The organism is Geomesophilobacter sediminis, from assembly GCF_016458275.1.
Taxonomy (GTDB): Bacteria; Desulfobacterota; Desulfuromonadia; order Geobacterales; family Geobacteraceae; genus Geomesophilobacter; species Geomesophilobacter sediminis.
Genome location: NZ_JAEMHM010000015.1, coordinates 1 through 57,671, shown reverse-complemented (window position 1 = coordinate 57,671; position 57,671 = coordinate 1). Strand labels below are relative to the sequence as shown.

At 62.7% G+C, this 57,671-nt stretch carries 43 protein-coding genes (1 of these 43 running past the window's edge); 22 read left to right on the top strand and 21 right to left on the bottom strand.

Annotation, left to right across the window (positions count from 1 at the left end; genetic code table 11):
• The 4 genes from JFN93_RS17670 to mltG form a co-directional block, all read right to left on the bottom strand.
• Nucleotides 1-255, bottom strand: the start of a protein-coding gene (locus JFN93_RS17670; RefSeq protein WP_199385454.1) for an ABC transporter substrate-binding protein. It extends 828 nt beyond the left edge of the window; 255 of the gene's 1,083 nt are visible here — the first part of the coding sequence; the start codon lies at nucleotides 253-255; its stop codon lies beyond the left edge, outside the window.
• A 71-nt stretch (nucleotides 256-326) separates the two neighbouring features.
• On the bottom strand, nucleotides 327-1,457 hold the full coding sequence (locus JFN93_RS17665) for an ABC transporter substrate-binding protein (protein WP_199385453.1): 1,131 nt from the start codon (nucleotides 1,455-1,457) through the stop codon (nucleotides 327-329).
• 138 nt (nucleotides 1,458-1,595) lie between these two features.
• Entirely contained in the window at nucleotides 1,596-4,073 is a 2,478-nt protein-coding gene (locus JFN93_RS25610) for a methyl-accepting chemotaxis protein (RefSeq protein WP_236021791.1), read from the bottom strand.
• Between the two features lie 288 nt (nucleotides 4,074-4,361).
• On the bottom strand, nucleotides 4,362-5,393 hold the full coding sequence (gene mltG, locus JFN93_RS17655) for an endolytic transglycosylase MltG (protein ID WP_328754254.1): 1,032 nt from the start codon (nucleotides 5,391-5,393) through the stop codon (nucleotides 4,362-4,364).
• Nucleotides 5,394-5,655: 262 nt separating this feature from the next.
• Here mltG and JFN93_RS17650 point away from each other — a divergent pair, with 262 nt between their 5' ends.
• The 4 genes from JFN93_RS17650 to scpB all read left to right on the top strand — a co-directional run bounded on the left by JFN93_RS17650 (nucleotide 5,656) and on the right by scpB (nucleotide 12,751).
• Nucleotides 5,656-9,051 carry an alpha-amylase family glycosyl hydrolase gene (locus JFN93_RS17650; RefSeq protein WP_199385451.1) on the top strand — a complete coding sequence of 1,132 codons (3,396 nt, stop codon included), beginning with the start codon at nucleotides 5,656-5,658 and terminating at the stop codon, nucleotides 9,049-9,051.
• Nucleotides 9,051-9,755, top strand: coding sequence for a lipoprotein insertase outer membrane protein LolB (locus tag JFN93_RS17645; protein WP_199385450.1), 705 nt, complete (start codon nucleotides 9,051-9,053; stop codon nucleotides 9,753-9,755). Before JFN93_RS17650 ends, JFN93_RS17645 begins: the two co-directional genes overlap by 1 nt.
• A gap of 470 nt (nucleotides 9,756-10,225) precedes the next feature.
• Nucleotides 10,226-11,866, top strand: a complete 1,641-nt coding sequence (locus JFN93_RS17640; protein ID WP_199385449.1) for an aspartate:alanine exchanger family transporter — start codon at nucleotides 10,226-10,228, stop codon at nucleotides 11,864-11,866.
• A gap of 105 nt (nucleotides 11,867-11,971) precedes the next feature.
• Nucleotides 11,972-12,751 carry a methylmalonyl-CoA decarboxylase gene (gene scpB, locus JFN93_RS17635; RefSeq protein WP_199385448.1) on the top strand — a complete coding sequence of 260 codons (780 nt, stop codon included), beginning with the start codon at nucleotides 11,972-11,974 and terminating at the stop codon, nucleotides 12,749-12,751.
• A gap of 156 nt (nucleotides 12,752-12,907) precedes the next feature.
• Here scpB and JFN93_RS17630 read toward each other — a convergent pair whose 3' ends face one another.
• The 8 genes from JFN93_RS17630 to JFN93_RS17595 all read right to left on the bottom strand — a co-directional run bounded on the left by JFN93_RS17630 (nucleotide 12,908) and on the right by JFN93_RS17595 (nucleotide 23,427).
• Nucleotides 12,908-13,015, bottom strand: coding sequence for an RCKP-type rubredoxin-like domain-containing protein (locus JFN93_RS17630; protein ID WP_199385447.1), 108 nt, complete (start codon nucleotides 13,013-13,015; stop codon nucleotides 12,908-12,910).
• Nucleotides 13,016-13,023: 8 nt separating this feature from the next.
• Nucleotides 13,024-14,454, bottom strand: a complete 1,431-nt coding sequence (locus JFN93_RS17625) for a M16 family metallopeptidase (protein ID WP_199385446.1) — start codon at nucleotides 14,452-14,454, stop codon at nucleotides 13,024-13,026.
• Nucleotides 14,455-14,610: 156 nt separating this feature from the next.
• Nucleotides 14,611-16,095, bottom strand: coding sequence for a M16 family metallopeptidase (locus JFN93_RS17620; RefSeq protein WP_199385445.1), 1,485 nt, complete (start codon nucleotides 16,093-16,095; stop codon nucleotides 14,611-14,613).
• 219 nt (nucleotides 16,096-16,314) lie between these two features.
• Entirely contained in the window at nucleotides 16,315-17,397 is a 1,083-nt protein-coding gene (locus tag JFN93_RS17615; RefSeq protein WP_199385444.1) for an MlaD family protein, read from the bottom strand.
• Between the two features lie 38 nt (nucleotides 17,398-17,435).
• Nucleotides 17,436-18,239, bottom strand: a complete 804-nt coding sequence (locus tag JFN93_RS17610) for an ABC transporter ATP-binding protein (RefSeq protein ID WP_236021790.1) — start codon at nucleotides 18,237-18,239, stop codon at nucleotides 17,436-17,438.
• Nucleotides 18,240-18,264: 25 nt separating this feature from the next.
• Complete coding sequence (locus tag JFN93_RS17605) at nucleotides 18,265-19,035, bottom strand: MlaE family ABC transporter permease (RefSeq protein ID WP_199385443.1); 771 nt, start codon at nucleotides 19,033-19,035, stop codon at nucleotides 18,265-18,267.
• A gap of 32 nt (nucleotides 19,036-19,067) precedes the next feature.
• Nucleotides 19,068-21,389: an endopeptidase La gene (lon, locus tag JFN93_RS17600; RefSeq protein WP_199385442.1), complete on the bottom strand. Its 2,322-nt coding sequence runs from the start codon at nucleotides 21,387-21,389 to the stop codon at nucleotides 19,068-19,070.
• An 85-nt stretch (nucleotides 21,390-21,474) separates the two neighbouring features.
• Nucleotides 21,475-23,427, bottom strand: a complete 1,953-nt coding sequence (locus JFN93_RS17595; protein ID WP_199385441.1) for an ABC-F family ATP-binding cassette domain-containing protein — start codon at nucleotides 23,425-23,427, stop codon at nucleotides 21,475-21,477.
• 222 nt (nucleotides 23,428-23,649) lie between these two features.
• Here JFN93_RS17595 and JFN93_RS17590 point away from each other — a divergent pair, with 222 nt between their 5' ends.
• A complete protein-coding gene (locus JFN93_RS17590; RefSeq protein WP_199385440.1) occupies nucleotides 23,650-24,117 on the top strand; it encodes a cytochrome P460 family protein in 468 nt (155 codons plus the stop codon).
• Between the two features lie 132 nt (nucleotides 24,118-24,249).
• Nucleotides 24,250-25,194: an alpha/beta hydrolase gene (locus tag JFN93_RS17585; protein ID WP_328754251.1), complete on the top strand. Its 945-nt coding sequence runs from the start codon at nucleotides 24,250-24,252 to the stop codon at nucleotides 25,192-25,194.
• Between the two features lie 333 nt (nucleotides 25,195-25,527).
• Here JFN93_RS17585 and JFN93_RS17580 read toward each other — a convergent pair whose 3' ends face one another.
• Entirely contained in the window at nucleotides 25,528-25,677 is a 150-nt protein-coding gene (locus tag JFN93_RS17580) for a hypothetical protein (protein ID WP_199385439.1), read from the bottom strand.
• A 112-nt stretch (nucleotides 25,678-25,789) separates the two neighbouring features.
• Nucleotides 25,790-26,122, bottom strand: coding sequence for a YajD family HNH nuclease (locus JFN93_RS17575; RefSeq protein WP_199385438.1), 333 nt, complete (start codon nucleotides 26,120-26,122; stop codon nucleotides 25,790-25,792).
• Nucleotides 26,123-26,545: 423 nt separating this feature from the next.
• On the opposite strand from JFN93_RS17575, the gene JFN93_RS17570 reads away from it, so the two are divergent.
• From JFN93_RS17570 to JFN93_RS17510, 13 genes are all read left to right on the top strand, one after another.
• A complete protein-coding gene (locus JFN93_RS17570; RefSeq protein ID WP_407931889.1) occupies nucleotides 26,546-29,218 on the top strand; it encodes a tetratricopeptide repeat protein in 2,673 nt (890 codons plus the stop codon).
• A 1-nt stretch (nucleotide 29,219) separates the two neighbouring features.
• Nucleotides 29,220-29,954 (top strand): LysM peptidoglycan-binding domain-containing protein, encoded by a 735-nt coding sequence (locus JFN93_RS17565; protein ID WP_199385437.1) that lies wholly within the window; start codon nucleotides 29,220-29,222, stop codon nucleotides 29,952-29,954.
• Between the two features lie 642 nt (nucleotides 29,955-30,596).
• The gene (locus JFN93_RS17560; RefSeq protein WP_199385436.1) at nucleotides 30,597-33,365 is read left to right on the top strand and encodes an Rne/Rng family ribonuclease; all 2,769 of its coding nucleotides are present in this window, start codon (nucleotides 30,597-30,599) and stop codon (nucleotides 33,363-33,365) included.
• A 102-nt stretch (nucleotides 33,366-33,467) separates the two neighbouring features.
• On the top strand, nucleotides 33,468-34,265 hold the full coding sequence (locus JFN93_RS17555; RefSeq protein ID WP_199385435.1) for a hypothetical protein: 798 nt from the start codon (nucleotides 33,468-33,470) through the stop codon (nucleotides 34,263-34,265).
• 18 nt (nucleotides 34,266-34,283) lie between these two features.
• Complete coding sequence (gene crcB, locus JFN93_RS17550) at nucleotides 34,284-34,658, top strand: fluoride efflux transporter CrcB (RefSeq protein ID WP_199385434.1); 375 nt, start codon at nucleotides 34,284-34,286, stop codon at nucleotides 34,656-34,658.
• 19 nt (nucleotides 34,659-34,677) lie between these two features.
• On the top strand, nucleotides 34,678-35,022 hold the full coding sequence (locus tag JFN93_RS17545; protein ID WP_199385525.1) for a DUF190 domain-containing protein: 345 nt from the start codon (nucleotides 34,678-34,680) through the stop codon (nucleotides 35,020-35,022).
• A 58-nt stretch (nucleotides 35,023-35,080) separates the two neighbouring features.
• Complete coding sequence (locus JFN93_RS17540; protein ID WP_199385433.1) at nucleotides 35,081-37,774, top strand: 2-oxoglutarate dehydrogenase E1 component; 2,694 nt, start codon at nucleotides 35,081-35,083, stop codon at nucleotides 37,772-37,774.
• A gap of 26 nt (nucleotides 37,775-37,800) precedes the next feature.
• Nucleotides 37,801-39,108 (top strand): 2-oxoglutarate dehydrogenase complex dihydrolipoyllysine-residue succinyltransferase, encoded by a 1,308-nt coding sequence (odhB, locus tag JFN93_RS17535; RefSeq protein WP_199385432.1) that lies wholly within the window; start codon nucleotides 37,801-37,803, stop codon nucleotides 39,106-39,108.
• Nucleotides 39,109-39,375: 267 nt separating this feature from the next.
• Nucleotides 39,376-40,788, top strand: coding sequence for a dihydrolipoyl dehydrogenase (lpdA, locus tag JFN93_RS17530; protein ID WP_199385431.1), 1,413 nt, complete (start codon nucleotides 39,376-39,378; stop codon nucleotides 40,786-40,788).
• A gap of 218 nt (nucleotides 40,789-41,006) precedes the next feature.
• Nucleotides 41,007-41,639 (top strand): lipoyl(octanoyl) transferase LipB, encoded by a 633-nt coding sequence (gene lipB / locus JFN93_RS17525; RefSeq protein WP_328754249.1) that lies wholly within the window; start codon nucleotides 41,007-41,009, stop codon nucleotides 41,637-41,639.
• Nucleotides 41,640-41,739: 100 nt separating this feature from the next.
• A complete protein-coding gene (locus tag JFN93_RS17520; protein ID WP_199385429.1) occupies nucleotides 41,740-44,190 on the top strand; it encodes a Lon protease family protein in 2,451 nt (816 codons plus the stop codon).
• Nucleotides 44,191-44,260: 70 nt separating this feature from the next.
• Entirely contained in the window at nucleotides 44,261-45,130 is an 870-nt protein-coding gene (locus JFN93_RS17515; RefSeq protein WP_199385428.1) for a diacylglycerol/lipid kinase family protein, read from the top strand.
• Nucleotides 45,131-45,698: 568 nt separating this feature from the next.
• Nucleotides 45,699-46,418 carry a response regulator gene (locus tag JFN93_RS17510; protein ID WP_199385427.1) on the top strand — a complete coding sequence of 240 codons (720 nt, stop codon included), beginning with the start codon at nucleotides 45,699-45,701 and terminating at the stop codon, nucleotides 46,416-46,418.
• A 132-nt stretch (nucleotides 46,419-46,550) separates the two neighbouring features.
• Here the strand turns inward: JFN93_RS17510 and JFN93_RS17505 are convergent, their stop codons facing one another.
• The 4 genes from JFN93_RS17505 to JFN93_RS17490 form a co-directional block, all read right to left on the bottom strand.
• Nucleotides 46,551-47,579: a glycosyltransferase gene (locus tag JFN93_RS17505; RefSeq protein ID WP_199385426.1), complete on the bottom strand. Its 1,029-nt coding sequence runs from the start codon at nucleotides 47,577-47,579 to the stop codon at nucleotides 46,551-46,553.
• Nucleotides 47,569-48,501 carry a chemotaxis protein CheV gene (locus tag JFN93_RS17500; RefSeq protein WP_199385425.1) on the bottom strand — a complete coding sequence of 311 codons (933 nt, stop codon included), beginning with the start codon at nucleotides 48,499-48,501 and terminating at the stop codon, nucleotides 47,569-47,571. Before JFN93_RS17500 ends, JFN93_RS17505 begins: the two co-directional genes overlap by 11 nt.
• A 92-nt stretch (nucleotides 48,502-48,593) precedes the next feature.
• A complete protein-coding gene (locus tag JFN93_RS17495; protein ID WP_199385424.1) occupies nucleotides 48,594-50,600 on the bottom strand; it encodes a molybdopterin-containing oxidoreductase family protein in 2,007 nt (668 codons plus the stop codon).
• A 728-nt stretch (nucleotides 50,601-51,328) separates the two neighbouring features.
• Complete coding sequence (locus tag JFN93_RS17490) at nucleotides 51,329-51,571, bottom strand: cytochrome c3 family protein (protein ID WP_268898838.1); 243 nt, start codon at nucleotides 51,569-51,571, stop codon at nucleotides 51,329-51,331.
• A 263-nt stretch (nucleotides 51,572-51,834) separates the two neighbouring features.
• Here JFN93_RS17490 and JFN93_RS17485 point away from each other — a divergent pair, with 263 nt between their 5' ends.
• Nucleotides 51,835-52,845 (top strand): PilZ-like domain-containing protein, encoded by a 1,011-nt coding sequence (locus tag JFN93_RS17485; RefSeq protein ID WP_199385422.1) that lies wholly within the window; start codon nucleotides 51,835-51,837, stop codon nucleotides 52,843-52,845.
• Nucleotides 52,846-52,959: 114 nt separating this feature from the next.
• On the opposite strand, the gene JFN93_RS17480 is transcribed toward JFN93_RS17485, so the two are convergent.
• On the bottom strand, nucleotides 52,960-53,211 hold the full coding sequence (locus JFN93_RS17480) for a hypothetical protein (protein WP_199385421.1): 252 nt from the start codon (nucleotides 53,209-53,211) through the stop codon (nucleotides 52,960-52,962).
• A 266-nt stretch (nucleotides 53,212-53,477) separates the two neighbouring features.
• Here JFN93_RS17480 and JFN93_RS17475 point away from each other — a divergent pair, with 266 nt between their 5' ends.
• A complete protein-coding gene (locus tag JFN93_RS17475) occupies nucleotides 53,478-54,002 on the top strand; it encodes a surface-adhesin E family protein (RefSeq protein WP_199385420.1) in 525 nt (174 codons plus the stop codon).
• A 30-nt stretch (nucleotides 54,003-54,032) separates the two neighbouring features.
• Entirely contained in the window at nucleotides 54,033-54,509 is a 477-nt protein-coding gene (locus tag JFN93_RS17470) for a GreA/GreB family elongation factor (protein ID WP_199385419.1), read from the top strand.
• 243 nt (nucleotides 54,510-54,752) lie between these two features.
• On the opposite strand, the gene JFN93_RS17465 is transcribed toward JFN93_RS17470, so the two are convergent.
• Both JFN93_RS17465 and JFN93_RS17460 read right to left on the bottom strand, forming a co-directional pair.
• Nucleotides 54,753-55,208: a DUF2147 domain-containing protein gene (locus JFN93_RS17465; RefSeq protein WP_199385418.1), complete on the bottom strand. Its 456-nt coding sequence runs from the start codon at nucleotides 55,206-55,208 to the stop codon at nucleotides 54,753-54,755.
• A 207-nt stretch (nucleotides 55,209-55,415) separates the two neighbouring features.
• Entirely contained in the window at nucleotides 55,416-57,098 is a 1,683-nt protein-coding gene (locus JFN93_RS17460) for a B12-binding domain-containing radical SAM protein (protein WP_199385417.1), read from the bottom strand.
• Nucleotides 57,099-57,671: the final 573 nt, after the last annotated feature.

Genomic DNA, 57,671 nt, shown 5'->3' with positions numbered 1-57,671 from the left:
TCCGTCAACGGTCTTTTCCGGCTGGTACATGTCGTTGACCACCAAAAGTTCGAGCTTTTTGCCGTTCACCCCACCTTTCTCGTTCACCGCCTTGAAATAGGCGTCCACGCCGATCTTGATCCCGCGGCCCGACCCCTTGGTCGGTCCGGTCTGGTCGTTGACCATGCCGATCTTGATTACGTTGCCGGTCGGTTCCGCATGGAGGGCCGTGGCACCGAAAACGACGATACTGACAAGCAGGAAAAACCTTTTCATGTCATCCTCCCGGTGGTCGCGTGGTTGCCGTTTCGGGAACTCCCCTGGCCCCACGCGGTGTGCCTCGCTGGTTATTTGAGTGCGGTGAACGGCACCAGTTTTCCGTCCTTGACCATCTCCATGTAGACGTTGTTCTGCCCTTGGTGGTTGTCGGGGGCAAAGCTGAGCTTGATCCCGCCCAGGTCGGTCCCCTTCATCGCCTCGAAAGCCTTGATGAAGCCGTCGCGGGTCGGCGGGGTCCCGGCCTTTTCGAGCGCCAGCACCATCGACTTGGCGGTGATGCACCCCTCCAGGCTCACCGAGTTGAAGCCGGCCCCTTCCGGATTCTTTTCCACCGCCTCCTTGCATTCCTTGGTTATGGGCAGGCTCAGGTCGGAAAGGGGCGGGACCACCTGCGAGAAGATCATCCCCTCGGCGTCGGCTCCGGCGGCTTTGACCAGGTTGGCTCCCCCGGCAAACGAGCCGGAGGCGAAGTAGCTTTTCAATCCTTCCTTGCGGGCCGCCTTGGCGAACTCTGCGCCGGGGGCGTAGACCGAGCCGAGGATGATGGCGTCCGGCTTGCCCTGGATGATGGAAGAGAGCGCCGAGGCTACCGCCAGGGTGCCGCGCTGGAAGGAGCCCTTGGCGGCGAGGGAGAGCCCGTGGCGCTTGAGGGCGGTCTCGGTGCAGGAGAGGATCTCGGTTCCGAAGGTGTCGTTTTGGTAGAAGACCGCAAACCGCTTGGCGCCCCCCTCCTTGGCCAGAAGATCCACCAGGCGGTCGATCTCTTCCTGGTGGCTCGCCCGGATGTTGATGACCTCGGGGATGACCGGGGTGCGGAAGTTCAGGGCGCCCGAGCGCGGGCTGACGAAGGGGAGCTTCTGTTCCTTGACGATCGGCAGGATGGAGATGCCGTTGGAGGTGCCGATGGTGCCGACGACGGCGAAGATCTTTTGCTCCTCGATGAGCTTGAGCACCCCGTCCACCGTCTTGTCCGGGTCGTACTGGTCGTTGGCGACCACGAGTTCGAGCTTGGCGCCGTTTACGCCGCCGCGCTCGTTGACCGCCTTGAAGTAGGCCGCGACCCCGGCTTTCATGGCGATACCGGCACCCTTGTTGGGACCGGTCTGGTCGTTCACCATGCCGATCTTGATGACGTTTTCCGCGGACGCGACCGCTGCGACCGCAAGCAGCAAGACAACCATCAGCGCTATCCTCTTCATGTGAACCTCCTTTCCTTACGATGGTCGAAGCTTTAATCGCGCCTGGAAAGGCGCTCCCACAGGGGAAGGCTTGCCGGCCCGGCAACTCGGAACGTCAAACTCCCAAACGCCAAACGCCAAACGTCGAACGCACGCGCCTTACAGCGTGAAGTGCCCGACCAGCTTGCGCTGCTCCTCGGCCAGGCGGGAGAGAAGCTGCGCCGAGGCAGCCGATTCCTGGGCGTGCCGCGCGGTCTCCTGCATCACCTCGTTGATCCTTTGGATGTTGCTGGTGATCTCCCCGGTGGTGGCGGTCTGCTCCTCGGCGGCGGTCGCGATCTGGTTCACCTGCATGGTCACCGCCTGGATCTGCTGCAGGATCTCCTCCAGGGCGTCCCCCGATCGGGCCGCCTCGGTGGTTCCCGCTTCCGCCTGGCGCACCCCGGATTCCATCACCTTGATCGCCCCCTGGGTCTCGGTCTGCACGTTCTTGATCATCGCGCCGATCTCGCGGGTCGCCTGGGTGGTCCGCTCGGCCAGGGCGCGCACCTCGTCGGCCACCACCGCGAAGCCGCGTCCCTGCTCGCCGGCGCGGGCCGCCTCGATCGCGGCGTTCAGGGCCAGGAGGTTGGTCTGGTCGGCGATGTCGTTGATGGTCCCGACGATCGCCCCGATCTGCTCGGAGATGTTGCCGAGACTCCCGATGGTACGGGCCGATTTCCTGACGTTGTCGGCGATGAGGTTCATCCCGTGCACGGTATCTTTCACCACCGCGGCCCCGGTCTGGGCCGCGGTGCTCGCCTGATCCGATCCCACCGCGGCGGCCGAGCAGTTCTGGGCGATCTCGTTGGAGGTGGCGGCCATCTCCTCACTTGCCGTCGCCACCGCTTCCGCCTCGCCGGCGGCGCGTGCCGCACCGCCGGCCATCTGCTCGGCGGCGCCGGAGAGTTTGGTGGAGGCCGCGGCAACCTCGCCGGTGTTGCGGACCACCTCGGAGATCACCCGGTGGAAATTGACCACGATGTTGTTGATGCTGCTGCAGATCTCACCGATCTCGTCGCGGCTATGCAATTCGATGCGCCGGGTGAGGTTGCCGTCGGCGATCTCCGCGGTCACTTCCTTGGCCAGGGCCAGGGGACGGGTGATCGAGGCGATGATGCGCAGGCTGATGAAGAGGGAAAGGGCGATCACCCCCAGCGACACGAGGAGCATGACCACCGAAAGAAATGCGGCGTGCTTTACCGCCTGGCGCACCCCGGTCAAGATCTGGCGCTGGTTCTCCCCGATGTTCTTGACCTGCTGCTCGCTCTTTTGCGCCTGTTCCCCCGAGATGCCACGGGCCGATTCCAGCGCCCGTTGCATGGCAAGGTTACTCCGGATCACCTCCCCCTTGGTCGCCGCGATCTTGCGGATCGACCCCCCGGCCCGGGAGACGATGTCCGACACCTCCCCCATGCTGCGTGCCATCCCGGCCTGTCCGGCCTTCTGCAGGATGCGCCGCACCCGGTCCACGTTCTCCTGGATCCGGCGTTCGGTCTGCCCCAGGCGCGCCGTGATGGCGCCTACTTCCGGCTCCGTCGAGCTGAGCATGATCTGCCGCACCCCGGAGCTCAGTTCCTTCACGTCGACGCTGATGGCGCTCCCCCCTTCCATGACGGCGCTGGTGGCGTTTTGGAGCCCCAGCGACGAGACCACGTTGTTGCGGTCCTTGACGATCTGGAGTTCCAGGTTGTCGATGGTGTTGAAGATCTTGCGGCTGTTCTCCTCCAGGGGCTTTACGATCTCCTGGCGCCTGGCGCCATACTGCTCGGTTTCCGTCTTCTCCGCGCTCCCCAGGATTTCCAGCCGCAAGGCGATCAGGCCGCCGTTTTCCTTGCCGATCTTGTCGAAGATGTCGAGCGCCACCCCCTTCACCTCCCGGATCACCGGGTGGTCCCCCTTGTCGACCGGGATGGTCCGGGTCAGCTCCATGGCGGTCTTCAGCCGCTCGCGCAACGGGCCGATCTTGTACTTGTTCTTCAAAAGCTCCAGGTCGCTCAGGATGATGTGGATGTCCTTGAGCCGGCTTTGCAGGGTGAGGAGCTTCTTGATGCTGCTGTTCACTTCGAGGTTTGCCTGTTGCGAGGTGTTGATGGCGGAAAGGGAGCTGGTGCCGAGTTTGCTGATGCCGCGGCGCATGCCGGCCACCCCGTTTTCGGCGCGCAGAAGTTCCGCGTTCACCGAAGCGCTCTCGGCCTGGAAAAGTCTCATGTCCTTGAGCCGTTGCGACACCACGCGCACCACGGTCTGCTCGATGTCCCTCAATACCGTGGTGTCGACGCCGGAGGAGCCCGCCCCGCCGGTGCGGATTTCGGTGTTGAGCTCCTCCATCCGCTGGATGCGGGCCGTGATGGTGTCGGAAAGCCGCGCCACCTCGGCGGGCTCCGAAGTCATCTCCAGCCGCATGAAGTCGGCGGAAACCTTTTCCACGGTCTGCTGGAGCTCGAGCATCTTCAGGTGCAGCGGGGTCGACTTGCCGGTGAGGATCTCGATGCTCGCCCTGACCCGGCCGATGGAGAAGATGCCGATCCCCGCGATCACCACGATGCCGACGATGGTCAGTGCCACGTTGCTGAGGAGCTTTCCCTTTACCGTCATGGCAGGATCTCCTGTTTTCCGGCAGCCGCGCCGGAGCGCTTCGGATCGGGCAACGTCTGGAGCTGAATGGGGCCACCGGTAAAAGCCAAATGATGCCGTTTCCGGTGCACCGATGGGAATTCTCCCTCGGCGGGTGGCGTCCCATGCCCGGCATCAAGCAGGGAAAAGGCGCAAACCGAACTCGGGATTTGGACGCGCTAAATAATACATTCTAATGATATGAGCGCAAGCGAGCCGAAAACGCGGTTGGATACTGCAACTACGAAGATTAGAAAGGTTGGGGCGGGTCTAGCGGGCGGTCTTGGTACTGTGGACCGGGGTGGTTTCCGGACCGGCTGCCGGGGGCGGGGTGGAGCGCAGGTAGGTGCGTACCGCGAGGTTGTGTTCGCCCAGGGTGCTGGAGAACTGGTGGCTGCCGTCGCCACGGGCGACGAAGTAGAAATAGGTGGTGGGGGGATGGGTGAGGACCGCATCGATGGAATCCGCGCCGGGATTGCCGATCGGGCCGGGAGGGAGCCCGGCGATGCGATAGGTGTTGTAGGGGGTGTCCTTCAGGATGTCGCGCTTGGAAACCTTGCCGGCGAAGGCACGGACCCCGTAGAGGGCGGTGGGGTCGCTCTGCAGGCGCATCCCTTTTCTCAGCCGGTTCTGGAAGACGCCGGCGATGAGCGGCTTCTCGGTAGCGACCATGGCCTCCTTCTCGATCATCGAGGCGAGGGTGAGCACCTCCCGTTCCGACAGGTGGCTCTGCTTGAGGCGCGCCGCGAAACGCTCCGCGATCAGACTCTGCTGCCGCTCCACCATCTCTTTGAGCACGTCCTTCTCGGTGCGCCCGGGGATGATGTTGTACGCCCCGGGAAAGAGGTACCCTTCGGCGGAGTCGGCGTGGATCTTGAATTCGGAGAGGAGCTTTTTGTCGCGGCAGGCGGCGAGGAAGGCGTCCTTGGTGAAGATGCCGCGCTTTTCCAGCATCTCCGCGATCTGGTAGGTGGAATACCCTTCCGGCACGGCGAACATCCGGCGGTAGAAGTCGCCGGTGACCATCTTGGTGAGGATTTGGGAGGGGCGCATCCCGTCGCTGAACTGGTAGTAACCGGCCTTCAGGCGGGCATCGCCACCTTTGAGGCGGGCATAGAGCACGAAGAGCCGGGCGCTGCTGATGATGCGGCGGCTCTGGAGTTCTTCGGCCAGGCTGCGCAGCGGGCGCCCCTTGCCCAGTTCCACGATGGTTTCCACCCGCCCCTTGCCGGCCGGCAAAGCGGTGAAGGCGGCAAACCGCGCCAGGGGAAGGATGACGATGAGCGCTACCAGCACCACCACGTAACGGCGCTGCTTGCGCAGAAAGGCTATGAGTTCTGAACGTCCGATGGCTGCAGTCCTGTTCCTGAATGAAATCCTTGACATATTACCTTGATTCACCCTCAAAGGTCAATTCCTAAGCGGACTGACTCAGTTAGAGGATGGATTTGCCTGAAGTATATTTAATAATAACTTTTTTAGAGACAGCCGGGGCATTCCATTGTATGATAGGCGGCCTAGGTGCCTGGTAGGGTGGGGCATAAATCTTCTTGAGAGGTGCTTCATGGAACAGAGGTTAGACAAGGCGGCCTATTTCCCGTTCGGCATTCAGATTACCCAGGCCTGCGGTGAGAAGGTCCAGCTGAAGGAGATCCTCGAGGAGACCAGGGGGGTGCCCGGCATCGTGTTCGCGCGGCGCCTGGTAAAGCGGCTCAAGGAAGTCGATCCCACCCCCGGCAGCGACTACCAGCCGGGACTGATTCACCTTTACGCGATGCTGAACCGGATCTACCGCTACCTGCTCGGGAGCTACTTTCAAACCCAGCAGCCGGGGCTCCTTGCCCGCCTCATGGCCGATGCCGGCTACCCGGGCTTTTCCGGTGACGCCGAGCGGCTGCTCAAAAGCTTTGCCGAGCTCTTTCCCGGCACCGAAATGGTGCTGGGGAGAGAGACCCCGCAGGGGTTTCTCGCTGGGGACGATGCCGGCCAGAGCCGGCGGATGCTCCTTGCGTCAGAAAGCTATCTGCTGAAGATCGGCGGCGAAAACCGCGCCCTGGATGGCTTCCGCCGTATCTTCGACGACCGGGAACTGGCCGAGAAGGCCCCTTTTCTCCAGGTGATGGGGGCCTTCGACAAGCTCCTGGCCCAGGCGCCTCCCTTCGTGCCGCTCGATCTTCCGCTTTCCAAGCTGTTGCGTGCCCCCATCGAGGCGTCCCCGCATTCCCTGCCGGGCCAGATCCAGTACATCAAGGACAACTGGTCCGCCATCCTCCCCCCCGACCTCCTCTCGGAACTCCTCACCGCCTTGGAAGTTGCCAAGGAGGAGTGGCGGATGTTTTTCGGCGGTCCCGGCAAACCGCAGGTGTTGGAGTTCGGGCGCCAGGGGCTCGGCCCCTTCGGCGGCCACGACTACCCCGAGTACGAGCGTTTCTCCCGCGACGCCGACTGGATGGCCAACGTGGTGATGATCGCCAAGATGGTCTACGTCTGGCTCGGGCAGCTGTCGCGGAGCTACGGGATCGAGATCCACCGCCTGGACCAGATCCCGGACCAGGAGCTGGACCGGCTCGCCCGCTGGGGCTTTAGCGGTCTGTGGCTGATCGGGATCTGGGAACGCTCGCCGGCCTCCCAGAAGATCAAGCGGATCGGCGGCAACTACGAGGCGATCTCCTCGGCGTATTCCCTCTACGACTACGTGATCGCCTGGGATCTGGGGGGCGAGGAGGCGCTCCAGAACCTCAAGGCCCGCTGCGCCGCACGCGGCATCCGGCTGGCGAGCGACATGGTCCCCAACCACACCGGGCTGTATTCGAAATGGGTCCGGGAGCATCCGGACTGGTTCATCCAGCTCGACTACCCGCCGTACCCTTCCTATCAGTACAACGGCCCCGATCTCTCCGAGGACGGTAGCCTGGGCCTTTTCATCGAGGACGGCTACTGGGACAAGCGCGACGCCGCGGTCGTCTTCAAGCACCTGGACCGGAACTCCGGCCGGGTCCGCTACATCTACCACGGCAACGACGGGACCAGCACCCCCTGGAACGACACCGCGCAGCTCAACTACCTGATGCCCGAGGTGCGCGAGGCGGTCATCCAGACCATTCTCCACGTTGCACGCCAGTTCCCGATCATCCGCTTCGATGCCGCGATGACCCTGGCCAAAAAGCACTACCAGAGGCTGTGGTTTCCGCTTCCCGGGCATTCCGGCGGCGTCCCGTCCCGCGCCGAACACGGCTTGGACCGCCCCAGCTTCGACGAGGTCTTCCCGGTGGAATTCTGGCGCGAGGTGGTGGACCGGGTGGCGGTCGAGGCGCCGGACACCCTGCTCCTTGCCGAGGCCTTCTGGCTCATGGAAGGGTACTTTGTGCGGACCCTCGGGATGCACCGGGTCTACAACAGCGCCTTCATGAACATGCTGAAAATGGAGGAGAACGCCAAGTACCGGCAGACCATCAAGAACGTCCTGGAGTTCGATCCGGAAATCCTCAAGCGCTTCGTCAACTTCATGAACAATCCGGACGAGCGGACCGCGGTGGAGCAGTTCGGCAAGGAAGGGAAGTACTTCGGCGCCTCGGTCCTGTTGGTGACCATGCCGGGCCTCCCGATGTTCGGTCACGGGCAGATCGAGGGTTTCCACGAGAAGTACGGGATGGAATACCGCCGGGCGATGTGGGAAGAGCCGGTGGACGAGCACCTGGTGGCGCGCCACGAGGCGCAGATCTTCCCGCTGATGCGCCGGCGCTACCTCTTCTCGGGGAGCGACCAGTTCGTCCTCTACGATTTCTACAGCGGCGGCCACGTCGACGAAAACGTATTCGCCTACTCCAACCGCGCCGGAGGCGACCGCGGCATCATCTTCTATCACAACCGCTTCGGGTCGACCTCCGGCTGGATCCGGGACTCCTCGGCCATTGCCAAAAAGGACGGAAACGGCGGCAGCCACCTGGTTCGCAAGACCCTCGGCGAGGCGCTCGGCTTCCTCGACGACGGGCGCCATTACTACAGCTTCCGCGACTATGCCACCGGGCTTGAGTACCTCCGCAACGGGCGCGACCTCTGCGAAAAGGGGCTCTACGTGGAGCTTCATGCCTACGACTACCATGCCTTCCTGGACTTCCGCGAGCTGTGGGACGACGAGTACGGCACCTTCGGCGCGGTCTGCTACCAGCTCAACGGTTGCGGGGTGGAATGCCTCGACGAGGAGGTGAAGCAGGTCCGTTACCGTGCGGTCAACGACCAGCTGCGGATCTTGCTGGAAAAGGTGACCCGGGTCGGTGCGGAGAACCTCGCCGAGGGAACCGAGGCACTCATGCCTCCGCTGGAGCCGCTTTTGGCCGGTTTCTACCGCGCCGCGGCCCCGCAGTCGAAAGAAAAGGCGCAGCGCGCCCTCCTGGCGACCTTTGGTTGGGAGATGGAGCAGGCCCTGCGCCACGTTGCTCCGGAGTTCGTGAAGAACCCCAACGGCTGGCTCCTGCTCTGCAGCTATCTTGCGCTGCACCGGCTCGGGGAGCTCAAGGAGATGACCTCGGCGGAACTTTGCGAACAGTACGGCCTGATCCGGCCGGTGGTGGAAAGCTTCGCGGCTTTGGCGGCCGCCGAGCCGGAACTCCCCCCGGTTCTTCCCCCCAAGGGATGGGGCGAGCTCCTGGCGCTGCTGCTGGAGTCGGAGGAGTTTTGGGCCGTGGTGCGCGAGAAGGGGACGGCCGCTGGTTGCCAGCTTCTCCTGGACAACGAGAAGGTCGCCACCTTCGTCGGACTCCACGAAAGCGGCGGGGTAACCTGGTTCGTCAAGGAGCAGTTCCAGCTCCTCTTCTCCTGGCTTGCCGCGATCGCACCGTTTGCGGCTCCTCCCGAGGAGCCGGAGGCGGCCGGGAAGCTGGCCGGAGCGCTCCTGGAAACGGCCGAGGCGGCCGGGTACCGGTTGGATCAGTTCCTCTCCCTGGTGGAGGAAATGGCTTGATGGCGCTTCGGCAAGGCAAACGCTTCCTCTGGGGCATCGCCGCGCTGCTGCTGTTTTTGGGGGGGTGCGTCACGGCGCCGCCGCCGGTAAAGGTCATTCCGGGGGCCAGCGTCGACACGCTCTCGTCGTCGGTAGCGGTCAGCGCCAAGGGGCGGGGGCACAGCGGCAGCGCGCACGGCTTCCTGCTCTTCCAGCGCCCGAACCGGCTCCACGTCGTTTTTCTGGCTCCGTTCGGGTCGACCGTGTTCGAGCTCTTCATGGATGACGACCGGTTGACCTGTCTGGTCCCCGACAAGAAAACCGCCTACGCCGGGAGGGTCACCGAGCTCCCCCCCGGGGATTATCTCGCCACCTTGCGACTGATGCGTTGGGTGCTGGCGCGCCCCCCGGTGCCCGGTCCCTCGCTCGGGGCCCGGGAAATGGAAAGCGAGGAGTTCGGGCGGGAACGGATCTTTTTCATGGACAACGGTCTGGTACAGCGCAAGGTGGCCCCCGAGGGTGAGGAGGTCATCTATCGCGATTACCGGATGGTGGACGGGGTCCCTTTCCCGGAGAAGATGGAGATCCATGACGGCAAGGGAGGAGAGGTGAAGATCACCTTCGAGGACCCGGAGGTGAATCACCCGATCGAGCCCGATACCCTCATTGCCAAGCTGGATGGGTACCAGGTCCTGCCGCTTGTCTTGCTGCAAGGGGCGCCGTAAACCTCAAGTCCTCGGGCAGGTGCGACATTCCTGCCGCGACCGGTTCTCTTCCCCCTCGAACTGCTTCATTGCCGCCTACTCTGTGGGAGCGCCCTTCCTGGCGCGAATAACCGCAGCCTTTTGTTGCCGCCTTCGGCGGATCGCGCCTGGAAAGGCGCTCCCACAGTAACGTGCTCCCCCGCCAGTTATGCAAGAGTAACCTTCCAGGGCGATGGTTCACGCCCGTGGTTGCCGCCTTCGGCGGTTCGCGCCTGGAAAGGCGCTCCCACAGTTCCCTTGCCGTTTCGACCCGCCTCTTCCGACCGATCTCCTTCCGTTTGCGCCCCCCCGGCTTACTGGTACACTTCTCCCTTCGTTGAGAAATTCCTAATCCTCTCCCGTTCCTTTTCATACGTCTTTCCCGCAGAGCGCGTCATGTTTTCTCCCGCAGGTTTCCCCCACTTTTTCCCCGGAACACAAAGGTGAACGACATGCTCAAGCTCCTGATCGAAAATCCCCTGCTCCTCCTCTTCATTGTCGCTGCCATCGGTTACCCGCTGGGCAAGGTAAAGGTCTACGGCATCAGCCTCGGGGTCGGGGCGGTCCTCTTTGTCGGGATCGCCATCGGTTCGCTGCACCGCGATCTGAAGGCGCCGGAGATCGTCTACGTGCTCGGGCAGGCGCTCTTCGTCTACACGGTCGGCCTTGCCGCCGGGCCTGCCTTTGTCGGCTCGCTGCGCCGCGACGGCATCCGCAACAACATCCTGGTGGCGGTGGCGTTGATCCTGGCTGCCGCCGCCTGCTTGGGCTTCCAGAAATTCCTCCATCTGCCGGCCGGGGTCGCCGCCGGGATGTATGCCGGGAGCTTCACTACCTCCCCGGCGCTCGCGGGAATTCTCGACACCATCAAGCAGACCGCGCCGGCGGACCAGCTGGAACAGCTCCTCGCCGACCCGGTGGTCGGCTTCTCGGTCACCTACCCGATCGGGGTCATCGGCGTGGTCCTGGCCATCAGCCTGGCGCAGCGTCTCTGGAAGACCGACTACCGGGCGGAAGCGCAGCGGCTGCGCAACCCTTCCAACGAGGAGGTGGAGGACACCGTGCAGTGCACCTTCCGCGTGCACAGCCTGGAGTCGGCATCGGCTACCGTCGAGGAGATGGGGGAGACGTATGGCTGGAAAGTCCTGTTCGGCCGGGTCAAGCGGGGCGACCGCTTCTTCGTCTGCACCCCCGAGACGGTCTTCAAGATCAACGACCTGGTGATCGTGACCGGGACCCGGGAGGAGCTGATGAAGGTCGGTCAGGCGGTCGGGGAGCGGAGGAAGGAGCTGCGGGTCGACGCTTCCGAGTATGCCTACCGCCGTATCTTCGTCTCCAATCCCCAGGTCACCGGCCGGCCGATGCGGGAGCTCAACTTGCGGGACCGGTTCGGCGAGGTGGTCACCAGCGTGCGCCGGGGGGACGACGAGTTCGTCCCGAGCCAGGAAGCGGTCCTGGAGCTGGGCGACGTGGTCCGGGTCCTGGCGCACCAGAACCAGATGAAAGAGGTGGCGGCCTTTTTCGGGAATTCGTACAAGAAGGTGAGCGAGGTCGACGTCATGACCTTCAGTCTCGGACTGGTGATCGGTCTGTGCGTCGGTCTGATCCCGATTCCGTTTCCGGGCGGGAGCAGCGTGAAGCTCGGCTTTGCCGGCGGGCCGCTGGTGGTTGCGCTGATTCTGGGGACCTTCGGGCGCACCGGGGGGATGGTCTGGACCCTTCCCTACGCCGCGAACATGACCTTGCGCCAGATCGGCCTGGTCCTCTTCCTCGCCGGGATCGGCACCCGGGCCGGCTACACCTTCGTCTCCACCTTGAGCCGGGGCGGCGGGATCTCCATCTTCGTCGCGGGCGCCATCCTCACCACCGTCACCGCATTTTCCGTGCTCTGGATCGGGCACCGCCTCTTCAAGATCCCGATGAGCCTGGTATCGGGGATGGTTGCCGGGATGCACACCCAGATCGCGGTGCTCGGCTTTGCCAAGGACCAGACCGGCAACGACCTGCCGGATCAGGGGTACGCCTCGGTTTACGCCGTTTCCACCATCGGGAAGATCCTGTTGGTGCACATGATCCTGGCACTGCAATGGTAAGGGGTGCGGGAAGCGCTTTGAGATAATTCTGTTAGACTCATAGCTCGTCCTCGATCATGAGAGGGCGCGGGCCCCGCCCCCACTTCAGCGAAAAGGGAGATCGAGATGTCGCTTATCACGACGCAGTTGCTGGACAACGTCGGCACCATCACTTTTAACAACCCGAAGCAGCGCAACGTGTTGAGTCAGGCTTTGATCACCGAGGTGCTGCAGGCGATCAGCGCGCTGCAGAAGGGCAAGATGCGGGTGCTCATTTTGCGGGCGCAAAAAGGGGCCAAGGTCTGGTCCGCCGGCCATGACGTGCACGAGCTGCCCCAGCCGGGACGCGATCCCCTTTCGTACAACGACCCCTTGGTGACGGTGCTCCGTTCGGTGCAGAGCTTGCCGATCCCGGTGATCGCGATGGTGGAAGGAAGCGTCTGGGGCGGGGCCTGCGATCTTGCCTTGAGCTGCGACATCCTGATCGGCTGCGAGACGGCCTCCTTTTGCATGACGCCGGCGAAGATCGGGGTGCCGTACAACGTCTCCGGGATCCTGCATTTCATCAACATCATGGGGGTGAACATCGCCAAGGAGATGTTCTTCACCGCCGAGCCTTTGAGTGCCGACCGGGCATACCAGTCCGGGCTTTTGAACCACCTCATCGAGTCGTCGGAACTGGAGGCGTTCACCTACGACATGGCCGGCAAGATCACCAAAAACAGCCCCTTGAGCATCGGGGTCATCAAGGAGCAGATCCGGCTTTTGGCGAGCGCCCACCCGATGAGCCCGCTCACCTTCGAAAGGGTGCAGGGGCTGCGCCGGACCGTCTACGACAGCAGGGATTACGGCGAGGGGATCAAGGCGTTTCTGGAGAAGCGGAGTCCGGTGTTCACCGGGGAGTAGTTTGCTCCCTCGCCCCCTGGGGTGAGGGGGGCCATACCAGAAGAAGCTACCCTCACCCCGACCCTCTCCCGGAGGGAGAGGGGGACCAGCTGAACAAAAAAAGGGCCCGATTTTCGGGCCCTTTTGCATTGCATCTGACAAATACCGGGGAGGGGACTACTCGGTCTTCTCGAAGTTCCCTTTCTCCTGGCACTGGGGACATTTCTGGGGCTTGCAACGACCCTCCTTGGTGAATCCGCAGCTCTTACATTTCCACGTAGCCATGCTACCTCCTATTTGACGCATTCCAGGGTAATTTCCCGCACCTTCCCGAACTGGGAGAGGGGGGCATCGAATTTCTTGCTGTTGCCTACCACGACGACCTTCATCGCCTCGGGATGCAGGTGCTTGCGCGCCGCCCTGAGAACGTCCGCGGCAGTCACCTTGGCGATGTTGGCCCGGTAGTTGTCCAGGTATCCCGGCGGGTACCCGTAGTATTCCAGGCGTGCCTGCTGGTTCACCACCGCCATCGGCGTGGCGAACCCGAAGATGAATGAGTTGATGATCGAGTCCTTCGCCAGGGAGAGCTCCTGCGGGGTCACCTCCGCCTTGGTCATCCCGGCGATGATCGACTCCATGAGGCCGACGACCTTGGCGGTGCTCTCGGTCTTGGTCTCGGTCTCGGCGATGAAGCTCCCGGTAAAGCGCCTGCCGACGTCGTTGAAGGAGAAGACGTTGTAGGCGAGTCCGCGGTTGGAGCGGATCTCCTGGGTCAGCCGCGAGGTGAAGCCGCCGCCGAGGATATGGTCCATCACCCGCAGGGCGTAGAGATCCGGGTCGCTCTTGTCGATCCCCAGGTGCCCCATCCGGATCACCGACTGGTTCACGTCCTTTTGCACCAGGAGCACTTCCGGGATGAGCGGTGCGCTGGGTTGCGGGATTTGCGGGAAGACCGTCGACTCATTCGGCCAGGCCGCGAAAAGCTCGTCCAGCCGTGCCAGGAGCTTGTCCCGGTCGAAGTCCCCCGCCACCGCGAGGATGATGTTTTTCGGGAAGAAGTAACGCTTCTGGAACGCGAGAAGGTCCTCCCGGGTGACCGCCTTGACCGACGCCTGGGTCGGGATCCGTCCCAGCGGGTGCCCCTGGTAGACCGCTTCCCTGAGTTCCCGGTCCCCGACCGCCTTCGGATCGTCGTTTTGGCGCCGAATCCCTTCCAGGGCGTGGTTTCTGGCCAGTTCCACCCGGGCCGGCTCGAAGGCCGGTTCGGTCAGGACCTGCGCGAAGAGGGCGAGGGTCCGGTCCAGGTTGCGGGTGAGCGTCGCGCAGCTGACGCTCCCGATGTCGGAATCGATGCCCGACTCGATGGACGACGCCATGAACTCCAGTTCCTTGTCGAGCTGGTCGGCCGAAGTCCGCTTGGTGCCGCCGCTGCGCAGGGTGGCCCCGACCAGCGAGGCAAGCCCTACCTTGTCGGCGGGGTCGTACACCCCTCCGGTGCCGACGTAGGCGGTGACGTTGACGATGGGGAGCTCGTGGTCGGCAAGGAGATAGACCACCATCCCGTTTTTAAGCTGCACCCGTTCGCTCTTGGGGACCTTGAAGTCGAGCGGCGGGAACTTCATGGCGCGGGGATCGGGATCCTTGGCGAAGGCGCCCGGGGCCCCCCAGACGGTAGCGATCGCCAGCAGCATCAGTAGTACCAAGAGCCTTTTCGTGTAATTCATGAAGAAAGACCTCGTCAATAGAAGTTTGGATCGGTTGCCTGCTTCCCCTCTCCCAGGGGGGAGGGGAAGCGCCAGGAGGGCAGGCCCATTCGACAGCGCGAAAGGCAAATCCCCCCCAGCTCCCTTCGCAAAGGGGGGAGCGTAAAGGGGAGTGCCTTACTGGTTTTTCTTGGTGATGACCGCGACGTTGCGGTTTTCCTTGGTGAAGTACTGGCGGGCCACCCGTTCCACGTCCGCCGGGGTCACCTTGGCTACCTTCTGCCGGTGCTCGATCAGGTAGCGCCAGGTCCCCGCCACCGCCTCGTACTCGGTGAGGTTGCGTGCCAGCCCCCCGTTGGTGGCCATCTGCCGCGACTCCTCGAACTCGAGCTGGTTCAGGATCTGCTGGAGCTCCGCTGCGGTCATCGGTTCGGTCTTCAGCCGTTCCAGTTCTTCGTTGATCGCCGCCTCGACCTCGGTCACCGTGTGCGGCGCCCGCGGCGTCGCGCCGATGATGAAGAGGTTGGGGTAGCGGCTTCCCGGTGCGGAGAAGGCGGAAACGGAGGTGGCGAGCTGTTTTTCCTGGACCAGCTTGCGGTACAGCCGGGAGGTCCTGCCGTTGGTCAGGATCATGTCGATGACGTCGAAGACGTAGTCGTCCGGGGAGGGGAGAGTCGGCTTATGGAAGCCGATCATCAGCTCCGGCTCGGCGTCACCGATCACCTCGGTCCGCTTCTCTCCCTGCTGCACCGGCTCTTCCACCGCTACCGGCGGCACCGGCTTGCCCGGCTTGATCCCCCCGAAAAACTTCTCGACCAGGGCGATGGTCCTGGCCGGGTCGATGTCCCCCACGATGGCCATGATCGCGTTGTTGGGGGCGTAGTATTCGTGCAGGAACCTTTCCGCCTTGGTCCGGGTCAGAAAGTCGATGTCGGACATCCAGCCGATGGTCGGCTGGCCGTAGGGGTGGGCGTTGAAGGCGTCGGCGATGAAGGTCTCCCAGAGTTTTCCTTCCGGCTCCGCGTCGTAGGAGCGGCGCCGCTCCTCCTTGACCACCTTCATCTCGGTGTAGAACTCGCGCAGGACGGCATGCTGCATCCGGTCCGATTCGATCGCCGCCCAAAGTTCCAGCTTGTTGGAGGGGAGGTTGATGATGTAGGTGGTCCCGTCCTTGCTGGTAAAGGCGTTGTAGCCGCTTCCGCCGTTTCGGGCGTAGATGTCGGCAAACTCTTCCTTCACCACGTATTTCTCGGCCTGTTTCTCCAGCCCTTCCAGCTCCTTCTCCAACTCGGCCACTACTTTCGGATCGGCTTTTTCCCGCTTGGCGCGCTCCGCCATGAGCTTTTGCGCGGTCGCCTCGATCTTGTCCAGAAGTGGTTTCTCCGCCTTGAAATCCTTGGTCCCGAGCTTTTGGGTCCCTTTGAAGAGCATGTGTTCCAGAAGGTGGGCGAGCCCGCGTTCGTCGCTGCGCTCGTCGACGCTGCCGACCTTGAACCGGATCCAGGCGGCGACGGTCGGCGAGGTGTGCCGTTCCACCATCAAAAGCTTCATCCCGTTTTTGAGGGTATGTTCCCGCACCCGATCCTCGAGTCCGGCACCGAAGGAGATGGCGGCCGATAGGGTGAGCGCCAGCGCCACGGTTATGGTGATGACTCTGTTCATGACTACCTCGTCAATCATTAAAAGTGAAGGCAAACGAGGAAAAAAGATAGCACCAACCCGCATGCAATGCAACGGAGAAACCTCAACGGAGACGGCAGGATGGAGCATCGCCGGAGTCCGTTCCGTGTCGCCTGGTCCTGCAACCGGCGACAGCGGCGAATAAAAAAAGGCGGGCTCCTTGCTGGGAGGCCCGCCTTTTGGCTTCTTACCGGTCCCCCGTTAGAAGACCGAGAACTTCAGGTAGCGCTTGGGGTGCTCCTTCACGTCTTTCAGGAGCAGGTCGAGGTCCTCGACCATCTTGTTCATCTTCTCGTAGAGCATCTTGTTGTTCACCAACTGCCCGGCGGTACCTTCGCCGCGGTTCACCCGGCCCGCCACCTCCTCGAAGGCCTTCACCGAGCGGTCGGCGCGGTCGATCAGGGTCATGCCCCGGTCGTAGAATTCCCGGTTCCCCAAAAGCATGCCGATGCTGCTCTCGTTGGAGGTGAGCTTGCGGTTCAGCTCCCGCACGTCGTCGGCGGCCTTGATGCTCTTGTCGGCGAGTTGCACCAGCTTTTCGTAGAGCATCGGATCGTAGATGAGCTTGTTCAGGGTCCCCTGCGAGTTCTCCACGCCGCTTAAGGTGTTGTCGGCGCGGGTCAGGGTGCTCATCAGCTTGTCGTAAGCCTCGCGGCTCTTGGTGAGCTGCCCCAGGGTCCCCTGGCCGCTGTTGGCCGCCTTGGCAAAGCGCTGCAACTGGTCGGTGAGCGTCACCAGGTTGTCGTAGAGCTTGGCGTCGGCGATCAGCTTGCCCGCGGTTCCCTGCCCGGTGTTCACCTTGCCCATCGTCTGGTTCAACCGGTCGAAGGCGAGCGCCGCCTTGGCCATGACGTCGTCCAGTTTGACGATGGACGTACCGTAGACCCGGGTTTCCGGGGTGACGATGACCCGCTGGCTCGGGGTGATGTCCACGTACTTCTCCCCCATCAGGCCACGGGTCTTCACCGTGATGACCGAGTCCTTCCCGATCTTGCGGAGGGCATCCTTGTCCACCTCGAGCAGGATTTCCACCTGGTTGTTGCGCTCCGGATTTTCGAAGCGGATGCCGGTCACGACGCCGACATCGACCCCGGCCAGCCAGACCGGGGCGCCGACCTTGAGCCCGGCGACGTCGGTCATGATGATGGAGAGTTTCCCCTTGGGGACGAACATCTTCGTCTTTTCCCCCATGATGAGGACCGCCCCGCCGAAGAAGATGAGGGCGAAAACGATGAAGATGCCGGCTTTGGCCTGGGACCAGGCGATGTTTTGGCTGCGTTTCATGGCGTCCAGCTTTCCGGAAAGCCGAGGCTTCCCGAGTTTTATTCCAGTTCGGTGATGGTGCGGGTTTGGTGCTCCTGGTGCGGATGCTCGGTAAACCGGAACAGCGAGCGCTCCGACGGCGACAGAAATTCCCGCGTGGTCTCGTCCGGCGCCGCCATCAGTTCTTCCCGGGTCCCCTCGAACACCAGGTGCGCCTGGTGCAGAAACGAGAAGCGCTGCGAAACGGCAAAGGCGGTGTGCAGGTCGTGGGTGACCATGAGGGTGGTCTTTCCCTCGCCCTGCAGCCTCTTCATCAGGTCCACGATGTTGTACACCCCGATCGGGTCGAGCCCCGTGGTCGGCTCGTCAAAGAAGATGTAATCCGGTTCCGCGGCCAGGGCGCGGGAGATCGCCACCCGCTTCTTCATCCCCCCGGAAAGCTCCGCCGGGTAGAGGTCGATGCTGTTCTCCAGACCGACGAAACTGAGCTTTTCCAGGACGATCCGCTCGATCTCGGAGTCGCTGAGGCGACCCTCCTCGATCAATCGGTAGCCGACGTTTTCCCCCACGGTCATCGAGTCGAAGAGCGCCCCCCCCTGGAAGACGATGGCGATCTTGCGGCGTACCTCGCGCAGTTTCGACTCCCGCAGGGCTCCGATCTCCACCCCGTCGATGAGGATCCTTCCCTGGTCCACCGGCAAAAGGCCCAGGATCAGCTTGAGAATGGTGGTCTTTCCCGCCCCGGATACCCCGAGGATGGTGCGGTTCACGCCCTTGGTCAGGACCAGGTCGAAATCCTTGAGGATCTGCCGTCCGCCGACCGAGTAGCTGACCTTGTCCATGACGATGCCGTGTGGTGACATGATTCCCTGCCGCTGCCGCCGTCCGCTACCGGAAGGCGATGAAGATCTTGGTGAGGAAGAAGTCCGAAACCAGGATGAAGACCGACGTGAGGACCACGGCCCGCTTGGATGCGTTGCCGACCCCTTCCGCGCCGCCGCCGGTCCTCAGTCCGACGTGGCAGCCGATCATGGCGATGAGAAAGCCGAAAAAGGCCGGCTTCACCACCCCTTCGATCAGGTCCTGGAACACCATGAACTGAGGAATCGACTGCCGGTACATGACCGGGTTCACCTGGTAGCCGGCCGCCATGAAAAAGCCCCCGACCAGGGCGATGAAATCGGTGATGACGGCGAGAAGCGGCATGGCGATGAGGATCGCCTTGAGCCGCGCGGTCACCAGCCGCTTGACGATGTCGGTCCCCTCCACCCGCATGGCGTCGACCTGTTCGGTCACCACCATGGTGCCGATCTCCGCGGTGATCGCGGAGCCGACCCGTCCGGTCACCATGAGTGCCGAAAGCACCGGCCCCAGCTCCTTCACCATGGTCACGGCGACCATTCCGCCGACGTAGCTTGTGGCGGCGAACGGCTTGAGCTGCAAGAGGGCCTGCAGCGCCATCACCATCCCGGTGAAAAGCCCGGTGAGCAGGACGATGAAGAGCGAGCCGACCCCGATCCGGTCGAGCTGGGTGACGAACTCGCGGTAGTAGAAGGGTTTGGAAAAAATGCCGATGACAGCCCGGAACGAGAGGAGCCAAAACTCCTCCACTTCGACGAAGAAGAGTTTCAGCTTATTTTCCAGGGCTGCTATCGGCATGGCAGGCGTTTTGATGGGACCCCTCGTTTCATTCAACCATTCAATGCATGTTCGAGGACCTCGCGAACGTCCTCGACGAAGAGGAATTCCAGCTCCTCTTTCACGTTATCGGGGATGTCGTCCAGGTCCTTCCTGTTCTTGGCCGGCGCCACCACCGTCTTGACCCCGGCGCGCCGCGCGGCAAGCACCTTTTCCTTCAGCCCGCCGATGGCGAGCACCCGCCCGGTAAGGCTCATCTCTCCGGTCATCGCCACGTCGCGGCGGGCGGGGCGCCCGCTGAACAGGGAGACCAGGGTGGTCGCCATGGTGACCCCGGCGGAGGGGCCGTCTTTCGGGATGCTCCCCGCCGGGACGTGGATATGGATGGTGGTGTTGTCGAAGTCCTTCTTCGGGATCCCGAACTCGTCCGAGTTGGCCTGCACGAAGGAGAGCGCGGCGCGGGCCGACTCCTTCATGACTTCGCCGAGCGACCCGGTGAGGATCAGGTCACCCTTTCCCTTCATCTTGGTCGCCTCGATGAAGATGATGTCCCCGCCGCTCTCGGTCCAGGCGAGCCCGGTGGCGACGCCGACCCGGTCCTTTTCGGCCGCGACCTCGTCGAAGAACCGCTGGGGGCCCAAGAGCTCGGAGACCACCTCCTGAGTGATTTCCGGGCGGGCGGTTTTACCCTGGGCGATTTCCTTCACCACCTTGCGGATCACCGAGGCGATGTTGCGCTGCAGGTTGCGCACCCCGGCCTCGCGGGTGTAGTCATGGATGATGCGCATGATCGCCTCGTCGGTGAAGGCGATGGGATTGGCGGACAGGCCGTTTTCCTCGATCTCGCGCTGGACCAGGTATTTCTTGGCGATGTTCAGCTTCTCCTCGTCGGTATACCCGGTGAGGGTGATCACCTCCATCCGGTCCTTGAGCGGGGCCGGGATCGGGTCGAGGAGGTTCGCCGTGGTGATGAACATCACGCTGGTCAGGTCGAACGGGACGTCGAGATAGTGATCGGTGAAGGAGAAATTCTGCTCCGGGTCGAGCACCTCGAGAAGGGCGCTCGCCGGATCGCCGCGGAAATCGACCCCGATCTTGTCCACCTCGTCCAGCATGAAGATGGGGTTATTCGAGCCGGCCCGGTTGATCTCCTGGATGATCCGGCCCGGGAGCGCACCGATGTAGGTGCGCCGGTGTCCGCGGATCTCTGCCTCGTCGCGCATCCCGCCCAGCGAGATGCGGATGAACTTCCGTCCCAGGGTCCGCGCGATCGATTTGCCGAGACTGGTCTTGCCAACGCCCGGGGGGCCCACGAAACAAAGTATCGGCCCTTTGGTCTTTTCCTTGAGCGTCCGCACCGCAAGGTACTCGAGGATGCGCTCCTTGACCTTCTTCAGGTCGTAGTGGTCCTCGTTGAGCACCTTCTCCGCCTGGTTGATGTCCTTGTTGTCCGGGGTGCTCGTCTGCCACGGGATGGCGATGAGGTAGTCGAGGTAGGTGCGGGAGACGGTGTACTCGGGGGAGGCGGGGTTGATCCGCTCCAGACGCTTGAGCTCCTTCTCGGCGATCTTGTAGACCTCCTCCGGCATCTTGGCCCGTTCCAGCTTGTGCCGAAGCTCGTTCACCTCGCCGGTGCGGGAATCTTCCTCGCCGAGCTCCTCCTGGATCTGCTTCATCTGCTCGCGCAGCAGGAATTCCTTCTGGCTCTTGCCGACCTTCTTGGTGACCTCCGCCTGGACCTCCCCCTTGATCTGCAGCCGCTGCACCTCGTTGGTGAGATGCATGTAGACCTTCTTGAGCCGCTCCAGGGGATCGATGGTTTCCAAAAGCTTCTGCAGTTCGTCAACCGGAAGGTTCAGGTAGAGCGCCACCAGGTCCGAGAGCCGGGCCGGGTTGTCGATGAAGTCGATCATCTTCATGACGTCGTCGGGGAGGGGGCGTCCGTAGGAGAGGGCGATCTTGAGCAGGGCGTTGAGGCTTCCCACCAGCGCCTCGGAAACCATACTCTTCTCGGCAAACTCGCGGACCGGCTCCAGGCGGGAGAGGGCAACCGGGGTCTGCTGCACGATGGCCAGAACCCGCACCCGGATCACCCCTTCCAGGACCACCTTGGCACCTTCCTGGGGGAGCTTGCTGATGGAAACCACCTTGCAGAGGGTGCCGATCTCGTGCAGATCGGCAAGGAGCTCGCCGGTGGTCTCGTCCTTGATCTTGACCAGCGCCACCAGGTTGTTGAAGAGGACCGCCTCCTCGAAGGGGAGCAGGTCCTCGTGTTTCAGAAACATGGTGAAGACCATGTAGGGAAAGGCAATGATCTCCCTCAAGGGGTACAGCGGAACGATCTCAGGCATATTGATGGTTATATTCTCAGTCATAGCAGGTCCTTTCCCATCAAAGGTCGATTTTTGAACAGATGTATAGGGTACTTGAGATCGTTTCCCTGTCAACAGCGGCGCGGGTTTACAAGCTCTCCCACCTCTCGTAGAGTTCGGCGATTTCCGCAGTGAGTGCCGCGTGCCGCTCGCCGGCGGACCGCGATGCCGCGAGGTCCTTGAAAAACTCCGGATCCGCCATGGTGGTTTCCAGCTCGGCAAGTTCGGTTTCCAGCGTGCCGATCTTCGCCTCGATCTCGGCGATCTGGCGCTCCCGGGTCCGTTCCTCCTTCTGGCGCTGCTTCTCCGCCTCCCGCTGCCTGATCCGGTCTTCTTTGGAACCGGGGTCGGGGGTCTCGGGGCGGAGGTCGGGGGAAACCGATGCGGACCTGGTATCTTTACCGGCGCCCCCGCCGTCCGATCCGGCTATTCCGGAACCCTGCCCCCCGGTCTTCTCCAAATAGTATTCATAGTCGCCGTGGAAGCTCTGCAGCTTGCCGCCGCCCACTTCCACCACGCGGGTGGCGAGTCCGTCGATGAAGAAGCGGTCGTGGGAGACGAAGACCACGGTGCCGGGGAAGTTCTTCAGGGCATCCAAAAGGACGTCCTTGCTGAAGAGATCCAGGTGGTTGGTCGGTTCGTCCATGAGCAGCAGGTTGGAGGCGCGCAAGAGGATCTTCGCCAGCGCCAGCCGGTTGCGCTCTCCGCCGGAGAGCACCGATACCTTCTTGTGTATGTCGTCTCCCGAGAAGAGGAAGGCCCCCAGGATATCGCGCAGCTGCGGCACCATCTCGAAGGGGGCGTTGCTCAAAAGCTCGTCGTAGGCGCTGAGCGTCCCGTTGAGCTCCTGGGCCTGGTCCTGGGCGAAGTAGTCGAGGATCACGTTGTGGCCGAGCTTGACCTCCCCGCCGTCGATCGCTCCACCGGCCAAGATCCGCATCAGGGTCGACTTGCCGGCGCCGTTGTGCCCGACCAGGGCGACCCGTTCGCCGCTTTCAATGGTGAGGTCGACCCCGTCCAGGACGACGTTGCTGCCATACACCTTGCGCAGCCCGGTCACCTCCACCACGGTCTTGCCGCTTTTGGGCGGGGTGGGGAAGGTGAAACGGATCCTTCTGCGCTCCGGCGGAAGGAGAATCCGTTCGATCTTCTCCAGCTGCTTGATCCGCGACTGTACCAGCGAGGCCTTGTCGGCCTTGTAGCGGAAGCGGGAGATGAAATCCTCGATCTTCTCGATCTCCTCGTCCTGGCGCTTCTTCGCCTCCCTCAAGGCGGAGACCCGCTCCTCGCGCAGCACGAGGTACTTGCTGTAGTTGCAATGGTAGTCGGTGATCGCATGGTTCCAGACCTCGGCGATGCGCGAGCAGACCTGGTCCAGGAAGAAGCGGTCGTGGGAGACCAGCATGACCGAGTACGGATAGTTCTGGAGGTACCCTTCCAGCCAGTTACGGGCCTCGATGTCGAGGTGGTTGGTCGGTTCGTCCAAAAGGAGCACGTTCGGCTTTTTCAAAAGGAGCTTGGCGAGGGCGATGCGCATCTGCCAGCCGCCGGAGAATTCGCCGCACTCCTTTTCCCACTCGGAGGGGAGAAAGCCCAGACCGGAGAGGACGTTTCCCACCTCGCTCTCCATGGCATAGCCCCCCTTGAGGCGGAACTCCTCCTGGAGGTGCCCGAAGCGGTCCAGGAGCTGGTCGTGGTCCGGGGCGTCGTGCGGGGTCTGTTCCAGGCGCAGGGTGAGATCGGCGATCTCCCGCTCGATGGCCTGAAGTTCCGAGAGAGCGGTCATCACCTCTTCAAAGAGCGGTTTCCCCTTGGCGATGATGCCGTCCTGCGGGAGGTAGCCGACGGTGCCGCCGCGGGCGATCTGGATCTCGCCGCTGGAGCTTTCCACCTCTCCGGCGATTATGCGCATCAGGGTCGATTTGCCGGCGCCGTTTTCACCGACCAGGCCGACTCGCTCCCCTTTTTTCAGGTGCCAGTTGATCTCCATGAAGAGCGGGTTGCCCGCGAACTCCTTGGAGAGTTTTTTCAGGTGCAGCATGGGACGTTTCCTTCCGAGGACGCTTGAGATAACGGGGCATTGTAGGTGCAGTACCCCGCCTTTGTCAATTTTTCCCCATGACACAAGATCCATCGGCGCGGCGGCGAGATAACTGTTGCGCTTGCCCGCCCCGGCTGCTATATCAGTTAGCTTCGTTTAAGCTCCCGCCCGGGAGAGGGGGGCGGGGAGCCATTTCATGGATAAAGCATGGAGGAAACCGATATGAAAAAGATTGGCGTGATCGCTACCGTTGCTGCCCTGCTGGCCTTTGCCGGTTCTGCCCTTGCGGCCGAGCCTCCCCTGCCGAAGGGGTATGAGAAGTGGGAGAAGAGCAAGCAGAGGATGGACCCGGACAAGAAGTCCATGTTCTACGGGATCCATTACATCTACGTCGACAAGAAGACCATGAAGCCCTACAAGACCGGCGGGCCGTTTCCCGAGGGGAGCCGTTTCGTGGTGGTGAACTACACCATCAAGGACGTCAACGGCAAGAAGGTCCAAGGGAAGAAGAGCATGATCGTCCTGATGCAGAAGGACAAGAAGCAGACGGCGACCGGCGGCTGGCTCTACGCCGGGTACACCCCGGACGGCAAGCCTTCCGGCGTGGATCCCAAGATCTGCTTCGAGTGCCATGACAAGGAAGCCAAGGCACGCGACTACGTCATCTCCAAGTATTCCGACTTCAAGTAAACCGATGGATTGATCGCGCCCTCAAAGGCGCTCCTACAGCGTTGGGGGCGCCTTTGAGGGTTCCCCAGGTGGACCTTGGGAACCAGATCCCGAATTGCCCGGCAATTCAAGTACCGATTCTCCGGAGTCGCCGTGACCGGTCCCGACATCGAGGCGCAGCCGAGCCTCCCATCCTCCCGCTTTGCCCTGCGCCATCGGTGCCGGATCGCTCGCGTCCCCATATTTAAATACCTGCTGCTTATGATGGGACTTCCTCTTTTGCTGACCTGCCAGGGGTGCGTCGGACGCCTTTTCTATTATCCCGACAGCAACGTCTACCAAACCCCGGCCAATTTCGGCCTTCGCTACGACTCCGTCACCTTTCCCAGCACCGATGGAAACATCCTCTCCGGCTGGTTCGTCCCCGCCGTCGGTCCGGCCAAGGGGACCGTCATCCATTATCACGGCAACGCCCAGAACATGACCGCGCATTTCAGCTTCGTTTCCTGGCTTCCGGCGGAAGGGTTCAACGTCTTCGTCTTCGATTACCGCGGGTACGGAAAGTCGACGGGGCATCCGGACCGAAAGGGCGTGTTCGAGGATTCCGTGGCTGCCGCCCGTTACGTGGCGACCCGCAAGGACGTGGACCCGGAACGTCTGCTAATTTTCGGCCAGAGCCTGGGCGGGGCCAATGCCATCGCCGCGGCCGGTTCGGGGCAGCTGCGGGGCATACGCGCCGTCGCCATCGAGTCCGCCTTCTCCTCCTCGCGCAGCATCGTCAGGGAGAAAATCGGCCTGATCCCGGTGCTGTCGCTTCTGAAATGGCCCCTGTCCTACCTCCTCATCGGCGACAGCTACAGTGCCATTGCCGCAGTGGACAAGATTTCTCCCGTGCCGCTGCTTTTGATCTACGAAACGAGGGATCCGGTCATCCCGATCTCGGAAGGGAGGAAGCTCTTCGATAAGGCAAAGCAGCCCAAAGAGTTCTGGACCCTAGAGGCTAAAAGCCACGCCGGTGCCTTCGTGGAAAAAAACTCGCCGTACCGCCCCCAACTGGTGAAGTTCTTCACCGATGCCGTGGAGTCAGTAAAGCGGTGATATCAACTCATCTTGAGGAAGGGGCGTCCGTCGCGTTTCGTGCCTCAACGCGAATAGAGAAGGGGTTTCTTGCAAAGGGAGGGGCTCAATCTTTAGTAGATGTGCTTGGAGGGACAGACCGCTGAAACTGCGGGAGCGCCTTTCCAGGCGCGAACCGCCGACTGCGGTGACCACGGTTCCGGTTAATCGCGCCTGGAATGGCGCTCCCACAGGGTAGGCAGCTACGCCGCTTTTCCAAAGAAGTCATCGCGGCAAGAATGCCGCTTCTCCAGGAAAGGCACATGGTGAACTGAATACGCAGTGGAGTCGGCTGGAAACGCCGGCCGGTACCGTTCACTCGTCGTAGTGGCAGCTTTCCGCGTCATCCATCAGCTCTTCCAGGTCCTCCATGGTTTTAGTTTCCGCATAGATGGAGTCGCGTACCGCCTGGGCGGTGCGGGCTCCTCCCTTTCCCTCTTCAACCATATAGATCAAGCTGCGCATCTCAATATCCTTTCTGCCGTCAGGCTTCAAACGGATGTAAGGCGGGTACCAGACCCCACGCGGAATGCAATGTCAGCACGGTCACTGTTATAGTGACGGCTTAGGCAGTAGTTTACCTCTTTTTATCCTTCCCTGCCAAGTAATCAGCCAGTATGCTCCGGCTGTGCTCGTCGTCGTGACAGTAGACGCAGAGGTTTTCCCAGTTGCTGCCGTCGGGAGGATTGTAATTGTGATTGCCGTCCTTGTGATGCACGGTCAGCAGATGCAGGTTCGAAAGCTCAAACTCCCGGCCGCACTTCGCACAGATCCAGCCGTGCAGCTTGAGCGACCGCTCCCGGTAGTTTTCCGGGCGGGTCTGCTCGTTGCGCAACTTCCGCACGATCTCGTCGATCTCTTCCGCGCTTTTGGGCGGCCCCGGCCGGGGACCGCGGGGACGAAATGCCATGGCAACCTCCTCTATCTGCATGCTCACAGGTTTGAACCCGACACCGCAATTACTGCTCGGTAACGCTTTGGTTCCTCTCTGTGTCTCGGCGCCCTCATGCGGGTGTGCTTTGAAAAGGGGCGCCCGTGATCCTAACGAACATGATATGAGGTGTCAACCGCAGCGGGACAGTATCAGATTTTCCTCGAAACGGTGTGCAAACTGTTAAGAAACAACACGATATCCTCACTGTGCGGAATGCCGTCTCTGACGGGCCGAACCGGTACGGGACGAATACCAGAAGTTATTGATTTTTTAACCATTGAGTCGAATATCAAACAGCAGCTCAGACCCCCCTTTCAGCGTTGACAACGCTTGCCTATGGTGATACTTTTCGTCAACTTCGACCTTTTTTAATTTGTTCGCCTCTGAAAGGTGTGTCACGTGCATTTTTATAAGATTTCCCGTCGCTTCATCAAGAAAATGCCGGCGCTGTTTCTCCTCGTTGCACTGGCTCTTCCCGCGCCCTCCTTTGCTATCGATTCCGACGACTCCCAGGTCTTCATCTCCGGGTTCAATGCCTACCAGAGGAAGGACTACCAGTCCGCGATCCACAGCATGTCGGATCTGCTCAAGAAGTACCCGGACACCCCGCTTCGGGACATGGGACTTTTCTGGCTGGCCCGATCGCATTACAAGGCGGGCAACAAGCAGGAAGCGGCGAAATACATGTCCCAATTCCTCAAGGAGTACCCGGACAGCCCGCTCAAAGGAACCGTCGAAGAAGAGCTCCTGACGCTGGCTGATCGCTACCAGAAGGGGCTGCCGCTCGAGGAAGTTGCCAAGGCCCAGAAGAGTCCCGAGCAGATCGCCGCCGAGAAAGCTGCTGCGGAAAAAGCGCTTGCCGAGAAGGCCGCCGCCGTGAAAGCGGCCGCGGAAAAGGCTGCCGCCGAGCGCGCCGCAGCCGAGCGTGCCGCTGCCGAGAAGGCTGCCGCCGAGCGGGTCGCCGCGGAAAAAGCCGCCGCCGAAAAAGCCGCCGCGCAGCGGGCTGCCGAGGAAAAAGCTGCCGCGGAGCGCGCCGCCGCCGAGAAGGCCGCTGCCGAAAAGGCTGCCGCCGAACATGCCGCCGCGGTCCAGGCGGCCGCGGAAAAGGCCGCCGTGCGCCGCGCCGCCGAGGAGAAGGCCGCCGCCGACAAGGCTGCGGCGGAAAAAGCTGCCGCCGAGGCCGCCGCAGCCGACAAGGCCGTGGCCGAGACGGCCGCTGCGGAAAAGGCCGCTGCCGCAGCCGTCGCGGCAGAGAAAGCCGCCGCCGAAAAAGCGGCTGCCGACAAGGTCGCTGCCGAGAAAGCCGCGGCGGCCAAGGTTGCCGCCGAGAAGGCCACGGCCGAAAAGGCCGCAGCGGCACGGCTTGCCCAGGCCGCTCCCAAGACCAAGAAAGGGCGCAAGGAATCCAAAAAGGCTGCCGCGGCGATGCGCGCCAATGCGGTCGCCGCGTACAAGGAAGTCATCGACAAGTATCCCGGCACCACGGCCGCGGTTACCGCGAAGGCCAAGCTTAAGGCGCTCGGGGTCGAGTATCCCGAGGTAGCCAAGCCGGCTCCCGCAGTTGCCGCCGCGCCGGCTGCCCCGGCTGCGGCGCCTGCCGCCGGCCAGGCCGGCACCTCGCAGGTGCTCAACCTGGAGATCGCCCAGTTCTCGGACATGGACGTCCAGGTCGGCCCGATTCCCGAGATGGAGGAAGCCGGCAAGCGCTTCACCATCCCGGTCGAGGTCACGAACCTCGGCAACGGCACCGACAGCTTCTACCTCGAGTCCGGCTTCCCGCCGGAGTACGACGTGCACTTCGCTGCCGCCGCCAACCCGGATGTTCCCATCAACGCCACCCCGAATCTCTCCCCGGGCGACAAGTTCCGGGGCAACATGGTCGGTACCGTTCCCCGCGCCAACATCGACGGCCAGAAGAACAGCTTCCCGATCAAGGTGGTCTCCAACCTGAACCGCGACGCTTCCCAGAGCCGCGAGATCAAGCTGGTCACCTCGGCCCCGCTTTTGCGCGCCGTGGTGAAGACCGACAAGACCAAGCTCCTGCCGGGGGAGAAGATCGCCTACCGGGTGGACCTGCTGAACATCGGCTCCGCGCCGGCTCGCGGCGTCACCGTCCGCCTCAACTATCCGCCGGAATACGAGCCGGTCGACTACCTCCCGGCCGGGTTCAAGATCGAGAACCGCGCGGCGATGGTGCTGGACGGCATGCAGCTTAAATCCGGCGAGAGCACCGTCTTGAACGTCACCTTCCAGTTGAAGGAGGAGGCGCTCGCCCAGCAGGAACTCTTCGTCCGCGCCGACGTCATCAATAACGACCTCGACAAGAAGGATTCCTTCCTTTCCGCAACGAGCGTCGTGCAGAGCGTCAGCAGCGTGACCGCCAAGACCACCGCCGACAAGCTCGTGGTCATCCCCGGACAGGTGGTCTCGGTCCCGCTCATCGTCACCAATACCGGCAACATGCGCCAGCTCTACTCGATCCGCTCCGAGATTCCGCGCAACGTCACCTTCACCTTCTTCCAGGACCTGAACCGCGACGGCAAGAAGCAGCCCAACGAGCCGATCATCAACCACGTCGGGCCGCTCACCCCGAAAGAGGAGTCCTACGTGGTCCTGGAGATCGCCACCCCCGCCAGCGAGAACGACGGCGCATCCACCCCGGTATCGGTGGTCTTCGAGCCGGAAAACAGCGAAGGGCGTGCGGCGGTCGTCGGGCTGCAGCTGATCTATTCCCGCCCGGTCCTGGAAATGACGATGGCCGCCCGCGGTGGTAGACTCAAGCCCGGCGAAGTTTCCTCGCTGGAGATCAACTGCGTGAACCGCGGCTCCAACCTGGCCAAGTCGGTGGTCATGACCAGCGTCTTCCCCGCGCAGCTGGAACTCCTCGCCGCCGACCCCAGCTTCGCCGTCTCCAACGACGGGAAGTTCAGCTGGCGCTTCGACGAGCTCGGCTCCGGCGAGCGGCGCAGCATCAAGGTGAGCTACCGGGTCAAGCCGGGGATCGCCGTCGGGACCAACCTGCAGATGAAGAACAGCCTCAGCTACCAGGATCTGCTCGGGAACAGGTACTAGCATGAAGAAACGGCTGCTCAAGACGGTGTGCCGGGTCGTTCCGATCCTGCTCCTGCCGTGTCTTTGCCTCGGCGAGGAGTACCTGCTCTACGAGCCGAAACCGGCCACGGGAGCGGAGGCGGGCAAGGACAAGGGGGTGCTGGTCAAAAGCGTCACCGTGCAGCCCGGCGACACGCTGAAACGGATCGCCCGCCGGCACATCGGCAAGGACTGGCTCTTTCCGCAGGTCCTGCTCTTCAACAAGGTACCGAACCCGGATCTGATCCATCCCGGCGACAAGCTCTACGTTCCCGTCTCCGGCGAGTCCAGCGGGGGCGCCAAGACGAAGGTGGGGAAACGAACGCACCTCCGGGGAAAGGCGAAGCACCACCGGAAGGAGAGCCGCAAGCGGGTACCGGCCACCAGGGTTTCCATTCCGCCGGCCGCCCCGGAAGCTGCGGCTCCGGCCGTGGAGCCGGTCCAGCCGACGCCGGCCGTACCGCCGGTCGAACGGAAGAAGGAGCGCCGCAGCGCCCGCAAGGCCGCCAAATCCGCCGTGGCCGCGAGCCGTCCCGCCGGTTCGGCCGCCGACGCGCAGAGCCTGTACCAGTCGGCGCGCAAGGCCTATCTCCAGGGGAATTACCGGCGCGCCGCGTCGCTTTTCTCCGACTTCTTGAAGAGCTATCCCGACTCGCCGGTGGCTGCCGACGCATCGCTCTACCGCGCCGACTGCTACCTGCAATTGTCTCAGCAGTAGGTTTCTGCTTACAGCCGCAGCGACAAGAAGCTCCCCGTGATACCTTCCGGGGAGTTTTTTCGTATCCGTGATTCGGTCACGCTCACTGGATAAGGATGCTGGGCCGCCTTTGCTGCATCGAATGAAGGTTGGTTCATCCCCCGGTTCCGGTAGATTCTGAGCGCACCCTTTCTGGCCATCGGCTCAACCGTCTCCCCCCTGCCGCTGTTGCACCGGGAATAAAATCTGGTAGATTCGATGAACTCGGCAATAAGTCAATGGTGCAGCCTTTCTTCTCACAGAGATTGGCTTGCCTCTGAGTTGTGGCAGGGGAATGGTTCCTCAGCGCTTTTTTTATGTGCTCTGGAGTCAAACTCTGCTATAATCGAACAGTTTTAATGAGTCTTTCGCTCTCCCGCAACGGGGGATGCATATAGAGAAATACGGCTGAAGTACCAACCTTCAGCCGCAGGTAGTGCCGTCGAGGTTGAGGTGAGTGTCTTCCCTTTCCCTTGAATTCCTCTCTTTCCTTCAGTGTTGCCGGAACCGGGAGCGGCGTGGGTATGGAACGGTCGACCAGGTCGGCCGCACTAAAAGCATGGGGCTGCGGAAGCGCCGCGAGAAGCGATGCGCCCGCCAGCTGCCGAAAGGATTTCACCTAGCATGTCCAGAAAAATGTTGATCAATGCGCTTCACGCCGAGGAAGCGCGCGTTGCGATCGTCGAGGACGGTCGCTTGGTCGATCTCGATGTCGAGATCGCCGGCAGCGAACAGATTCGCGGCAACATCTACAAAGGTGTTGTCGTCCGCGTCGAGCCCGGGCTTCAGGCCGCCTTTGTCGATATCGGCCTGAAGAAGCTGGGCTTTTTGCAAATGGGGGAGCTCCACCCGGAGAACTGGCGCTGGAGGGATGACATCCCGGAGGACCAGCGGCACCGCCGCCCGCGCATCCAGGAGGTGCTGCGGCGCGGCCAGGAGCTGATGGTCCAGGTCGAAAAGGGGGAGCGGGACAACAAGGGCTCCGCCCTCACCACCTATGTCTCCCTTCCCGGGCGTTACATGGTGGTCATGCCGGGGAGCGATTCCTCCGGTATCTCGCGCAAGGTGGAGAGCGAGTCGGAGCGCAAGAAGCTCAAAGAGATCATCGCCGAGATGGCGATCCCCGAGGGGTACGGCTACATCATCCGGACCGAAGCCGTCGGGCGCACCAGGGAAGAGCTGCAAAAGGACCTCGACTCGCTGATCAGCCTCTACAAGGGGGTCATGACGCAGGGGGCCGAGATGAAGGGGGCGGGGCTGGTCTACCAGGAATCCTCGCTCTTTGTCCGTACCATCCGCGATTACTTCTCCGCCGACATCGACGAGGTGCTGGTCGACAGCAAGGAAGTCTTCAAGCAGGTCCGCGAATGTCTGCGCGAGATCGACCCGGAGTTCGAGAAGCTGGTGAAGCTGCACCAGGAAAAGCGTCCCATCTTCTCCCGGTACCAGCTCGAGGAGCAGATCGACCTCATCTATGAAAAGAAGGTCCCCCTCAAGTCCGGCGGTTCCATCTTCATCGAGCCGACCGAGGCGCTGGTGTCGATCGACGTCAACTCCGGCAAGTCGACCGGGGAGAAGGGGGTCGAGGACACCGCGTTCAAGACCAACCTGGAGGCGGCCGAGGAAGCGGCCCGCCAGCTCAGGCTGCGCGACCTCGGGGGGCTGATCGTCATCGACTTCATCGACATGCGGGAGCGCAAGCACAACGCGGAGGTCGAGAAGACCCTCAAGGCGGCCCTCAAGACGGACAAGGCGCGGGTGAACGTATCCCGCATCTCCGAGTTCGGCCTTTTGGAGATGTCCCGCCAGCGCATCCGCCAGACGCTCAACCAGGCGAGCACCCTGGAGTGCCCCCACTGCGACGGGCGCGGCAAGGTGAAGTCGGTCGAGGCGATGGCGCTCTCCTTCCTGCGCAAGGTGCATGCGGCCGCCGCCAAGGGAACCACCGCCGAGGTCGTGGGCGGGCTGCCGCTGGAAGTCGCCTACTACCTGCTGAACCGGAAGCGGCGCGAACTCGCCCAGATCGAGAAGGATTACGACATCGAGGTGACCGTCAAGGGGAAACCCTCGTTCCTTCTCAACCAGATGGAGCTCGAGATCATCAAGCGCGAGAAGCTGGAGGAGCCGGTCCAGGAAAAACCGGCGCCGCGGTCCAAGGAAGAAGCCGCTGCAGCCCCGGAGGCCGCCCCTGCCGAGGGTGGGCGCAAGAAGAAGAAAAAGAAAGGGAAAGCTCAGGCCGAGCCGGAAGCTCCGGTCGTTGCCGAGCCCTCTGCCGAGGCCATCGAGGCGGCCGAGGAACTCCCGCTGCACCCGGAGGGGGTTGCCGCCCCGGAAGGGGAGGGGGAGGAGCAGAAAAAGAAGAAGCGCCGCAAACGGAAGCGGGGCAAGGGCGCCGCAGAGGCGGCCGGTGGCGGCGAGCCGACCCTGGAGGCCCTGGCACCGGTTGCCGCGGTCGCGGCATCTGCGGGTCCGGTAGCCGAGCCCGCCGAAGGGGTGGTTGGCGAGGAACCCTTTGCCGCCGGCGAGGGAGAAGCCCCGGGGACCGAAGAGGTGAAGAAGAAACGGCGGCGCAAGAGACGGCGCGGCAAAGGTGGCGCTCACGAGGCGGCCGCGGAAGCGGCTCAGGGTGGGGCCGCTGGCGGCGAAGCTGCCGCTCACGAGGCGGCCGCGGAAGCGGCTCAGGGTGGGGCCGCTGGCGGCGAAGCTGCCGAGGCGCCCGCTGAGGCTCCGGTAGCCGCTCTCGCCGCGGAAGGGGCGCCGGCCGGCGAGGAGAAGCCGAAGAAGGCCCGCCAGCCGCGCAAGAAAAAGCCGGCCCAGGAGGCCGCCGCACCGGTGCAAGCCGCTGCCGCTGCCGCCCCGGTCGCAACGGGACCGGAGAGAACGCCGGCTCCCGAGGCCCCGGCGGCCCCGGTTGCCTCGGCGGAGGGTGCCGAAGCTGCCGCACCGGCTCCGAAGAAGCCGCGCACCCGCGGCCCCCGAAAGGCCAAGGCGCCTGCCGCCGAAAAGGCCGCTTCGGAAGCCGTGATCCCGGCAGCCCCTGCTCCGGCACCCGTGCCGGCGGCTCCGGCCCCGACCACCGGGCCGGCCGCTGAAGAACGCCCGGCCCGGAAAACGCGTGCCGCGAGGCCCAAGGCAGCCGCTGCAGAAGCCGCGGCGACGGCACCGTCCGCTGCGGCCAAGGCAAAGCCGGCAAAGCCGGCAAAGCCGGCAAAACCGGTTGCGGAACCGGCGCCGGAAGCGGCCGCCGAGAAGCCCAAACGCGCGCCGCGGAGCCGGAAGACACCGGAAACCGCCGCCGAGCCCGCCGCTGAGGCGCCCAAGGCCGAAGGCGCTTCCGAAAAACCGAAGAAGCCGCGCGCACCGCGCAAGAAAAAGGAAGAACCGCAGGGATAGCGGAAAGTCCCACAAGAGATGTCGCCGAAACGTAGGGGCGCAGCTTGCTGCGCCCCTACGTCCTTTGAACGAGGAGCTACTCGCGGTTACCCGGAGGACGCGATGAGACTCGCGGTTTTCACCCTCTGTTTCCTGCTCGCCGGAGTCGACCTCCTGGACGCCGCCGAATTCAGCTCGACCCCCTACCTTGCCGGCCAATACTTCACCTGGAGAGAGTACGAGGGCGGGGGGGGGCGGCGGATCCTCAAGGAGAGTGGCCCGTTGGCGGCGGGGGGGGTAAAGGTCGACCAACGGACCGATTATTGGCACCTGCAGGAACACCTTCAGATCTTCGGCGGTGCGGTGGGGTATAAAGGGGAAACCCAGGCCGGGGTCCCCATCTCACTTAACGTCGACTATGTCGGGTACGACGCGAGCATGCTCAGCGGAGGCCGGCTCCCAACCCGGGTGGGGAGCTTCGAACCCTTTGCCGGCATCGGGTACCGGTGGTGGGCGCGTAACCTCCACGATACCCGGACCTCCTCCGGCACGCCGGTGTACGGGTACACCGAGCGCTGGGAAAACTGGTACGCGAAAATCGGCGGGCGCTGGGATGGATCGATCGCCCCAGCGGCGAAGCTGTACCTGGAAGGGGGGGCGAAAAACCCGTTTTTCGTCGCCAACCGGGTGAATTTTACCGGCGTAGGGGACGTTACCTTCCGGCCGGTGGGGCGGTGGGCCCCTTTCGGCGAGGCCGGTGTCTCTTGGGGGCGCTGGCAGCTGACGGCATCCTACGAAGGATTTAGATTTTCCCAGTCCCCCCTGACGAGCGTTCGTACCTCCACCGGAACGAGCATTTACCTTCAACCCGACTCATCGTCGGACATCTGGGGCCTGCAGCTGGGATATCGCTTTCCTTGAGTTGAGGGTTATTGAAGCATGGAACAGATTGCATTGATCGCCGTTTTCGGGGCGCTCGGCTGCCTCGCCCGCTATTTCGTTTCCGGGTGGGTCTACGACCTCCTCGGACGCTCCTTCCCCTACGGCACCTTTGCCGTCAACATCATCGGCGCCTTTCTCATCGGATTCATCATGGAATTCTCGCTGCGGAGCGCGCTCGTCTCGCCGAGCCTGCGGGTTGCCCTCACCATCGGTTTTCTCGGTGGGCTCACCACCTTCTCCACGTTCAGCTTTGAAACCTTCCGGCTCATTGAAGACGGCGCGCTGCTGATTGCCTTCGGCAACATCATGGCAAGCGTCCTTGCGTGTCTTCTCTGTACCTGGATCGGAATCATGGCGGCCCGGGCCCTGTAACCTAGGAGGTTTCATGCAGATGACGGAAATGACCGGCGAACAGGCGCTTTTGCGCATCTTCATCGGGGAAAGCGACCAGTTCAACCACCTGCCGCTCTACGAGGCGCTGGTCGAGCTGTTCCGCAAGGAGGGATTCGCCGGGGCCACGGTGCTGCGCGGCATTGCCGGCTTCGGAGCCCACAGCGTCTATCACACCGACCGGCTTTTGCGCCTTTCCCAGGATCTCCCGATCGTGGTCGAGGTGGTCGACAGCCGGGAGCGTTTCGAGGCGCTCCTGCCCACCATCGAATCGATGCTGGACGGCGGAATGATCACGATGGAGAAGGTCTCGGTCTGGTGCTATTCGGCAAAACGTCAAGGTTGAAAGGTACTTCCCGTCTGCTACACTTCACCAGTTCTTTTGCTCATGAAAGGAGTAGGCGATGGGTTTTTTAGAAAGTATCAGTCCCGATTGGCTGGAGCAGCAGTACGCCCTCTGGAAGAGGTCGCCGGAGCAGCTCTCGGAGCAATGGCGGGCGTTCTTCGAAGGGTTCGAGCTCGGCTCCGCTGAAGGGACCGAATCGGGCGGCCCTGCCGTCTCGGTTGAGGAGGTGCGCAAGCAGGCCGCAGTTCAGTCGCTCATCCACCGTTACCGGGAGATCGGTCACCTCCTGGCCTGTACCGATCCCCTCTCCCCCTGCAAGCTCGATCATCCGCTGCTTTCCCTTGCCGCGGTCGGGCTGGACCAGGGCGACCTGGACAAGACCTTCCACGTTCAGGGCTTTTTGAAGGAAAGCGCGACCCTCAAAGAGATCCTCGGCGTTTTGCGCAGCACCTACTGCGGTTCCATCGGGGTGGAGTTTTCGCACATCAACGATCCCGAGGCACGCCAGTGGCTCATCGACCGGATGGAGCCGACCCTCAACCGGGGAACCTTCACCCCGGAGGAGCGGAGCGGCATCCTCTGGAAGCTCAAGGAAGCCGCCCTCTTCGAACGGACCCTCCAGAAGAAGTTTCCCGGGCAGACCCGGTTTTCCCTTGAGGGGGGTGACGTCCTGGTCCCGCTCCTCGCCCAGGTACTCCGGCATGCCGCCACCCTCGGGGTGACCGACATCGTGATCGGGATGCCGCACCGCGGCCGGCTCAACGTGCTCGCCAGCATCTTCAATATCCCCTACCAGAACATCTTCGCGGACTTTGCCGACAATTTTCAGCACGGGGTGGTCGGCGAGGGGGACGTGAAATACCACAAGGGCGCCTCATCGGTGCTCAACCTCCCCGGTGGGAAGGTCCACCTGACCCTGGCGCCGAACCCGAGCCACCTGGAGGCAATCGACCCGGTCGTGGAAGGGAAGTGCCGGGCGCGCCAGGACCGGATCGGTGCGGGCGCGGACCAGCGAGTCATGCCGGTTTTGATTCACGGCGACGCCGCGTTCGCCGGTCAGGGGGTGGTGGCCGAGACCCTGAACCTCTCCCAGTTGGCCGGCTACCGCACCGGGGGGACCTTCCACATCGTCCTCAACAACCAGGTCGGCTTCACCACCACCTCCGCCGAGGCCCGTTCCACCCTCTATGCCACCGACCCGGCCAAGATGATCCAGGCGCCGATCTTCCACGTCTACGGCGACGACCCCGAGGCGGTGCTTCACGCCGGGATGCTCGCCGCCTCCTACCGCGACCGCTTCCGGGTGGACGTGGTGGTCGAGGTGATCTGCTACCGCCGGCTGGGACACAACGAGGGTGACGAGCCGTTCTTTACCCAGCCCCTCATGTACCAGAGCATCAAGCTCAGGCCCTATCTGCACACCCTCTACGAGACCGAGCTGGTGCGGGACGGTTTCCCTCCCGAGGATCTCCAGGCGATCGAGGCCGGAGTTGCCGAGTGCCTCTCGCATTCGGCGGAGAGCGGGCCGCTTCCGGTGCAACCGCTGCCGCACGCAACCTGGAGCGAGATCCACGCCGGGTACACCGCGGCTCCGGTTCAGACGGCGGTCGACGCCGAGACCCTGAAGGGGCTGGCCGAGCGGGCGGCGAAACTGCCGGAGGGTTTCCATCCCCATCCCAAGGTGCAGGCGCTTTTGGAAAAGCGGCGCGACGCCATCGTCAAAGGGGAAGGGATCGACTGGGGGGGGGCGGAAAGCCTCGCCTACGCGACCCTGCTTGACGAAGGGACCTCGGTCCGCATCTCCGGGCAGGACGTGCGGCGCGGGACCTTCAGTCACCGTCATGCGGCAATCATCGACCAGGAGACCGGAGAGCCGTTTTATCCCCTGGACGGCCTGGCCAGCGCCAAAGCCACGTTCCGCGCCTACGACAGCATGCTCGCCGAGTTCTCGGTGATGGGCTTTGACTACGGCTATTCGATGGAAGCCCCGGAGACGCTCACCATCTGGGAAGCACAGTACGGTGACTTCGCCAACGGCGCCCAGGTCATCATCGACCAGTTCATCTGCTGCGGGGAGACCAAGTGGGAGCGGATGAGCGGCCTGGTCCTCTTTCTCCCGCACGGCTACGAAGGGCAGGGGGCGGAGCACTCCAGCGCACGCATCGAGCGCTTCCTCAACCTGGCGGCCTGCGACAACATGCAGCTCGTCTACCCGACCTCACCGGCGCAGCTCTTCCACATGCTGCGCCGGCAGATGAAGCAGCCCTTCCGAAAGCCGCTCATCGTGTTCACGCCCAAAAGCCTGCTGCGCCATCCGCGCTGCGTTGCCTCGATCGAGCAACTCTCCACCGGCAGTTTCCAGCCGGTGATCGCCGACTCCCAGGAGCGTTCGGCGGTGGACAGCGTGCTGATCTGCACCGGCAAGGTCTACTACGACCTTTTGGAGCGCCGGGAGCGGGACGGGATCGAGGGGACCGCCCTGGTCCGGATCGAGCAGCTCTACCCGTTTCCCGAACAGCAGCTGGCCGAGGCGCTCAAGGGTTATCCGGACGCGACGCGGTTTCGTTGGGTCCAGGAGGAGCCCTATAACATGGGGGCCTGGAAGTTCATGCGCAGCAAGCTCGCGCGCATCCTCGGCGGGGAGCCGCGCTACGTCGGCAGGGCCGAGGCGGCATCTCCGGCGTCCGGCTCGCATCGCCAGGACCGCGCCGAGCAGGACCGGCTGGTCGCCGAAGCTTTCCTCAAGCATTAAGTTCCCGGAAGGAGGGGAGAACCCCTATGGAAATAAAGGTCCCTGCAGTAGGCGAATCGGTTATGGAAGCGCTCGTTGCCCGCTGGTTGAAGCAGGAGGGTGACGCGGTCGCCAAGGACGAACCGATCTGCGAGATCGAAACCGACAAGATCACCCTGGAGATCCAGGCCGATGCCGCCGGTGTCCTGAACATCGTGGTGCCCGAAGGCGAGACGGTCCGGATCGGCACGGTCATCGGCAACATCAACGAGGGGGCGCCAGCGATGGCGGCCCCGAAGCCCGCCGAAAAGCCGGCGGCGCAACCGGCCGAGCCGCCCCCCGCCCAGCCGACCAAGGCGGCGCCGGGACGCGAGACGGCCCGGGAAACCCCGCCGCTCGCCGCCGAGCCGCACGAAGAGCCCCCCACCTCCCCGGCGGGACGCAAGCTCGCCCGCGAGCTGGGGATCGCCGCCGACGGCGTGGCCGGCAGCGGCCGAGGCGGCCGGGTGACTGCAGAGGATCTGCGGCGCCACGAGGCGGAAAGCCGCCGGGAGCCGGCACCGGAGGCAAAGGCGACGCCCGGACCGGCTCCGGCCGCGCCTTCCGGGTTGGAGGCCGCCCCCCGCCCGGCACCGGAAGCTTCCCCTGCCGAACCGGGGCGCATCACCCGGAAACCGATGTCCCCGCTCCGGAAAAAGATCGCGCAGCGCCTGGTATCGGTGCGCCAGAACACCGCCATGCTCACCACCTTCAACGAAGCGGACCTGACCGAGGTGATGCAGCTGCGCAAACGGCACGGCGAGCATTTCCTCCAGCGCCACAACGTGAAGCTCGGGCTGATGTCCTTTTTCATTCGTGCCTGTTGTGAAGCCCTGGTGGAATTCCCGGAGGTGAACGCGAGCATCGAGGGGAACGACATCGTCTACCATAACTACTGCGACATCGGCGTCGCGGTGGGGAGCGAGAAGGGGCTCGTGGTCCCGGTGCTGCGCAACGCAGAGCGGCTGACGCTGGCCCAGATCGAACAGGCCATCGTGGAGTTCGGGACCAGGATCCGGGAGAACCGTCTCGAGCTGGCGGATCTGGAGGGGGGAACCTTCACCGTCTCCAACGGCGGCATCTACGGCTCGCTCCTCTCCACCCCGATCCTGAATCCGCCTCAAAGCGGGGTCCTCGGGATGCACTCGATCCAGGAGCGTCCGGTTGCCCGCGAGGGGCAGGTGGTGATTCGCCCCATGATGTACCTGGCCCTTTCCTACGACCACCGGATCGTGGACGGGAAAGGGGCGGTCGGTTTCCTGAAGCGGGTCAAGGAGTACATCGAGGATCCGCAGGAGTTGCTTCTGGAAGGATGAGTGCCGCGGTGCGGCCAAGCCTGCCCGCAACCGAAGGGTTCAGATTTCCCGGTGATTTCTGAACCCTTTTTGGTTTTGGCAAGCGCACCGCAGAGGACGCGGAGGGGCGCAGCGGCCTCCTGACTCGTAGGAGCGGCATTTCTGCCGCGATTCACCGCTGCCTCAGGCGGAGCGGATGAATCAATGGACGCGGATCGTTTAAACCTGTGGGAGCGCCATTTCTGGCGCGAATTCGGTTTTCATCAATGGAGTGCGGAGGATAGGGATATGGCAGAAGAAACTTTCGATCTCATCATTATCGGCGCCGGCCCCGGCGGATACGTTGCGGCAATTCGTGCCGCCCAGCTCGGAATGAAGGTCGCCGTCGTGGAAAAGCGCGAATCGATGGGCGGAGTGTGCCTGAACGAGGGATGCATCCCCAGCAAGGCGCTTCTCGACTCCAGCGAGCTGTTCCATCTCGCCAAGGAGAAGTTCTCCGGCCACGGCATCGAGATCGCCCCGCCGGTCCTGAACCTCCCGAAGATGATGGCCCGCAAGGAAGACGTGGTGAAAAAACTCACCGACGGGGTCGCTTTCCTGTTCAAGAAGAACAAGGTGACCACCTTTCCCGGCGTGGCCCGGCTCCAGGGTGCCCGGGCCGACGGCGTGCACCAGGTCGAGGTTACCGGGGCGAACGGCAGCCAGACCGTGCTCGGTAAAAAGATCTGCCTGGCGACCGGAAGCGAGGCGGTGGAACTCCCCTTCCTGAAGTTCGACGGCAACCTGGTGGCGAGCGCCCGCGAGGCGCTTTCCTTCGACCGGGTTCCGGAGCACCTCATGGTGGTCGGCGGCGGCTACATCGGCCTTGAGCTCGGCTCGGTCTGGCGTCGCCTTGGGGCCGAGGTCACCGTTGTCGAGATGCTGCCGCGGCTCATCGCGGGGAGCGACCAGCAGGTGGCGGACGCGCTGCTTAGGTCCCTCAAGAAACAGGGGATCCGCTTTTTGCTCGGGGCCAAGCTCGCCAAGGCGGAAATTCGGGGCGAGCAGGTCGTGGCGGTCGTGGAGAGCGAGGGCGAGTCCCAGGAACTTACCTGCGACAAGGTCCTGGTGGCGGTAGGGCGCCGGCCGCTCACGGCCGAGCTCGGCATCGAGGCGCTCGGCATTGCCGTCGACCGGGGACGCATCATCGTCGACCAGGATTACCAGACCAACGTTGCCGGCATCTATGCCATTGGCGATCTCATCGCCGGGCCGATGCTCGCCCACAAGGCGATGGAGGAAGGGGTGGTCTTTGCGGAACGCCTGGTCGGACAGAAGAGCATCGTGGAGTACGAGTTCGTGCCGGGCGTCTGCTACACCTGGCCCGAGGTGGCGTCGGTCGGCAAGACCGAGGAGGCGCTCAAGGAAGAGGGGGTCGAATACCGGGTGGGACGATTCAATTTCCAGGGGAACGGCCGGGCGCGCTGCATGGACGAGACCGAAGGGTTCGTGAAGATCCTGGCCGACGCGAAGAACGGCAGGCTCCTTGGGGTCCACATCATCGGCCCGCGGGCCTCCGATCTCATCTCCGAGGCGGTGACCGCCATGACCTTCGGCGGCAGCGCCGAAGATATCGCCCTCACCTTCCACTCGCATCCGACGCTCTCCGAGGCGGTGAAGGAAGCGGCGCTCGATGTGGATAAACGGGCGATACATGCATAGAGGCGGGATCGGGGCGGTGAGGCTAGGCCTAGGGGCCGGAACCCCATCCTCACCCTGTCCCACCCCTTGAAGGGGAGGGTACGCTTTGGCTTCTGATTCATGCTTCGGTTGCTGATTTGCGCTGTGGCTGCCGGTTTACGCTTGGGCTGCCGATTTTCTGTGCGGCTGGTGATTTGCGCTCTGGGAGCGCCATTATTGGCGCGAATGCGACGGTGGAGGTGACTCGCATGGCACTGAACGTCACCGACCTTGGCTTGATCGGGTATCGGGAAGCACTCGAGCTGCAGGAGCGCCTGGTGCAACGGGTCTGCGAGGGGGGGCGCGAGACGCTGCTTCTGCTGGAGCACGAACCGGTCTACACGATCGGCTCCGGGGGAAGCTCCGCCAACGTTCTCGACCCGGCAATCTCCGCCGAACGGGTCAACCGCGGCGGGGATGTCACCTACCACGGCCCGGGGCAGCTGGTCGGCTACCCCCTGCTGGATCTCTCCCGGCGCGGCAGGGACCTGCACCGTTACCTTCGTTTCCTCGAGTCCTTCCTGGTGGAGGTGGCCGCCGATTGCGCGGTTGCGGGATTCTCCGTCCCCGGGAAAACCGGAGTCTGGACCGAACGGGGCAAGCTCGCCTCCATCGGCGTCGGCGTCCGACGCTGGGTTACCATGCACGGCTTTGCCCTCAACGTCTCGCTCGACGCCGCTCCCTTCCGGCGCATCAATCCCTGCGGCATCGCCTCCTGCCCAATGACCTCCTTAGCCGCGGAAGGCGGCGCGGAGGTGTCGCTACCCGCAATCAAAGAACTGGTGCGGACCAAATTCGAACTCTCGCTGGACGCTTTTTTCGCCGCGGCGTGAAGCAGCAATAACAAGGACCTAATGTAAACTGTTTACCCTGTCTTCCGAAGGTGCCACCCAGCCCCGCTTCCCGCTTCCCGGGCTGGCAAGGAGGTTTTCCATGGCTGTTATTGACGATTGCAAGGTCCCGGTCGAGAAACTCAAGTGGCGCTGCGATCTCTCCGTTTTCAGCTTCAAGACCACGGAGGAGATTGGCAACCTCGAGACGAGCATAGGGCAGGCGCGGGCCCTGACCTCCATCGGCTTTGGTCTGGGAATGGAGCAGAACGGGTTCAATCTCTACCTGGCCGGCGAGGCGGGGATCGGCAAGACCGCCACGATCGGCCATATCCTGAAAAAACGCGCCAAGACGGAGCCACCCCCCTGCGACTGGTGCTACGTATACAATTTTGCCTTCCCCGACAGCCCGATGGCGCTCCCGCTGCCGGCAGGGAAGGGGGCCGAGCTTGCCGAGGACATGAAGGATCTCCTGGCCGGCGTGCGGGTGAACATCCCGAAGGTGCTGGAGAGCAAGGAGTACGAAAGCAACAAGGTCGCCCTGATCGAACAGTTCCAGGAGCGAACCGGGGAGCTTTTCGCCGATCTGGAAAAGCAGGCCGGGGAGCAGGGGTTCGCGCTGCAGCGGACCGTCTCCGGCCTGGTGATCGTCCCCCAGAAGGAGGGGCGGAACTTCACCCAGGAAGAATACGAGGAGCTGGACAAGGACGAGCGGGACCGGATGGATGGCATCGGCAAGGAGCTCACCACCCAGCTGAACGACGTCCTGCGCCAGGTCCGCGACAACGAAAAATCGATGCGCGACGCCCTGGCGCAGCTCGACCGTGAGCTCGGACTCTCCGCGATCGGGCACCATCTCAACCCGCTCAAGGAGAAGTACCAGAGCTCCCCGAAGATCTCCTGCTACCTGGAAAGCGTCCAGGAGGACCTGCTAGAGAACCTCGAGGACTTCAAGCCGCAGCCCCCGCCGCCCCAGATCCCCGGAATCAAGATCCCCCACCAGGAGCCGTCCTTCGAGCGTTACGAGGTCAACGTCCTGGTCCAAAACAGCGACGACAACGGCGCTCCGGTCATCTTCGAGACCAACCCCACCTACAACAACCTCTTTGGCCGCATGGAAAGCGTGATGCAGATGGGGGGCGTCGCCACGACCAGTTTCATGCTGATCAAGCCGGGGGCGCTGCACCGGGCCAACGGCGGCTATCTCGTGGTGGATGCCCGGGAGGTGCTGCTGAACCCCTTCGCCTGGGAATCGCTGAAACGCTGCATCCGCAATGCCGAGATCAAGATCGAGGACGTCCTGGAGCAGTACCGCTTCATGACCTTCGTCACCCTGAAGCCGGAGCCGATCCCGTTACAAGCGAAGATCATCATGATCGGCTCGCTCTGGATCTACTACCTCTTGTATTACCTGGAGCCGGAGTACCGGAAGTTCTTCAAGGTGAAAGCAGATTTCGACAGCCGGGTGCCGCGCACCCCGGAAGTTCTTAACGATTACGCCCTCTTTGTCGCCACCCACTGCCGCAACGAAAACCTCCTCCCCTTCGATGCCGGCGCCGTCGCCGAACTGCTGGAGTTTTCCAGCCGCGTCGTGGAGGACCAGGAACGGCTCTCGTCGCAGTTGATGGACCTCTCCGACCTGATCCGCGAAGCGAGTTACTGGGCCGCCGATGCCAAGGTGCCGCTGGTGACCCGGGACCTGGTGAAGAAGGCGATCAGCGAGAAGGTTTACCGCAGCAACATGATGGAGCAAAGGATCCAGGAATTCTTCGACGACGGCACCATCCTCTGCGATACCACTGGTGCGGTGGTGGGGCAGATCAACGGCCTTTCCGTCATCACCCTGGGCGACCACACCTTCGGGCGCCCTTCCCGGGTCACGACCCGGGTCTACCTCGGCCGCGCCGGGATGGTCAACATCGAGCGGGAGGTGAAGCTCTCCGGTCCGATCCACGACAAGGGGGTGCTCATCCTGTCGGGCTTCCTCGGCGGGCGCTTCGCCCAGGACAAGCCGCTCTCCTTCTCCGCCTCGATCTGCTTCGAACAGTCCTACCAAGGGGTGGAGGGGGACAGTGCCTCCTCTACCGAACTCTACTCGCTCCTTTCGTCGCTCTCCGGCGTCCCCGTCAAGCAGGGGATCGCGGTGACCGGGAGCGTGAACCAGCACGGCGACGTCCAGCCGATCGGCGGGGTGAACTACAAGATCGAAGGGTTCTTTGCGGTCTGCAAGGCGAAGGGGCTGACCGGGGAGCAGGGGGTGATCATCCCGAAGCTCAACGAGCGCAACCTGATGCTGAGCGACGAGGTGGTCCAGGCGGTGGCGGAGGGGAAATTCCACATCTGGAGCGTCAAGCATGTCGATGAGGGGATCGAGCTTCTCACCGGGATGCCGGCCGGTGTTGCCGGCCCCGACGGCGCCTTCCCTCCCGGCTGCATCAACTTTTTGATTAACGAACGGCTGAAAACCATGGTAGAGAACCTGAAACGCTTCGTCACGTCGGCGGATAAGGATAAGCAGCGGATCGAGGATAATCCGACGGCGGAAAAGAGCTGAGTGCTCATTCACGTTAAACATTACTCCCCCACTTCCTTGCGTGAGGGGGGATGCCGAGAAGGGAGGATCTTTGTCGCGGCGCTGTTTTCTCATCGTTAATCCCACCTCCGGCGGGTACCGCACGGAGAAAATACAGAGGGTCCTGGAAAAGCTGCAGACGGGGGGATATGCTCCGGAACTGCTCCCGACGGGGAGCGCGGAGGATGCCCCCCTTTTTGCGCGCCGCATCTGCGCGGAGGAGTCCACGCCGCTGATCCTGGTGGCCGGGGGGGACGGGACCATCAACGGTGTCCTCAACGGGCTGGAACCGGGTCGCGCCACGCTGGCGGTACTGCCGCTGGGGACTTCCAACGTCTTGTCCCGGGAATTGAAGATACATTCCCTGGATGATGCGGTGGCGCGGGTGCTCAAGGGGGAGAGCCGAGCGGTTTCGGTTGGGGAGCTGGAATCATGCCGGGAAACCCGGCGCTTTCTGTTGATGGCGGGAATCGGCGTCGACGGCGCCGTGGTCGAGGGGGTGCGGCTGAGCGAAAAGCGGCGCTGGGGCAAAGGCGCCTACGTTCTGTCGGCGCTTCGGCACCTGGTGGACTGGGATGCCCAGGACCTCACGGTAAAAGCGGCAGGAAAAAACGTTGCCTGCCACGGCGTCATCGTCTGCAACGCTGCCAAGTACGGCGGAAACTTCCTGCTGGCTCCCAAGGCCGATATCTTTTCTCCCGGGTTCCAGGTTCTTTGCATTACCGGCGGGAGGATTACCTATCTCAAACTTGCCGCCTTGCTTGCCTCAGGCAGGGTGGCGGAGAGCCCGGACGTGAAGGTGATCGAGGCGACCGAGCTTGAGGTGGCCGGGGAGAAGGCGGTGCAGCTTGACGGGGACCCCTGCGGGCGGCTGCCGGTCAAGGTAAGGTCGCTGGCGGACTTCTGCCGGGTGATTGTCTGAGGGATTGCACCAACGGAAACGTTGGCGGAGAACCGTAGGGGCGCAGCATGCTGCGCCCTTTTCTTTTCTACCGCTCTATGTCAAAGGTGGACGCGGATGCCGCTCTTCATATCCATTGAAGCGATTTTATCTTCACTATGGGATTCACTGTGGGATTCACTGTGGGATTCACTGTGGGATTCACTGTGGGATTCACTGTGGGATTCACTGTGGGAGCGCCATTCCTGGCACGATCCGCCGCAGGCGGTAACAACCGTTGCGTTATTCGCGCCTGGAAAGGCGCTCCCACAGGGTAGGCAGCTACATTGCTCATTGAACAGACTCGATCGCGACAAGAATGTCGCTCCTACAGAAAGACGCCCGAGAATGGACGGACGCCCGAGAATGGCGCTGAGGCCGTTCAGAGGCCTCAAGGAGCCCCTTGCCTTTCTTTGCAGTCAGCCTGCCCAGAGAGAGAAAATACGGCGGTTTTTCCATATTGACAAACTGCGCGACCTGGAGGATTAATACGAGCGTCACGCGGGTCTAATTGCCGCTCCCTCTCCGGGCGGCCGCGGAGGAACTCAGGATGGGAAAACCGAGGGTGCTTTTGGCAAACGAGGCGCGGGTGGTCCAGGAACTGGAAACGTTCCTGAAGCTCACCCCGGTGAATATCCTCTCGGCAAGCCACGGAGTGCAGGCGCTGGATCTGATCCGGAAGGACCGTCCCGATGTCGTGTTCATGGACCTGAGCCTCCCCCTGCTGGACGGTCCCGCCTGCTGCACCCTCCTCAAATCCGATCCCGATCTCAGCTCCATCCCCGTGATCATGCTCCTGGAATCGGACAAGCGCCGGGACCGGGAACGCGCGCTCCGCGCCGGTTGCGACGACGTCCTTATCCGGCCGGTGGACCGTGAGCTCTTCCTGGAGAAGGTCCGGCAGTTCACCGTCAACGTAGATCGGCAGGACATCCGCCTGTGCTGCGACTTCCCGCTGCTCCTGCTCACCGACAAGAGCCCCCTTGCGGCGCGGGCGCTCGACATCGGGGAGGGGGGGATCTTCATTGCCTCCGACGAGCCGGCGCGGGTGGACATGCCGCTCAAGTTCGTCTTCTACCTCCCTACGGCGACCCCGATCCTTTTCGAGGCCGGGGGCCGGGTGGTCTGGCTGAATATCGGGGAGGACCGGGCGAAACCGGCCTTCCCCCAGGGGTTCGGGGTGGAATTCCGGGGGCTGGACGACCGCGAGTTCGCCGCACTCAAGCTTTTCCTGGACGTGGCGATGGGGTGCTTTCCGAGGGCACGGTAGGTTCAATGATCCATGACACAATGATCAATGAACCATAAAAATGGGCGCAGCATGCTGCGCCCTTACCTGCTACGAACGACCCAACCCGCCTGTTGAAATCAGCGCCGCTGGCCCCGCCCCCCGCCCCCCGCACTATCCTGCCACCATCCGGAACCAGCACTTCGTCAGCAGCGTCGCAATCCGCCTTCCCAGTGCATTGTCGGTGAGCCGGTCGAAGATGCCGTCATGCAAGGTGAGGCAGATCCCTTTCTTTTCCTGCCCCAAAACGACGTCCGTCAGAAACGCGAGCTGCCAGGCCTGCGAACGGACGTAGCTCCCCGTCTCCTGCCAAAAGCGGCTCCGTTCCCCCGTCGGCAGACGCTCGATCCGCTCTCGCAGCGCCGGCAAAAACGCGCTCAGGTCGAGCCTTTCGGTCGATCCATGCCGGCGGTAGGTCCTTTCCAAGTCTCCCAGCAGATCCAACCTTCCAATCCAGTAGAGGTTCATCAGCACTGCGTTCAAGGTCTGCCGGGGACGGAGTCCTTCCACCAGGAAACGGCGCGGTGAGGTCAGGATTTCGGAGGGGAAGAGGAGCCAGGCGCCCTGTTCCCGCACCCGCTCGGCGAAGACATTGTCTTCCATGAAGGTCTCGGGAAAGGGGCCCAGTCGCTCGAAGGCGTGCCGGCTCAACAAGAATCCCTGGTCGCCATGGGTGCAGCCGGGGCGGTCCAGGCGCGCTTTGTATTGGTAGAAACGGTAGGGAAGGGGGGGCGTGCGGTCGAAAGCGAAGATGAGTGAAAAACGACCGGCAACCGGGGTGTCGCAGTGCCGCGTTTCGGCAGCGGCGAGGCGGTCGAGGGCGCTGCGCAGGGCACGGGGATCGGTGAAACGGGAGTCGGCGTGAAGGAAAAGGACGTGAGGGCTGCGGGAAGCCGCGGCGCCGCGGTTCATCTGGGCGCCGCGCCCCCTCGTGCCGGTTACCACCGTCAGCGGGAGAGCGGCTGGGGCCGCCAAGGTGCGGGCCAGTTCGACGGTGCCGTCGGAAGAGCCGCCGTCGGAGAGGATGACTTCGATCCGAACCTCGATCTGGCGGCGCAGAGACTCGAAGAGCGGGGCAATCTGCTCCCGCTCGTCGAGCACCGGAACTACTACCGACAGATCAAAGCTCGGCTCAGATGACAAGGGTGTCCGCTTTTTCGACCAGGTTCGGCAGGTCGGGCTTGGTGAGGATGTCGGCGGCGCCGAGGTTCTTCCACTTCGCCTTGTTGTCCTGGCTGGCGAGCGAGGAGAAGATGACCACCGGGAGCGGATCCAGAACGGTCTCCTTGCGGATCTTCGCGGTCAGGTGCAGACCGTCCATGCGCGGCATTTCGATGTCGGTGATCACCAGGTTCAGGTTGCTCGCGATGTTGCCGCCGCATGCCCCCATCTTCGCGCTGATCAGCTGCCACGCCTCTTCGCCGTTTTCCGCCTCTTCGACCTTGTAGCCCGCCTCGCGCAGCGTGTTGCAGATGGTGGCGCGGATGAAGCGGGAGTCGTCGGCCACGATGATGGTCTTGGTCTCGCGGTTGAGCGATTCCTGGGGGAGCAACTGCTCCGCCGTGGGCATGTTGAGGGCCATCTGGGAGGAGAGCTCGGCGATGATCTTCTCGAAGTCGAGGATCAGGATGATCCGGTCCTCCATCTTGACCACGCCGGTGATGTTGGCGTCGTGGATCGCCTTCACCGGCGGCTCCACGTTCTCCCACGAAATGCGGTAGATGCGGGATACCGAGTGGACCAGGATGCCGACCACGACCCGGTTGAATTCCAGGACCAGTACGCGGTCCGCGGTGATCCCTTCGGTGTTCTTATTGAGAGCGCGGGAGAGGTCGATGAGCGAGATGACCTGGTCGCGCAGCTTGATCATGCCGCTGATGCAGGGGTTAGCGTTGACCACCTTGCGCAGCTCCGGCAGGCGGATGATCTCGCGTACCTTCGCCACGTTGACGCCGAAATAGCAAGGGATGACGTTCCCCTTGTCGTCAACCTCGTCGATCCGGAACTCGACGATCTCGAGCTCGTTGGTATCGCTTTCCAGCAGTATCTTGGCATTCGGTTCCATGTTTCCTCCGCCTGTGGGGTAGTTCTCAAAACGATAGATACTGTATCGGCATTACTCCCCAAAGCATGAGCAAATTTATTACGTCGTTTCGTTTACGCTTCCGGCCGCACGTCGACCCGGTTGTCGTAGAAGGTGCTCCCCCCTCCGGCATCGGTCAAACGTTGGGAAGTCAGGGCGTTAACGGACCGTTTGCCGGGGGCGTAGGCGAGCCACCAGACCCCTTCGGCCACGACGACACCGGTGGGGACCTTGTCGGTCACCTGCAACAGGAAGGTCACTTCTCCCAGGTCGTTCCATGCGACCACCCGATCGCCGTCGGCAACCCCCTTGGCGGCGGCATCGGCGGGATTCATCATGAGCTGCATCCCACCCTGCTTTTCACGCAGGTCTTCCCGGTCGTAGAAAGAGGCATTCAGCGCGTACGGGGTCGGCGCCGTCATCAGGCGGAAAGGGAGCTTCCCCTGTTCCTCGTGGGTCGGAAGGTAGCAGGGGAGGGGATATTTCTCCGCTGCGTTGAGGATCTCGATCTTGCCCGAAGCGGTCGCGTAGCCGCCGCGGGGCACGGTCAGTTCCACCGCCTCGCCGCGCGCCAGGGCGGCGGTATCGATCCCTTCGCGAAGCGGCGATGGGATGGCGAGGAGGTGGTCGATCACCTGGTCTGCGGTGAGCGAGAACAGGGTCTCCTGGAATCCGAGCGCAGCAGCCAGGGCGGTGAAGACCTCCCAGTTGGAACGGCTTTGCCCGACCGGCGGGATCGCCGCCTGAGCCCGTTGGATGCAGTAGGTTCCGTAGGCGCGGTAGATGTCGCTGTGCTCCAGGGAACTGGTGGAGGGGAGGACGATGTCGGCGTAGCGGGCGGTGTCGGTGAGGTACTTCTCGTGCACCACGCAGAAGAGGTCCTCCCGGGATAGTCCCTTGAGGACCGCGTTTTGGTCCGGAGTCACCGCGGCCGGATTGGAGTGGTAGACGTAGAGCGACATGATGCGCGGGCCGGAAAGCTCGTTCAGGGCGTGCCCGAGCTGGCACATGTTGACGACCCGGGACGGGCGCTCCATCAGGTCCTCGCGCAAAAGCTCCTCCATGGCGAAGGCGCCGCCGGTCGAGGTGTCCGGGAAGCAGCCGCCACCTTCCTTGCCATAGGCTCCGACCAGGGCGGGAAGGGTGGCGATGCAGCGGACCGTCATCGCGCCGTTGCCGTAGCGGGAAAGTCCGCTGCCGACCCTGATGAAGGGAGCCCGGGCGCGGCCGTAGGCGGCGGCCATCTCCTCGATCGTCGCCACGTCGAGCCCGGTCAGCCGGGCGGTCTCCTCCGGGGTGTGCCGGGGGAGGATCTCCTCGGCGAATTCCGGGTAGCCGAGCACCTGGGTATCGAGGAAATCGCGGTCGAGCCGGCCGTCGCGGGCGAGGATGTGCATCAAGCCGAGGGCCAGCGCGCCGTCGCTGCCGGGGCGGACCAGGAAGGTGCGGTCGCCGGCCGAGGTGGTGGGGGTGCGGTAGGTGTCGATCACCCAGACCTCTCCCCCCTGCTGCTTCACCTGCTGCACGTTATGCATGAAGTGGATGCTGGTGGCGGCGGCGTTGATCCCCCAGAGGATCAAAAGATCGCTCTTGCCCGCATCGTCCGGGTGCGGCGTCGGAGTTTTTCCCATGACCGCCTGCCAGCCGGCCCCCTTGGCCGGGGAGCAGATGGTGCGGTCGAGGCGGGAGGCACCCAGCCGGTGGAAGAAGGGGTGCCCCGCGTTGCGCTGGATCACCCCCATGGTCCCGGCGTAGGAATAGGGGAGGATGGCCTCGGCGCCGTGCTCGGCGATGATGGCGCGCCAGCGCTCGGCAATGGTCCGGATCGCCTCTTCCCAGGAGATCGGCTCAAAGTCGCCGGATCCCTTGGGGCCGCTGCGCCGCAGCGGGGTGGTGAGCCGCAGCGGCGAGTGGACTCCCCGCTCGTAGTGGAGCATCTTCGGGCAGAGCGTACCGCGGGAGAACGGATGCAGCGGGTCACCCTGGACGGCCACCGCGCGCTCCCCTTCAACCGTCACCAGGATGCCGCAGGTATCGGGGCAATCGAACGGACAGACCGATCTTTTCACAACAGCGCTCATCGAAAAAGCCTCCTCGGCGCCGGCAGCTTGGACCTCCACGCCATCGGCGGGAAACGCTGCAGGGGCACGAAAACGTTTCGGTTTTGGGAAGGCATAAGGGTAACCTCAACGGCGTCGGCATGCCAGAAAAATCTTCGCGGCGGAGCGGGGAGGGCCGGCGATGTTTTAGGAGCGATATTGCTGTCGCGATCGGGGGTCGGTAGATATAGATGAGCAGGAAGCTGTTTACCCTGTGGGAGCGCCGTTGCTGGCGCGAATAACCGCAACCGTGGTTACCGCCTTCGGCGGATCGCGCCTGGAAAGGCGCTCCCACAGGGTAGGCACTCCCGCAGGATAAGTGCTCCCACAGCATAAGTGGCTACCCAGCATAAGTGGCTACCCAGCATAAGTGGCTACCAGCATAAGTGGCTACCAGCATAGGTGGCTACCAGCATAGGTGGCTACCAGCATAGGTGGCTACCAGCATAGGTGGCTACCCAGCATTGGTGGCTACCAGCATAGGTGGCTACCAGCATAGGTGGCTACCCAGCATAGGTGGCTACCCAGCATAGGTGACCACACAGCATAGGTGACCACCTCGTGGGTGGCATTACATCGCGTGGTGGCATCAGGGGAGAGCGGTGAATCTAAGGAATTGTCTTGTTTGGGAAGGCTTGATCGAAAGGGAAGATCGGGGGAGGAAGTAACCCGGCGCATGGTTTAGTGTCAACCATGCGCCGGAAATGCCGTTACTTCTTGTGGCACTTGGCGCAGTTGCCGGCCGGCTTGAAGGCTCTCTTGCCGTTGTGGCACTCGCCGCAGTATTTACCCTGGTTGATGTCTGCCATCTTCATTACGGTAGATCCTTTTTTCATTTTGAAGATCTTCGGATGGCACTCGCTGCATTTCAGTGCTTTATGATTCTCCCCCTTGAAGACAACCTGCCCCATGGGAGTCTTCCAGTCAACGCTCTTGCCAGAAGGGACTGCCATTGCCTGAGAGGCCGCAAAAACAAGGATAGACACAGCTACTACCTTAACTACATTCTTCATAACGCTCCTTTCACACCGAGTTTGGTTAAACCAGCCCTATTTGATAGCACATTAGATTTTCTTGTCAAGAATGATGTTGCTGTTGTCGATAACTGATGTATGAAGTAAAGAAGAGCAGGGGCCGCTGTCTTGCAATTTGGCGGGTTTTACCGTTAAATGAAGCAATGCTGTGATCCTCCATTCATAAAAAAACGGGCTTGAACATGCGTGATGAGTTTGCGGAATATCGGGAATACATACGCGAGGGACTTCGCATCGAGGTCGGGATTCCCCTCGCCGGCGGAGGTGTGTTCCGTGACTGGGCGATCGTCCAGGCCGCAAACCAGGACGAGATCGTCGCCCAGATTTCGCGCGACATGCTGCCGCTCACGGTCAAGGTTTCCGTGGGGACCATACTCGACGTCAGCGTCTGGAGGAACAAGGACGTTTACAGCTGCTCGAGCATGGTCCTGGAGCGCGTCTCGGCGCGCCGGTTCAAGATCCGGCTTTTCGGCTCGTTCACCCTCCGGGAGCGGCGCCAGTTCTTCCGCATCGACCTCGATCTCCGGGTCACCTACTCGAAGATCATCGAGGCGAACAAGGACGACATCCACGCGGACTGGGAAAAAAGGCTGGAACTGGAGCGGATGAAGTTCCAGGGCTACGACAATTTCGTCATCGCCGCCCATTCCGCCCGTTTAACGCCCGTCATCAACGTGGAGTGGCAGGACGTGCCCTGGACCGCGGTGAACCTGGGGGGCGGAGGTGCATTGCTGCGTCTTCAGGAGCGCCTCCCGGCCGACAGCATGGTGAACCTCGAAATCGTGCTCCCCTTGGAGCCGCCGCGCCAGGTCCACACCGTGGCGACGGTGATCCACGTCATGGAGCCGAAGTCACCGAAGGACGGGGTCGAGTTTCACCGCACCGGGTTCCAGTTCGTCCACATGGATGAGCGGGACCGGGATTTCATCTTCCAACACATCTCGGCGAAGCAGATCGAATACCTGGCGCAACGCGCCAGCACCAACGTCCGGGGGGAGTATTCCATCGAGCTTTCGCCGAAGCGGCTTACCGTGCGCCAGATCGTGCTGCGGTCCTTATGGACGCTGTTTTTGTTGGCGGCCTGCTTCTTCCTGATCCGTTACCTGACCACCTACCAAAAGACCCAGCCCGCCAACGAGATCCAGAAGACCTACGAGAAGGCGATCCGGGAGTATCGCAAGGAAGCGCCTTAGGGGTGGAGCGCCAGGGACTGGGGAAGCTCCACAAGAAAGGAAATCCCAGAAGAACAAAAAAAGCCCCGGCGTTTGTCGGGGCTCTTTTTATGTCAACGGTCGACTGCTTCTTCCTTACTTGGTGGTTCCTTCGGAAGCAGCCGGAGCCGGTTTCGCCGCGTGGTGCTTTTTGCTGTGTTTTTTGTGTTTGCGGTGCGCCGCCGGTTTTTTCTGTTCTTTGGCCGGTGCGGTTTTCGCGGCGTCAGCCGGTGCGGCCGTCGTGGTGGCTGCAGCGCCCCCGGTCTGAGCAGGTTCTGCGGCGAGTACTGCCGAGGCTACGGAAGCGGATACCAAAGTTGCCAGTAACATCGTGATGCTTCTTCTCATGGTGTTTCTCCTTTGTGTTGTACTGCCTGATCTGGTAGTAGCATCGGCCGTGCCAAAGTCGAAAAAAGCCGCCGGTGTGGGAAAGTGCTTTAAAAATAACCAGTTACGGCCGGTTTGTTTGCCTCAAAAAGGGTAGGCATGCCGCAGATGAGGTAGGCTCCGGCGGACCGACCGAATCTCCTCGGACTCGCTCACCGAGGTTGCTTCCCATAATAAAGTCGTCTATGATGGCCACCGGTTTGAGTCGGTGACGGAAAGGGGGGAACATGCTGAAAAGAGTGTCGTTACTGGTGTTTGTTCTTTTAGTATCCGCGACGGTGGCTCACGCGGCGGAAGGACGCTGGACCAGCTTTGCCGAAGATGCCGACATCCGTTACTACCTCGATCAGAAATCGTTGCTCCCCCTCCCGGACAACGTGTTCATCTTCTGGATGCGCACGGTCCCCAAAGACCGGGAGTACATCCGGAGGGAGTACAACATGAATACCCTCTCCTACATCCTGACCAACTACGAACTCGACTGCTCCGATGCAACCTACCGGGTGCGCGAGACGGCCATGTTCGACAAAAACCGCAAGGAACTCAGTAAGAGCGTCGCCTCCGACGATATCCCGTACGAGCCGATCCAGCCGGAATCGATCGTCGAAATGGTGCAGGAGACGCTTTGTCCCAAGGGTTCCACCGGCCCGAAAATCGCCGAGGCTCCCCAGGCTCCGGCCGCGGAAGCCCAACCGGCCGTTCCGGGAACACCGGCCCCGGTCGTCCCGCCCGCCGAGCCGGCATTGCAGTAACTACCAAAACCACGTGCTGTAAGGAAAAAGATGCCTACCAACATGATCAGCGCCGAAGGGCGCAGACGACTTCAGGAACGCTACGATTTTTTATGGGAGACCGAGCGCCCGCGGATGGTGAAGAACATGGCGGATGCCGCCGCCGAGGGGGACCGCTCCGAGAATGCCGAGTACATCTACTCCAAGAAACGGCTGAGGGAAATCGACCGGGAACTCAAGCATTTGGGCGACCGGCTCAAGGTCGTGAAGGTGGTTTATCCCCCCCTGCATCCGACCGCGGCAAGTTTCGGCTGCTGGGTTACCTACGAGGACGAGGACGGCAACGAGAAGTCGTACCAGCTGGTGGGCCCGGACGAGTTCGATGTGAACCAGGGTAAGATCAGTGTGGATTCGCCGGTGGGGAAGGCCCTTCTGGGGAAGAAGGTGGACGACGAGGTGACCATCAAGCGCCCGGCCGGGGATCTCACCGTGACCATCCTGGCGATAGGATCCAGCAAACCGGCGTAAGACAGCTCAGGGCCCAGAAACATGAACAGGGATGACCGTGGTATTGGAAGCAGCTTCCTCTATCACGATCAGCCCTGTTTTTTTGTCCATTTAAGCACAGGCTCCGGTGGGAAGGAAAGAAATATCTAACGGAAGCGCCCGCATGGGTGGCCACCTGTGGGAGCGCCATTCCTGGCGCGATCCGCCGTAGGCGGTAATCAAAAAGAGGGGGACTGGCACCTACGGAGCCAGTCCCCTTTGAGGTTACCTGGTCCAGGTCGTGGAGCGGCCGAACAGGGGGATGCCGACGTATCCCTTCAAAAAGAGCCGGTTCTTGGACTCCATCCTGATTCTCCCCTTGTAGGTCTTCCCGGACCGCGGGTCGTAGATCTGGCCGCCGCCCCAGGTGTCGTCCCCGCGAAAGTCGAACCCATCCATGATCCTGAGTCCCAGGAGCTTTCGATCCTTCAGAGCCGGATCCGGATTGTGCCAGTCCGTTCTTGGTTGACCGGCCGCTCCGTGCGTATCTCCCGGTGCGAAGACCGCTTCCTTCAGCCACACGATCTTGCCGCAATAATGGTCGGCACAGTGGAATATCTCGATTTTGGAGCGCTGCTCCTCATCGGTCCAGATCCCCAGGATGTCGTCGGCGGTGAAGGCAAGTGCCCGGGAAGCGATCAAAAGAAGCAGAGCTGTTACTACTAAGGAGGCTCTTTTCATAGCCATCTCCTCCAACTTGATCTTCACGCTTTGTTCTTACGGGTGCAGCGTGCTGCGCCCGTAAATTATAAGCCCAATCCAACCTTCTAAGGTCCATCCAATCTGCACGGGGGGCGGCTGCGTACCCTGTGGGAGCGCCATTCCTGGCGCGAATGAGAGCTAATCGCGGCAGGAATGCCTCCTACGGCATTACCGGACCTCCCAACGTCATACGGCCTGCACCCTGAGCCCTTCTCCCGGGGCGCTGCGGTAGATGAAGGTGATGTCGGCCGGCTCCTCGACCCACGGAATCTGTCGGTAATCCCGGGCGAAACGGCGGCGGTAGTAACGCACCCGCTCGCCATTTCGGGCCTGGGGCAATCCCTCCGGCAGGGTCTTGTCCCGCTTTGACCCTGCGGTCTCGGCCGCAAAGAAGGAGGGGAGACTGCCGCCGGGATAGCCGACCAGGCAGTAATCATAGGTCAGCGCCTCGCGCAGTCGCTCCAACTCGTCGCCGGCAGCACGGCTCTTGACGTACTCCCAAACCTCCTCGAACAGGGTGGTAAGCGGCAGGTTCGCGGTGATCCCCCGGGCCTCGAAATGTGCCGCCGCCGAGGCGAAAAAGGCGGATAACGGTGCGCCCGATCCCAGTTCCTTGACGGTGGCGCTGAAGCGTCCGCTGTTGTAGATGCCCTCCACGAGCCGGCTGATTGCCTCGATGTGACGGACTTCGGCGTAGGTCAGCCAGGGGGTGTGCAGGATCTTGTACGGCGCGGTTTCCGAGTAGGCATATCCCTCCTCCCGGGCGATGACCCGCATCCGGGTACCCTTCATGACCTTGAGCGGTTCCACCTGGATGTGGTCCGGTTCCAGATCCAGCAGCCCCTGGAGCGAGGCCAGAAAGCCGTTCAGGTCCTCCCCGGGAAGCCCTGCCACCAGGTCGAGGTGGACCGTGACCGCGGTCTCGGCCCGCAGCCGCCGCACGTTTTCGAAGAGCCGGTGCAGGTGCGAGCGCCGCTCCACCTGGGCCAGCGTCTCCTCACCCGCCGACTGCACGCCGATCTCGAACCGGAAAAGGTCCGGGGGGACGGTTCGGAGCAGCTCCAGGTTGGCGTCGGTCAGGAGGTCCGCGGCGATCTCGAAGTGGAAGCGGCTGGTCCGGTTGTGCTGCAGGATGAAGCGCCAGATCTCGTTGGCCCGCTGCGCGTCGTAGTTGAAGGTACGGTCCACCAGTTTCACGGTGCGGACTTCCCGCTCCATCAAAAGCGACAGGTCGGCCCAGATCCGGTCCGGCGAGAAGGAGCGGACCCCTTTTTCCAGGGAAGACATGCAAAAGGCGCAGGAAAAGGGACAACCGCGGGAGGTTTCCACGTAGACCAGCGGCTTGGCCAGGTCGGCCAGTCCGAGGGCGAACGGCGAGGGTATGTCGTCCAGGTTCGCGATCGGCGCCCGGTCCGGGTTGGCGATGACGTCGTCCCCCTCGCGGTGGGTGATCCCGGCAATGTGGTCGAGCGGCATCCCGTGGCAAAGCGCATAGAGCAGCTCCCGGCAGGAGGCGTCGCCTTCGCCCCGCACGATGCAGGATATAGCGGGGTTGCGCTGCATCAGGTCGAAGGCGCCGTAGGAGACTTCGGGCCCCCCCAGCACGATCTCCGTTTCGGGGCGCAGCTGCTTCAGGTCCGAGGCGAGCTTGAGGGTCTGCTCGGTGTTCCACAGGTAACACGAAAAGAGGACCACCTCGGCGCCGGCGGCGTAAAGCTTCGCCAGGATCTCGTCCTTCTGCTCGTTGACGGTCATCTCCAGGATCTCGCATTCGAGACCGGGGATGTCACGGCAGGCGGAGGCAAGGTAGGGGAGGGCAAGGGAAGCATGGACGTACTTCGCATGCAGGGTGGAGAGAAGAACTTTCATGGGCGGGATTGTAACGGAATCCGTGCGGCATCGCACGTTGATTTTGGCGGTCTCTTAATTTCCAGCGGAGCGATCCCCATTTACGACATGTCATCTACATTTCCACCGGTTGCTTCCCGATGGCATCCTGCCCCTCCCTATTACCATCTGGCCTCTCATGATTTCCAATGTGGCACCGCTTGCTTTCCATTGGGCATCTCTGGTTTTTGCATTGGGCACCTCTGGTTTTTGCATTGGGCATCTCTGGTATCGACAATTACCACCCCTGGTATCGACAATTAACCACCCCTGGCATCGACAATGACCACCCCTGGCATCGACAATGACCACCCCTGGCATCGACAATGACCACCCCTGGCATCGACAATGACCATCCTGGCATCGACAATGACCACCCCTGGTACCGACAATTACCACCCTTGGTGTCGACAATTGCCACCCCTGGTATCGACAATTACCACCTCTGGTATTTCATTTAAATACACCTTTGTTTTCGGGGCGTGTAAAGGATTTTGTGTAAATGCCCCATCGGCTACATAACGGGCATTCTTCCCTCGTAAATGATTGAGAACT

Excerpts from the sequence above, each read along its gene's own strand:
- JFN93_RS17665 (WP_199385453.1), bottom strand. The coding sequence starts at position 1,457 with ATGAAGAGGATAGCGCTGATGGTTGTCTTGCTGCTTGCGGTCGCAGCG.
- JFN93_RS25610 (WP_236021791.1), bottom strand. The coding sequence starts at position 4,073 with ATGACGGTAAAGGGAAAGCTCCTCAGCAACGTGGCACTGACCATCGTC.
- JFN93_RS17650 (WP_199385451.1), top strand. The coding sequence starts at position 5,656 with ATGGAACAGAGGTTAGACAAGGCGGCCTATTTCCCGTTCGGCATTCAG.
- JFN93_RS17645 (WP_199385450.1), top strand. The coding sequence starts at position 9,051 with ATGGCGCTTCGGCAAGGCAAACGCTTCCTCTGGGGCATCGCCGCGCTG.
- JFN93_RS17640 (WP_199385449.1), top strand. The coding sequence starts at position 10,226 with ATGCTCAAGCTCCTGATCGAAAATCCCCTGCTCCTCCTCTTCATTGTC.
- scpB (WP_199385448.1), top strand. The coding sequence starts at position 11,972 with ATGTCGCTTATCACGACGCAGTTGCTGGACAACGTCGGCACCATCACT.
- JFN93_RS17630 (WP_199385447.1), bottom strand. The coding sequence starts at position 13,015 with ATGGCTACGTGGAAATGTAAGAGCTGCGGATTCACCAAGGAGGGTCGT.
- JFN93_RS17625 (WP_199385446.1), bottom strand. The coding sequence starts at position 14,454 with ATGAATTACACGAAAAGGCTCTTGGTACTACTGATGCTGCTGGCGATC.
- JFN93_RS17620 (WP_199385445.1), bottom strand. The coding sequence starts at position 16,095 with ATGAACAGAGTCATCACCATAACCGTGGCGCTGGCGCTCACCCTATCG.
- JFN93_RS17615 (WP_199385444.1), bottom strand. The coding sequence starts at position 17,397 with ATGAAACGCAGCCAAAACATCGCCTGGTCCCAGGCCAAAGCCGGCATC.
- JFN93_RS17610 (WP_236021790.1), bottom strand. The coding sequence starts at position 18,239 with ATGTCACCACACGGCATCGTCATGGACAAGGTCAGCTACTCGGTCGGC.
- JFN93_RS17605 (WP_199385443.1), bottom strand. The coding sequence starts at position 19,035 with ATGCCGATAGCAGCCCTGGAAAATAAGCTGAAACTCTTCTTCGTCGAA.
- lon (WP_199385442.1), bottom strand. The coding sequence starts at position 21,389 with ATGACTGAGAATATAACCATCAATATGCCTGAGATCGTTCCGCTGTAC.
- JFN93_RS17595 (WP_199385441.1), bottom strand. The coding sequence starts at position 23,427 with ATGCTGCACCTGAAAAAACTCTCCAAGGAGTTCGCGGGCAACCCGCTC.
- JFN93_RS17590 (WP_199385440.1), top strand. The coding sequence starts at position 23,650 with ATGAAAAAGATTGGCGTGATCGCTACCGTTGCTGCCCTGCTGGCCTTT.
- JFN93_RS17580 (WP_199385439.1), bottom strand. The coding sequence starts at position 25,677 with ATGCGCAGCTTGATCTATATGGTTGAAGAGGGAAAGGGAGGAGCCCGC.
- JFN93_RS17575 (WP_199385438.1), bottom strand. The coding sequence starts at position 26,122 with ATGGCATTTCGTCCCCGCGGTCCCCGGCCGGGGCCGCCCAAAAGCGCG.
- JFN93_RS17565 (WP_199385437.1), top strand. The coding sequence starts at position 29,220 with ATGAAGAAACGGCTGCTCAAGACGGTGTGCCGGGTCGTTCCGATCCTG.
- JFN93_RS17560 (WP_199385436.1), top strand. The coding sequence starts at position 30,597 with ATGTCCAGAAAAATGTTGATCAATGCGCTTCACGCCGAGGAAGCGCGC.
- JFN93_RS17555 (WP_199385435.1), top strand. The coding sequence starts at position 33,468 with ATGAGACTCGCGGTTTTCACCCTCTGTTTCCTGCTCGCCGGAGTCGAC.
- crcB (WP_199385434.1), top strand. The coding sequence starts at position 34,284 with ATGGAACAGATTGCATTGATCGCCGTTTTCGGGGCGCTCGGCTGCCTC.
- JFN93_RS17545 (WP_199385525.1), top strand. The coding sequence starts at position 34,678 with ATGACGGAAATGACCGGCGAACAGGCGCTTTTGCGCATCTTCATCGGG.
- JFN93_RS17540 (WP_199385433.1), top strand. The coding sequence starts at position 35,081 with ATGGGTTTTTTAGAAAGTATCAGTCCCGATTGGCTGGAGCAGCAGTAC.
- odhB (WP_199385432.1), top strand. The coding sequence starts at position 37,801 with ATGGAAATAAAGGTCCCTGCAGTAGGCGAATCGGTTATGGAAGCGCTC.
- lpdA (WP_199385431.1), top strand. The coding sequence starts at position 39,376 with ATGGCAGAAGAAACTTTCGATCTCATCATTATCGGCGCCGGCCCCGGC.
- JFN93_RS17520 (WP_199385429.1), top strand. The coding sequence starts at position 41,740 with ATGGCTGTTATTGACGATTGCAAGGTCCCGGTCGAGAAACTCAAGTGG.
- JFN93_RS17510 (WP_199385427.1), top strand. The coding sequence starts at position 45,699 with ATGGGAAAACCGAGGGTGCTTTTGGCAAACGAGGCGCGGGTGGTCCAG.
- JFN93_RS17500 (WP_199385425.1), bottom strand. The coding sequence starts at position 48,501 with ATGGAACCGAATGCCAAGATACTGCTGGAAAGCGATACCAACGAGCTC.
- JFN93_RS17495 (WP_199385424.1), bottom strand. The coding sequence starts at position 50,600 with ATGAGCGCTGTTGTGAAAAGATCGGTCTGTCCGTTCGATTGCCCCGAT.
- JFN93_RS17490 (WP_268898838.1), bottom strand. The coding sequence starts at position 51,571 with ATGGCAGTCCCTTCTGGCAAGAGCGTTGACTGGAAGACTCCCATGGGG.
- JFN93_RS17485 (WP_199385422.1), top strand. The coding sequence starts at position 51,835 with ATGCGTGATGAGTTTGCGGAATATCGGGAATACATACGCGAGGGACTT.
- JFN93_RS17480 (WP_199385421.1), bottom strand. The coding sequence starts at position 53,211 with ATGAGAAGAAGCATCACGATGTTACTGGCAACTTTGGTATCCGCTTCC.
- JFN93_RS17475 (WP_199385420.1), top strand. The coding sequence starts at position 53,478 with ATGCTGAAAAGAGTGTCGTTACTGGTGTTTGTTCTTTTAGTATCCGCG.
- JFN93_RS17470 (WP_199385419.1), top strand. The coding sequence starts at position 54,033 with ATGCCTACCAACATGATCAGCGCCGAAGGGCGCAGACGACTTCAGGAA.
- JFN93_RS17465 (WP_199385418.1), bottom strand. The coding sequence starts at position 55,208 with ATGAAAAGAGCCTCCTTAGTAGTAACAGCTCTGCTTCTTTTGATCGCT.
- JFN93_RS17460 (WP_199385417.1), bottom strand. The coding sequence starts at position 57,098 with ATGAAAGTTCTTCTCTCCACCCTGCATGCGAAGTACGTCCATGCTTCC.